Origin of the sequence: Clostridium nigeriense, assembly GCF_050585265.1 — a bacterium.
Taxonomy (GTDB): domain Bacteria; phylum Bacillota; class Clostridia; order Clostridiales; family Clostridiaceae; genus Clostridium; species Clostridium nigeriense_B.
Genome location: NZ_JBNOOE010000013.1, coordinates 57672 through 108766 on the forward strand (window position 1 = coordinate 57672; position 51095 = coordinate 108766).

51 protein-coding genes are annotated in these 51095 nt (G+C 27.7%); 14 read left to right on the forward strand and 37 right to left on the reverse strand.

Features of this window, described 5'->3' with window-relative positions; genetic code table 11:
- Positions 1 to 167 precede the first annotated feature (167 nt).
- The 13 genes from ACQPVP_RS12370 to ACQPVP_RS12430 all read right to left on the reverse strand — a co-directional run bounded on the left by ACQPVP_RS12370 (position 168) and on the right by ACQPVP_RS12430 (position 11801).
- Positions 168 to 932 carry an N-acetylmuramoyl-L-alanine amidase gene (locus ACQPVP_RS12370; RefSeq protein ID WP_430850368.1) on the reverse strand — a complete coding sequence of 255 codons (765 nt, stop codon included), beginning with the start codon at positions 930 to 932 and terminating at the stop codon, positions 168 to 170.
- 104 nt (positions 933 to 1036) lie between these two features.
- Entirely contained in the window at positions 1037 to 1765 is a 729-nt protein-coding gene (locus tag ACQPVP_RS12375; RefSeq protein WP_430850370.1) for a hypothetical protein, read from the reverse strand.
- A complete protein-coding gene (locus tag ACQPVP_RS12380; protein ID WP_430850372.1) occupies positions 1765 to 3174 on the reverse strand; it encodes a sensor histidine kinase in 1410 nt (469 codons plus the stop codon). Before ACQPVP_RS12380 ends, ACQPVP_RS12375 begins: the two co-directional genes overlap by 1 nt.
- Before the next feature lie 11 nt (positions 3175 to 3185).
- Positions 3186 to 3839: a response regulator transcription factor gene (locus ACQPVP_RS12385; protein WP_430850374.1), complete on the reverse strand. Its 654-nt coding sequence runs from the start codon at positions 3837 to 3839 to the stop codon at positions 3186 to 3188.
- 187 nt (positions 3840 to 4026) lie between these two features.
- Positions 4027 to 4890: a DUF4438 domain-containing protein gene (locus ACQPVP_RS12390; RefSeq protein ID WP_430850376.1), complete on the reverse strand. Its 864-nt coding sequence runs from the start codon at positions 4888 to 4890 to the stop codon at positions 4027 to 4029.
- Between the two features lie 166 nt (positions 4891 to 5056).
- Complete coding sequence (locus ACQPVP_RS12395) at positions 5057 to 5710, reverse strand: HAD family hydrolase (RefSeq protein ID WP_430850378.1); 654 nt, start codon at positions 5708 to 5710, stop codon at positions 5057 to 5059.
- 164 nt (positions 5711 to 5874) lie between these two features.
- Positions 5875 to 6225, reverse strand: coding sequence for a hypothetical protein (locus ACQPVP_RS12400; RefSeq protein WP_430850380.1), 351 nt, complete (start codon positions 6223 to 6225; stop codon positions 5875 to 5877).
- Positions 6226 to 6321: 96 nt separating this feature from the next.
- A complete protein-coding gene (locus tag ACQPVP_RS12405) occupies positions 6322 to 7068 on the reverse strand; it encodes an ABC transporter permease (protein ID WP_430850382.1) in 747 nt (248 codons plus the stop codon).
- Positions 7055 to 7783: an ABC transporter ATP-binding protein gene (locus ACQPVP_RS12410; RefSeq protein WP_430850384.1), complete on the reverse strand. Its 729-nt coding sequence runs from the start codon at positions 7781 to 7783 to the stop codon at positions 7055 to 7057. Before ACQPVP_RS12410 ends, ACQPVP_RS12405 begins: the two co-directional genes overlap by 14 nt.
- Complete coding sequence (locus ACQPVP_RS12415; protein ID WP_430850386.1) at positions 7783 to 8700, reverse strand: ABC transporter substrate-binding protein; 918 nt, start codon at positions 8698 to 8700, stop codon at positions 7783 to 7785. Before ACQPVP_RS12415 ends, ACQPVP_RS12410 begins: the two co-directional genes overlap by 1 nt.
- An 11-nt stretch (positions 8701 to 8711) precedes the next feature.
- The gene (locus ACQPVP_RS12420; protein WP_430850388.1) at positions 8712 to 10199 is read right to left on the reverse strand and encodes an aryl-sulfate sulfotransferase; all 1488 of its coding nucleotides are present in this window, start codon (positions 10197 to 10199) and stop codon (positions 8712 to 8714) included.
- Positions 10200 to 10392: 193 nt separating this feature from the next.
- The gene (locus ACQPVP_RS12425) at positions 10393 to 11274 is read right to left on the reverse strand and encodes a pirin family protein (protein WP_430850390.1); all 882 of its coding nucleotides are present in this window, start codon (positions 11272 to 11274) and stop codon (positions 10393 to 10395) included.
- A gap of 83 nt (positions 11275 to 11357) precedes the next feature.
- A complete protein-coding gene (locus ACQPVP_RS12430; RefSeq protein ID WP_430850392.1) occupies positions 11358 to 11801 on the reverse strand; it encodes a MarR family winged helix-turn-helix transcriptional regulator in 444 nt (147 codons plus the stop codon).
- A gap of 170 nt (positions 11802 to 11971) precedes the next feature.
- On the opposite strand from ACQPVP_RS12430, the gene ACQPVP_RS12435 reads away from it, so the two are divergent.
- The 3 genes from ACQPVP_RS12435 to ACQPVP_RS12445 all read left to right on the forward strand — a co-directional run bounded on the left by ACQPVP_RS12435 (position 11972) and on the right by ACQPVP_RS12445 (position 15698).
- Positions 11972 to 13597 (forward strand): LytS/YhcK type 5TM receptor domain-containing protein, encoded by a 1626-nt coding sequence (locus ACQPVP_RS12435; RefSeq protein WP_430850462.1) that lies wholly within the window; start codon positions 11972 to 11974, stop codon positions 13595 to 13597.
- Between the two features lie 12 nt (positions 13598 to 13609).
- On the forward strand, positions 13610 to 14332 hold the full coding sequence (locus ACQPVP_RS12440) for a LytR/AlgR family response regulator transcription factor (RefSeq protein WP_430850394.1): 723 nt from the start codon (positions 13610 to 13612) through the stop codon (positions 14330 to 14332).
- 148 nt (positions 14333 to 14480) lie between these two features.
- Positions 14481 to 15698 (forward strand): L-lactate MFS transporter, encoded by a 1218-nt coding sequence (locus tag ACQPVP_RS12445; protein ID WP_430850396.1) that lies wholly within the window; start codon positions 14481 to 14483, stop codon positions 15696 to 15698.
- 183 nt (positions 15699 to 15881) lie between these two features.
- Here ACQPVP_RS12445 and ACQPVP_RS12450 read toward each other — a convergent pair whose 3' ends face one another.
- The 6 genes from ACQPVP_RS12450 to nagA all read right to left on the reverse strand — a co-directional run bounded on the left by ACQPVP_RS12450 (position 15882) and on the right by nagA (position 21087).
- Positions 15882 to 16565: a DUF554 domain-containing protein gene (locus tag ACQPVP_RS12450; protein WP_430850464.1), complete on the reverse strand. Its 684-nt coding sequence runs from the start codon at positions 16563 to 16565 to the stop codon at positions 15882 to 15884.
- Between the two features lie 110 nt (positions 16566 to 16675).
- Entirely contained in the window at positions 16676 to 17635 is a 960-nt protein-coding gene (locus ACQPVP_RS12455) for an ABC transporter substrate-binding protein (protein ID WP_430850398.1), read from the reverse strand.
- Positions 17636 to 17667: 32 nt separating this feature from the next.
- Positions 17668 to 18459, reverse strand: coding sequence for an ABC transporter ATP-binding protein (locus ACQPVP_RS12460; RefSeq protein WP_430850400.1), 792 nt, complete (start codon positions 18457 to 18459; stop codon positions 17668 to 17670).
- On the reverse strand, positions 18452 to 19243 hold the full coding sequence (locus ACQPVP_RS12465; RefSeq protein WP_430850402.1) for an ABC transporter permease: 792 nt from the start codon (positions 19241 to 19243) through the stop codon (positions 18452 to 18454). Before ACQPVP_RS12465 ends, ACQPVP_RS12460 begins: the two co-directional genes overlap by 8 nt.
- Before the next feature lie 177 nt (positions 19244 to 19420).
- Entirely contained in the window at positions 19421 to 19948 is a 528-nt protein-coding gene (locus ACQPVP_RS12470) for a hypothetical protein (protein ID WP_430850404.1), read from the reverse strand.
- Positions 19948 to 21087, reverse strand: a complete 1140-nt coding sequence (gene nagA / locus ACQPVP_RS12475; RefSeq protein WP_430850406.1) for an N-acetylglucosamine-6-phosphate deacetylase — start codon at positions 21085 to 21087, stop codon at positions 19948 to 19950. The genes ACQPVP_RS12470 and nagA overlap by 1 nt, the downstream gene beginning before the upstream one ends.
- A 289-nt stretch (positions 21088 to 21376) precedes the next feature.
- Here nagA and agaF point away from each other — a divergent pair, with 289 nt between their 5' ends.
- Together agaF and yajC are read left to right on the forward strand one after the other, a co-directional pair.
- Positions 21377 to 21808, forward strand: coding sequence for a PTS galactosamine/N-acetylgalactosamine transporter subunit IIA (gene agaF / locus ACQPVP_RS12480; protein ID WP_430850408.1), 432 nt, complete (start codon positions 21377 to 21379; stop codon positions 21806 to 21808).
- A gap of 2 nt (positions 21809 to 21810) precedes the next feature.
- Positions 21811 to 22089: a preprotein translocase subunit YajC gene (gene yajC, locus ACQPVP_RS12485; RefSeq protein WP_430850410.1), complete on the forward strand. Its 279-nt coding sequence runs from the start codon at positions 21811 to 21813 to the stop codon at positions 22087 to 22089.
- 56 nt (positions 22090 to 22145) lie between these two features.
- Here the strand turns inward: yajC and ACQPVP_RS12490 are convergent, their stop codons facing one another.
- Complete coding sequence (locus ACQPVP_RS12490; protein WP_430850412.1) at positions 22146 to 23315, reverse strand: helix-turn-helix transcriptional regulator; 1170 nt, start codon at positions 23313 to 23315, stop codon at positions 22146 to 22148.
- Positions 23316 to 23902: 587 nt separating this feature from the next.
- Between ACQPVP_RS12490 and agaV the strand changes: the two genes are divergently transcribed.
- The 3 genes from agaV to ACQPVP_RS12505 are packed head-to-tail and all read left to right on the forward strand — an operon-like array spanning position 23903 to position 26026.
- Positions 23903 to 24379, forward strand: a complete 477-nt coding sequence (gene agaV, locus ACQPVP_RS12495) for a PTS N-acetylgalactosamine transporter subunit IIB (RefSeq protein WP_430841943.1) — start codon at positions 23903 to 23905, stop codon at positions 24377 to 24379.
- 17 nt (positions 24380 to 24396) lie between these two features.
- The gene (locus ACQPVP_RS12500; RefSeq protein WP_430850414.1) at positions 24397 to 25209 is read left to right on the forward strand and encodes a PTS mannose/fructose/sorbose/N-acetylgalactosamine transporter subunit IIC; all 813 of its coding nucleotides are present in this window, start codon (positions 24397 to 24399) and stop codon (positions 25207 to 25209) included.
- Positions 25199 to 26026, forward strand: a complete 828-nt coding sequence (locus ACQPVP_RS12505; RefSeq protein ID WP_430850466.1) for a PTS system mannose/fructose/sorbose family transporter subunit IID — start codon at positions 25199 to 25201, stop codon at positions 26024 to 26026. The genes ACQPVP_RS12500 and ACQPVP_RS12505 overlap by 11 nt, the downstream gene beginning before the upstream one ends.
- Before the next feature lie 61 nt (positions 26027 to 26087).
- Here the strand turns inward: ACQPVP_RS12505 and ACQPVP_RS12510 are convergent, their stop codons facing one another.
- Together ACQPVP_RS12510 and ACQPVP_RS12515 are read right to left on the reverse strand one after the other, a co-directional pair.
- The gene (locus ACQPVP_RS12510) at positions 26088 to 26825 is read right to left on the reverse strand and encodes an alpha/beta hydrolase (RefSeq protein WP_430850416.1); all 738 of its coding nucleotides are present in this window, start codon (positions 26823 to 26825) and stop codon (positions 26088 to 26090) included.
- A 5-nt stretch (positions 26826 to 26830) separates the two neighbouring features.
- Positions 26831 to 27634, reverse strand: a complete 804-nt coding sequence (locus ACQPVP_RS12515; RefSeq protein ID WP_430850418.1) for a helix-turn-helix domain-containing protein — start codon at positions 27632 to 27634, stop codon at positions 26831 to 26833.
- A gap of 185 nt (positions 27635 to 27819) precedes the next feature.
- On the opposite strand from ACQPVP_RS12515, the gene ACQPVP_RS12520 reads away from it, so the two are divergent.
- From ACQPVP_RS12520 to ACQPVP_RS12530, 3 genes are all read left to right on the forward strand, one after another.
- Positions 27820 to 28914 (forward strand): FecCD family ABC transporter permease, encoded by a 1095-nt coding sequence (locus ACQPVP_RS12520; RefSeq protein ID WP_430850420.1) that lies wholly within the window; start codon positions 27820 to 27822, stop codon positions 28912 to 28914.
- Between the two features lie 9 nt (positions 28915 to 28923).
- Positions 28924 to 29694, forward strand: a complete 771-nt coding sequence (locus ACQPVP_RS12525) for an ABC transporter ATP-binding protein (protein ID WP_430850422.1) — start codon at positions 28924 to 28926, stop codon at positions 29692 to 29694.
- A gap of 62 nt (positions 29695 to 29756) precedes the next feature.
- Positions 29757 to 30797, forward strand: coding sequence for an ABC transporter substrate-binding protein (locus tag ACQPVP_RS12530; RefSeq protein ID WP_430850424.1), 1041 nt, complete (start codon positions 29757 to 29759; stop codon positions 30795 to 30797).
- 97 nt (positions 30798 to 30894) lie between these two features.
- Here ACQPVP_RS12530 and ACQPVP_RS12535 read toward each other — a convergent pair whose 3' ends face one another.
- The 7 genes from ACQPVP_RS12535 to ACQPVP_RS12565 all read right to left on the reverse strand — a co-directional run bounded on the left by ACQPVP_RS12535 (position 30895) and on the right by ACQPVP_RS12565 (position 39165).
- Complete coding sequence (locus tag ACQPVP_RS12535; protein ID WP_430850426.1) at positions 30895 to 32598, reverse strand: ABC transporter ATP-binding protein; 1704 nt, start codon at positions 32596 to 32598, stop codon at positions 30895 to 30897.
- A gap of 386 nt (positions 32599 to 32984) precedes the next feature.
- Entirely contained in the window at positions 32985 to 34238 is a 1254-nt protein-coding gene (locus ACQPVP_RS12540; RefSeq protein ID WP_430850428.1) for a sensor histidine kinase, read from the reverse strand.
- Complete coding sequence (locus ACQPVP_RS12545; protein ID WP_430850430.1) at positions 34231 to 34911, reverse strand: response regulator transcription factor; 681 nt, start codon at positions 34909 to 34911, stop codon at positions 34231 to 34233. The genes ACQPVP_RS12540 and ACQPVP_RS12545 overlap by 8 nt, the downstream gene beginning before the upstream one ends.
- Entirely contained in the window at positions 34904 to 35455 is a 552-nt protein-coding gene (locus ACQPVP_RS12550) for a ubiquitin (protein ID WP_430850432.1), read from the reverse strand. The genes ACQPVP_RS12545 and ACQPVP_RS12550 overlap by 8 nt, the downstream gene beginning before the upstream one ends.
- 141 nt (positions 35456 to 35596) lie before the next feature.
- Entirely contained in the window at positions 35597 to 36127 is a 531-nt protein-coding gene (locus tag ACQPVP_RS12555; RefSeq protein ID WP_430850434.1) for a DUF4342 domain-containing protein, read from the reverse strand.
- Between the two features lie 110 nt (positions 36128 to 36237).
- Entirely contained in the window at positions 36238 to 37557 is a 1320-nt protein-coding gene (locus ACQPVP_RS12560) for an APC family permease (RefSeq protein WP_430850436.1), read from the reverse strand.
- Between the two features lie 114 nt (positions 37558 to 37671).
- On the reverse strand, positions 37672 to 39165 hold the full coding sequence (locus tag ACQPVP_RS12565; protein ID WP_430850438.1) for a glycoside hydrolase family 43 protein: 1494 nt from the start codon (positions 39163 to 39165) through the stop codon (positions 37672 to 37674).
- A gap of 254 nt (positions 39166 to 39419) precedes the next feature.
- Here ACQPVP_RS12565 and ACQPVP_RS12570 point away from each other — a divergent pair, with 254 nt between their 5' ends.
- Together ACQPVP_RS12570 and ACQPVP_RS12575 are read left to right on the forward strand one after the other, a co-directional pair.
- Positions 39420 to 40769: a DUF4317 domain-containing protein gene (locus ACQPVP_RS12570; protein ID WP_430850440.1), complete on the forward strand. Its 1350-nt coding sequence runs from the start codon at positions 39420 to 39422 to the stop codon at positions 40767 to 40769.
- Between the two features lie 118 nt (positions 40770 to 40887).
- Entirely contained in the window at positions 40888 to 41238 is a 351-nt protein-coding gene (locus ACQPVP_RS12575) for a thiol reductase thioredoxin (RefSeq protein ID WP_430850442.1), read from the forward strand.
- 173 nt (positions 41239 to 41411) lie between these two features.
- Here the strand turns inward: ACQPVP_RS12575 and recQ are convergent, their stop codons facing one another.
- The 6 genes from recQ to ACQPVP_RS12605 all read right to left on the reverse strand — a co-directional run bounded on the left by recQ (position 41412) and on the right by ACQPVP_RS12605 (position 47683).
- The gene (gene recQ / locus ACQPVP_RS12580; RefSeq protein WP_430850444.1) at positions 41412 to 43859 is read right to left on the reverse strand and encodes a DNA helicase RecQ; all 2448 of its coding nucleotides are present in this window, start codon (positions 43857 to 43859) and stop codon (positions 41412 to 41414) included.
- 232 nt (positions 43860 to 44091) lie between these two features.
- Positions 44092 to 44628, reverse strand: coding sequence for a hypothetical protein (locus tag ACQPVP_RS12585; protein ID WP_430850446.1), 537 nt, complete (start codon positions 44626 to 44628; stop codon positions 44092 to 44094).
- 309 nt (positions 44629 to 44937) lie between these two features.
- On the reverse strand, positions 44938 to 45090 hold the full coding sequence (locus ACQPVP_RS12590) for a zinc-ribbon domain-containing protein (RefSeq protein WP_430841979.1): 153 nt from the start codon (positions 45088 to 45090) through the stop codon (positions 44938 to 44940).
- A gap of 305 nt (positions 45091 to 45395) precedes the next feature.
- Positions 45396 to 46133 carry a hypothetical protein gene (locus ACQPVP_RS12595; RefSeq protein ID WP_430850448.1) on the reverse strand — a complete coding sequence of 246 codons (738 nt, stop codon included), beginning with the start codon at positions 46131 to 46133 and terminating at the stop codon, positions 45396 to 45398.
- A 330-nt stretch (positions 46134 to 46463) separates the two neighbouring features.
- The gene (locus ACQPVP_RS12600; RefSeq protein ID WP_430850450.1) at positions 46464 to 46616 is read right to left on the reverse strand and encodes a zinc-ribbon domain-containing protein; all 153 of its coding nucleotides are present in this window, start codon (positions 46614 to 46616) and stop codon (positions 46464 to 46466) included.
- Between the two features lie 158 nt (positions 46617 to 46774).
- Positions 46775 to 47683 (reverse strand): LysR family transcriptional regulator, encoded by a 909-nt coding sequence (locus tag ACQPVP_RS12605; protein WP_430850452.1) that lies wholly within the window; start codon positions 47681 to 47683, stop codon positions 46775 to 46777.
- Positions 47684 to 47963: 280 nt separating this feature from the next.
- Between ACQPVP_RS12605 and ACQPVP_RS12610 the strand changes: the two genes are divergently transcribed.
- Entirely contained in the window at positions 47964 to 49184 is a 1221-nt protein-coding gene (locus ACQPVP_RS12610; RefSeq protein ID WP_430850454.1) for an MFS transporter, read from the forward strand.
- 172 nt (positions 49185 to 49356) lie between these two features.
- Here ACQPVP_RS12610 and ACQPVP_RS12615 read toward each other — a convergent pair whose 3' ends face one another.
- Both ACQPVP_RS12615 and ACQPVP_RS12620 read right to left on the reverse strand, forming a co-directional pair.
- Positions 49357 to 50220 carry a hypothetical protein gene (locus ACQPVP_RS12615; protein ID WP_430850456.1) on the reverse strand — a complete coding sequence of 288 codons (864 nt, stop codon included), beginning with the start codon at positions 50218 to 50220 and terminating at the stop codon, positions 49357 to 49359.
- Between the two features lie 12 nt (positions 50221 to 50232).
- Complete coding sequence (locus ACQPVP_RS12620) at positions 50233 to 50751, reverse strand: RNA polymerase sigma factor (protein WP_430850458.1); 519 nt, start codon at positions 50749 to 50751, stop codon at positions 50233 to 50235.
- Positions 50752 to 51095: the final 344 nt, after the last annotated feature.

The window sequence follows — 51095 nt, forward strand, 5'->3', positions numbered from 1 at the left end:
CTTTTATCATTCTCCTACACTTTCTTATATGAAATTTAAAAGGGCTGTCACCCAACAGCCCTAATTAAGAATTTAAAATTAATCTCTCTTAAAAACTCTTTCAAAAGTTTTTCCATTAATTTTTCATTATTCATTCTTAATTTTTCATTGTATGACAGCTCCATATTCTAATTTATATTAATATTCTCGATAATTGATGTAGCTACAGCATTTGCTAATAGTTCTTGATTATACTCATTACTGAAATACATCCTATCATTATAGTTATTCATAAATCCAAACTCTATTAATACTGAAGGATTTTCATTTTCTCTAATTATGTATAGTGCTTCACTACCATCTATCATAGGTCGACACTCTGTGTAATCTAAATCTTCAAGCTTTTCTTCTATAGATTTTCCTAAATTTAAGCTTTTATAATCATTATAATTTGTCCATACTTCAAATCCATAAACTTCTTCATATCCATAAATATCTTCATCATAATCATTTATATGAAATGATACAAAATACTCTGCATCAGTTGAATTAGATATACTAACTCTATTTTTCAAGTCCTCTTTTTCATCATCTCCTAATGCCGAATCATCAGTTCTCGTATAAATAACTTCGATATCATTTGCTTCTAATATTTCACCGACTTTATTGGAGATACTTAAAACTATATCCTTCTCATAAATATCCCCAAAGCTAGCTCCATCATCATGTCCTCCATGTCCTGGGTCAAGTATAACTTTTATTTTTCCAGAATCAGCACTTTCTTCCTCATAAGCCATTGCAACTGCTGTATTTGAAGGTAAGCTTCCATTCAAATAATTACTTATCAATTTATTTGAAATTAATATTAATATCACTATGGTTATAAATATCTTTATATTATTATATATTCTTCTTCTTTTATTCCTTCTACGTAACTCATTAACACTCTTCATTACAACTTCCTCCCAAATAAAATAATAAAGGAGAGTTGTAATATTTAAGTATATTAAATGTATCTAAGTTGTAATATATTTATTAAATTTTTATTATTATCTGTTTAATTAGGTGATAAAGAGATTTCTATTTTTGCATTTCCTTTTTCAACTAATGTATTACTTTGATAAGATAAAATAAGTTTTGAATCATCTGATGTTAAACTTCCATAACCTAATTCACTTTTACTATAATTACTCATAGGAATTCCTAAATAGTTTGAATACATTTTTAATGCTTCTTCTATGTTTATACTTTCTACATTATCATTAATAAAATCATAGATAGTTATATTCCAAATATACCCTGTATATGCATTTTGTTTTATTTCTATATTAACATCTTCATTACTAAATTTAATTGTCCAATAACTATAAATATACTTTGAATAAGTATACATTGGAGCTTTTGTTCCTAAATATGCATAAGTATTCCAAGAATCATCTATTGATTTAATACTAGTAGGAATTATACCTGCATCACAAAAATATTTAATATCCTCTATTGACCTACTTACAGCTTCATCCATAGTTAATTGATTTATAGTTGGATCATGTACTCTTAACTCTTTATTATCATTCCAAGTTACTAATACTTCCCTAATTTGCTCTGTAGTCAAATTACTATTACTATTTTCCGAATCACTATTAATTGAAATATCAAATTTATTCACTCTTGATAGAAGCTTCTCTTCTTTACGATAAAGCATATATTTAGTTAAACTCCAACTTCCTATAATTATAACAAATACTGCAATTATACCTAAAACATTTAATGTTTTATTATTCTTCATTATGGATTACCTCCACTTATTTGAACCTCTATCTTAATAGTAGTTCCTTTATTCTCTTCGCTAGAAATAACTAGTTTACTTTTATGTATTCTAGCTATTTTTTCACATAGGGCTAATCCGAGACCAACTCCATGCTGTGCTCTTGATCTTGATTTATCTACCATGTAAAAAGCCTCTGTTATTCTGCTAATTTCCTTTTTAGGAATCCCTCTTCCATTATCAATTACAGAGATTTCATACTTTTTGCTATCAATTTTATTTCCTATTATTTTTATAATCTTAGCCTCTGCTTTTATAGAGTTATCTATTAAATTTAAAATTAACATCTTAAATAAATCAAATTCAATATCTATAAATTCTTCTTCTATCTTAAGATCTATATCTATTTTTCTTTCTTTTAATATAGGTTTTAATGTATCTACTATATTTTGAAATACTTCTTTACTATTTAACTGTTCAAGAATAAAACTTTGCTTATTTAAAACAGTCAAATCCATAAGCTTAAAAGATAAAGCTTCTAATCTTAACCCCTCCTCTAAAATATATCTAGCGGCATTTTTAGTTTCTTCTCTAGATAAATCTCTTTGAAAAATCATGTCTGCATAACCTATAACGGAAGTCAAAGGTGTTTTTAACTCGTGAGCAAAATTTGTTACAAAATCCTCTCTTTTTTCAGCTATATCTTCTAATTCTATTACCTTCTCTTCAACGGCTTCTGCCATCTTATTAAAACTTTCAGCAAGTTCACCAAATTCACCTTTACCCCTATACTCTATTCGATCATTATAAAATCCATTAGCAATTCTAGAAGTAGATTTAATAAGTCCCTTTATTGGTCTAGTAATTATAGTTGATAAAATCATCATAATTATCATTCCTGCACTAATAGCAGTAAAATAAATAACATTAAAATTGCTCTCCATTTCTCTTTTTTGAGATAGAACTCCATTTATATTTGTAGAAGTAATTAAATAAAATATCTTTCCATCATCTTCAAAACTACCTCCAACCATAAGAATTTTACTAACCTCTAATTCCTCAACTTTGCAAATCAATGATTCATCACTAATTTCATTTGCTATATCTGTACTTAAATTATTAGGTAAATTAGACGATATAGTTTTTTTATCCTCATTTAATATTGCAATTTGATTTCCCTCCATTGTATATCTTGAAACATCTAATATGGATAAATCATATTCGTCCTTACCTAACTGTTTTTTGTTCTTATTCATTAATAGTTTAGATTGAATATTATACTTTATGTATGTATATTGATTTTTTGCTTGATCAATCTCTCTATCCATAAAACTTTCAAAAGAGGATGAAATTAAAACATATGCTGATAATGATAAGAATAAACTTAAGGTTGCTACTGAACATAAGAATATTTTTACAAATAGTTTCATACATTAACTCCTTATACTTCAAGTCGATAGCCAATTCTAAAAACTGTTTTTATATTATTTTCCCATCCTAATTTTTTTCTTAATCTTTGTATATGTAAATCTATTGTTCGCGTATCCCCCATAAACTCTTCTTGCCACACTTTCTCATATAGCTGATTCCTATATAAAGCTATATTTTTATTACGTATTAATTCTATCAATAAATCAAACTCTTTTACTGTTAAATCTATCTCTTTGCCATCTTTAATTACTGACCTGGAGCTAGGATTTATTATAACTCCTAGAACTTCATATGTTTTATCTGTTGAACTTACTCTTCTTAAAACAGCCTCAACTCTTGCTAATAGTTCACCAATTTGAAAAGGCTTAACTATATAATCATCAGCACCAAGTTTAAGCCCCATTATTCTATTTTCAACTGTTCCCTTTGCAGTAATAAATATTACTGGTATCTTATAAGGTTTTATATACTCCAAAAGTTCATATCCATTAATTCCCGGTAACATAATATCTAACAATATTAAATCAAACTTTTCCTCTTCAATAATATTTGCAGCCTCATTTCCATCAAAAGCACATTTGCATAAATATCCCTCTGAAGTTAGATTAACTTTAATCAAATTTGATATGGGCTTTTCGTCTTCAACTATTAATATCTTTTTCATATAAACACACCCCTTAAATCCTATATAATATCATATCGATGTAATAAAGTTGTAAACTAAAGGTCTCTATTTATTATTTCTATAATATTATAATTTAATAGTCTTATGTAAGTCTTAAATTTCCTTATAAAATAGAAAAAGTAAAAAGCACTTTAATGCCCTTTACTTAATTACTACTTGAGTATTATTATTTATTCATATAATTTCCTATATTTGCTTCACTATCAATTATTCCCTCTATCTTTGATTCCTTACTTACCATAATTGTTGTAACTCCAGGTCCATGCCCAGCTTTCACACAATCACTATGAATTATTACTCCTATACTAACAGCTCCCTTTAAATAACCTCGTCCAAAACTATTATCACAATCTTGTAATAAAACTAGGTCTCCAAATCTCAACTTATCTAATCCTAATCTTTTTATTTCTTCTTTATCAGCTGTCATAATATCATAATCACCTGTATAAGCACTTGGTGATCCAATTCCTGATCCCATTAAATATGGTGGGACCTTTGCAACTACTGGAACCTGAAGTTTTCCATCCTTTTCTTTTACTCCAAGTTTTTCAAATAAATCTGGGTCTATACTCATTACATGAACATCTTCAAATCCTTCAATCTTCAATCCTTGTCCATAAGCTTTTATCATAATCTTGTCATCAATAGCTAACTTATCTAATGTTTCTTCATTGAAATGTATTAACACATGATCAATTCCACCATGCATCCCTGTAACATATCCCTTTTCTCCAGCCGCTTCACCAGAAATAACCTTTGCTTCATTTCCTATACATGAAAATGTAGTTAATGCAGCACTTTCTTCTTTATTTTCATTTCTAATTGAAACTCCTGGCTCTATATGATCACCAGCCCATCCATAAACAGAATCACCAATTTTCACATTGTAACTTATTCCACCAGTAGCAGGTACAACTATAGGTACTCCCTCATGAGTTATTCTATATCCCCCACCTGTTGGATGATGTATCTTACCTGCAACTGACCATTTAACTACTTTATCTTTATTTGTTTTTACTACATTACTCATACTAATCTCCCCCAATATTATTGAAACTTATTCCAATAATATTCTATCATAAAGTTGAATAATAGAAACTTTAAATTAATCCAGAGTGCTTCATCACATTTTAAAATCCATCCCTAATAAATTTATTAATATTGTGAATCTAAAATATATCAAAGTAATTATATACTTAGTTATTCAATATAATATCTTCTAACTCTTCTGTGTTATTAACTAAATAATCTGCACCTTCTCTTTCTAATTCTTCTCTTCCTCTAAAGCCCCATGAAACTCCAATTGATTTAACTCCAGCATTCCTTGCCGTTATTATATCTACATTAGAATCACCTATGTAAATGCACTCTTCCTTTGATATATTAAAGGCTTCAATTACTTCTAAAACTGATGCTGGATCAGGTTTTTCTTTATAATTATCTCTATGTCCAAAAACTATATCAAATCTTTCTCCAAAATATTTCTTAACTATCTCTATTGTGAAATCATGCTTTTTGTTAGATACAACTGCTAGCTTTATGCCTTTACTGCTTAACTCATCTAAAAGCTCTATAATTCCATCATAAGCCTTAGTCATATCCATCATATGCTCATTATAATATTCAGTAAATATTTTCAATGCTTCCGTTACCGTTTCATAATCTTTTTTACCTTCTGGTAAAGCTCTTTCAACTAATTTATATATTCCATTTCCGATAAAAGTCTTATACTTGTCCAGTTCATGAATAGGAAAATTAAATTTATTAATGGCATAATTACAAGCATTTGCTAAATCATCTAATGTATTTAATAATGTCCCATCTAAATCAAATATTGCTACTTTAAACATTAATGCCTCCCAAATTTCAAGTTTATTTTTCTTTATTATATCACATAAAAAAGTAGGATATATATTATCTTACCTAATCCTATATTAAAGGTCACAGTAATATAATTTATATCCTACTTTATATAAACATTTGTTTCACATGTACAATTTCATCTTTAGATGTATCACCAATATGGGAAGAATGGATTTATTGGATAAAATGGATATGGCAACGGGAATACTCCGTGAATTACGTTAAAAGGAAACCCTCTTCGTCTAAATCGCCTATGTCTTCTCATTCCTCTTGGTCTTTTAAACTGTCTTTGATCACTATATTGATCTTGATCATCATCATCTTGATCTACGACATCTTCTCCAACCAACATAATAATTCCATTAGAATCTACTTTTTCAATGATTCCATCAATTGATGTACCATCTTTCATTATTAAGACTATGTGGAAATCCATTAAGTTCTTACATTCATCAAATAAATCCTGTAAGCTATTAAAATTATCACCTCTGTCAAAATTCAATTAATATCACATCCTTTCTAATAGCATGATATTCATTTCAAATAGAAAGGACACTATAAATTTTTATATTATAAATATGAGTTTAATTGTATTGTTTTATTTTGCCTGCCACTTACAAACTTTGTTTTGTAAAATATCTATTACCTTAAACATAATCATTCCCAAAATACTTATTAAAATTATTCCAGCATACATTCCTTCATAATCAACCTTAATCCAAGAGTTCATAATATAATATCCTATACCATACTTTGTTGCATAATTTTCTGCAAAAAATAATGCTGCCATACTAGAACCTAAAGCTATTCTAATAGCTGTAAATAGTCTTGGTAAAGTTGCTGGAATGTATATATGTCTTATCATTTGGGATTTAGATAGTTTTAAAGATTTAGCCGATAATATTAATTCATCTTGTATTTCCTTAACTCCATCCCTTACTGATATTATTATTTGGAAAATTGCTATGGCTACAATTAATACTATCTTTGATGCATTACCAAGCCCAAATAGAATCATAAATACTGGTAAAAAAGCTATTCTTGGAACAGGAAAAAACAAATAAACTATTGGACTTATTAAACTATCTAGCTTATTATTAACTCCAATTGATAAGCCTATAAAATATCCTAATATTGTAGTTATTAATAATGCTATAAATAATCTTAAAAGACTTGCTACAAGGTGAGTAGTAATAACACTAAATCCAACTTTAAAAAGCCTAGATAGTACATCAATTGGGTTTGGTATTACAAAAGAATCTAAAATAATATGAAGTAGATACCAAGATATAAATACTACTGATATAGCATAAATATACTTGTATATCTGCTTAAATACTCTCATATTTTTCCTCCCCATATTCCTCTAAAATTGCTCTTAATTCATTACACTTATCAAAAAATTCATAGCTTTTTCTTGCATTTCCCTGCCCATAATATGGATTCTCGATTATTCTCTTTATCTCTCCATCAATCATTATAGCTATTCTTTTTCCTAGTATCACTGCCTCTTCTATATTGTGAGTAACTATAATATATGACATATTATATTCTTTTTGTATCTTACATAATATATTTTGAAAGTTTTCTTTATTAATTGAATCTAAGGCAGATGAAGGCTCATCCATTAATAATAAATCAGAATTTAAAACTAGGGCTCTCGCTAAGGCTGCTCTTTGCTTTTCTCCTCCACTAACTTCTAAAGGATATTTATCTAAAATGTGTTCTATATTTAAATTTAAAGCTATTTTTTCTGTAGATTTCTCTATTTCATCTTTTGATGTGCCTTTTATTATAAGGCCTAATTGTATATTTTCTTTAATAGTCTTCCAAGGAAAAAGACCATTACTTTGTAATATGAGATTAGTATCCTTAAATTTATTTGAAATATTACCTGATGTATTTTCTTTTAGATTTGCGATAGATAATAGAAGAGTACTTTTCCCACATCCAGATGGACCTATTATTGAAAGCGTTTCTCCTTTAGATAAGGAAAAAGAGAGACTTTTTAATATATCTCTTTCTCCATAACTAACATATAGATTTTTTACTTCTAACATTATTTAGCTATATAATCTTTTATAACTAAATCGTTATAGTCTAAATTTAATTCACTTCCTTGTAGGTTTTCAGTCCAATCTTCAAGTTCTTTTATATAATCCTCATCTGGGATTCTTGTCTTATGATATGTTGGCAAAATAATTAAATCCTTTATTTCTGCATTTAACTCTAATTTTGATATTAAGATATCCTTTGCTTCTTCTGGATTGTTTATTATGTCTTCTACAGCCTTGTTATATGCATTGTGAAATCCTTTAACAGTCTTTGGATTATTCTTTATAAATTCATCTGTAAATATTATCGCATTTGGAGTGAAATCATCTGGATTTCCATATACTCTCTTTTCTAACCCTTTAAGCTGTGCATTAGAAGCTAAAGGCTCTGGTAAAACTGCCATGTCTATTTTATCTTCCATTAACATTTGCATTCTAACAGGCATTTCATTTATATATACTTTTTCTACATTGTAATCAGTTAAATATTGATCAGCTAAGAAGTTTATTACACTAACCTCCATTAATCCAACTTTAACATCTTTCTTTTCTTCATAATTCTTCGCTAATACAATTGGGAACATTCCATCTGTTGTTGTAGTTATCTTAGCCTTTAATCCACCCTTAACATTATTTAAGAATTGAATCATACTAAGCATTGCTGCATCAAGCTCTCCTGCTTGAATTGAACTTTGCTTTGTAGCTCCATTTGAAAATATTTCTAATTCTAAATTAACTCCCTCTTCTTCAAAATATCCCTTTTCTTGAGCTAGTAATATAGGTGCTGAATCAGAAGCAGACATTACTCCTAATCTAATTGTATTATTTTCTTGTACTTCTTCTTTAGCTCCGCAACCTACTAAAGAAATAATCATAGTTAATGACATTATTAATAATAATAAATTTTTTCTGGTTTTTTTCATTATTTACTCCCTTAATATAAACTTATTTTTTCTGCTCTATAACATTTATAGCCAATTGGCTTAGTTATATCTGTATCTTTAATTTTTATTTCAAAAACTACCTTATCTTTTGCTACTTCTACTATAGTAATTTGATTTTTCATCCTATTACTCTTCATATCATCAATAGGATTACCAAATATATCTTTAGTTATCCCACCAAAGCATATTAACCTATTATCATTTTCAAGAATTCTAACAGCTCCTAAATATGCACAATATAGTTCATTCCCTCTTTCCTTACCATATTGCCATACTTGTTCTACTGTCATATCTTTTTCATTAATTTTATACTCAACTGCACGACTATAATTATTATGAGCTAAAACTGCATCTTCTAATTTATAGCTTCTAAAGTTCCCATTATCAAATATAACAAGATTACCATTATCACTTAAGGAAGGAGTATGTTGAGCATAACTCCACTCAAAGTTATCTCCTATAGGATTAAGTAAGTATTTGTTAAATTTTTCACACCAACCATAATGAGGAGCCAATATCCAGACTATTTCCGACGTATCTTTATTAAACTTTACTACAGTACTTTGATTTCTAGAAGAAGCAATTATACAGTTACTTTCTTCATCATACACTAATGAATTTAGATGTAACCAATCTAATGGATGATTTACAGATACTTTATCAATAACAGTTTCCCTATTGAAGTCTAATATTTTTCTAAAATCCCATTCCTTAATTACCTCTTTTGTCTTTCTATCTATTTCTACTAATAAATCTTGCTTAGTATTTTCCCTTTGAGTAATAGCTAGAAAGTTTTCGTTTGGCAATTCAATAACATCATGGTGCAACCCATACTTTATAGGGAAGAAGTTAATAATTTTTCCAAGCATATCAATTTCTATGAATCCAGCTGCAGTATAAGCTCCACAAATCCCACTTGATATAGGTGCATCAACAATTATATTTCCATTTTTAAGCTTCATAAAAACATGGCAAGAAACACCAGTATAAATCCATCTTACTCTTGCTTTATTGTCAATAATTGAATATAAATGTTCTATAGTTCTTACACCTTCTGATCTTCCTAGAGACATTGATATCATGCCGTCATACATATTACTCTCTTCACATTTCATCAGCTCTATATTAGGATATCCTACAGGTAGTTCAGAAGTTTTTATGTAATGAGTAAACTCTTTTTGTTTATTATTTCTATAATTGCATACAACTTTTATAATATTTTCTTTATTTGCAATTAGCCCTAATATAGGTAATTCATGTTCTTTTTTAAATGCTTTAAATTCTTTTTTTATGTCTTCTTCAATAATTAATGTAACAAAGCATTCTTCATCAGTATTAAATTTAATTAATGCTGATAATGGACAATTCTCAAATGGATTCAATACTATATATGGATTTTCCTCAGTATAATTTCCACTTGCATATTCCATTTCTATACTTTTAATTATTTCACTTTGTTTTTTAAGTAAAGCCTCCATATTTCACCTCCTACAATTTTTTACCGTTATATATTATATCATTAATCTATCTATTTTGAACTTTAAATTTTTCAATTATATATTACAAACAATCTTATGTATTTAAATTTTTATGAAAATTTTAAAGCTAGCCACAAGCAACTTATAATTTTACCTATGGATAGCTTCATTTAGTTATTAATTAATATCTATATTAAAAGTTAGTTGTCCCAAATTTATCTTCTCTAAGATCTTCATATGCTTTATATATTTCTTCTCTTGTATTCATAATAAATGGTCCATGAGCTGCAATTGGTTCGTATATTGGTTCCCCACTTAGTACTATAAATAAAGCATCTTCAGTAATTGCTTCAGCTAAAATACTTCCTTCTTCATTATTATATACAATAAAATCTCCTTCTTTACATATCTTATCTTCGTTTACTTTAATTTCACCTTTTAATACAAGCATTCCAGTATTAAAATTACTTGGTTCATCTAATATAACTTTTCCATTATTTTTTAGATTTACATTATACATATTTAAATCTGTAAATGTACTAGCTGGTCCCTTTGCTCCTTTAACCTCGCCAGCGATAATACTAATTTCGCCTTGATTATTTTCAAGGTTAACAACTCCCATATCCTCTTTTAATAAAGTTTGATATTTAGGTTCTGACATCTTCTTATCACTAGGTAGATTAACCCAAAGTTGAATCATGTGTAATGTTCCACCATTTTTACTAAACTCAGCTTCATGATACTCTTTATGCATAATACCTGATGCCGCTGTCATCCATTGAACATCTCCAGGTCCTATAATTCCGTGATTTCCTTTGTTATCATGATGCTCAACCTTTCCTTCATAAGCAATTGTTACAGTTTCAAATCCACGATGTGGATGTGCATCAACACCACGTCTAATTGATGATGGTGAATAATAATGTGGAGCATGATAATCTAATACTAAGAATGGAGATAAACGTCTAATATCACCTATTCCTGTTGGTAAGTATTGTGACACCTTAAATCCGTCACCTACCATATGAGGCATTGGACCTCTAAATACATTATCTATTGACCTATAATCTTTCATTTAATTCATTCCTCTCTTTATTAATTAGTGATAATTAAATTTATCACTAATTAGTGATATTATTCTAAAAAAATTTTATTTTTTTAGATATCCTTAAATTTTTTCAATATATTTTTTAAAGTAATCTTTTCTTCATCAGTTAAAACCTCAAAGATATCTTTAATGTTCTTAATATGATTTGGTAGTATACCTTCGATAATTTCCCTTCCCTTATCAGTTATTGATATTATGCAAGATCTTTTGTCATCAGGGTCTATATTCCTTTTTATTAATCCATCTTTTTCTAAATTCTTAATAACTACTGTTATATTTCCAGATGTAGTTAATACTTTTTCTATTATCTCGCATATCCTTAAGTCACCTTTATTATATAGAGCTTCTAAAACTCCAAATTGAGAAATAGTTAATCCACTTTGCTTAATTGTTTCATATTCACGCTTATGAATTTCATTTTCTGCTCTTGTAAAAACAACTAAAGTAGATAAAGCTAATTTATTTTCTTCAAGTAAATCTTTTATCTTATCCATAAACCAAATATATCACTAATTAGTGATATTGTCAAATTTATACCTATATTTACTTATTTTTTATTTACTTAACAAATAATAAAAAATAAGTAAAATAGTATATATAATATTATTTAGAGAAAGGAGAGGATTTAAATTTGGATTACTTAATTGATATATTAATTCAATTTATGGATAGAGCTGTTTTACTTCTTGCATGTTTATTTACTATAACTAGGTTACAAAGCTTTAGAAATATATTTCAAAGAGATACCTATCGAAAAAAAGACTATGTAATTGCATGTACAGTCTTTTCTGTATTTGCAATACTATCAACTTATACAGGCCTTAATGTAGAAGGCTCTTTAGTAAATGTAAGAACTATTACTATAGTATCAGGAGGAATAATATTCGGTCCAGTTGTGGGAATTGTAACAGGAGTAATATCTGGAGTACATAGGTATCTAATAGATATAGGAGGTATAACATCTATTCCTTGTCTAATAAGTAGTATATGCGCAGGTATAATATCTGGATATATAAATAGAAAGGTCAAGAGAAACTATAGATGGATAGCCGGAATACTAGCAGGAATGTTTTCCGAGACTATTACAATGATACTGATACTTCTATTAAGTACACCTCATTCATTAGGTTTTGACATAGTATCGAAAATAGCTGTTCCAATGATTATTGGACAAATATCTGTAGGGTTCATTGTTTTATTAGTTCAGAGTATAGAAAATGATAAGGAAAAAATTTCTGCTAAACAAGCAAAATTAGCTTTAGATATAGCAAATAAAACTCTTCCTTATTTTAGAAAAATAAATAGTGAATCTTTAAATAAAATATGTACTATTATAAAAGAAGATATTCAAGCCGATGCAGTTTCAATAACTGATACAAAGAATATTTTAGCCTACATTGGCATTGGTAAAGAATATTATAATATTGGCCATGAAATTATAACTGATGAAACAAAAGAGGCTATTAGTAGTGGTAAAATAGTTATTAAAAATACTGGTTTTAAGGAAAAAAGTTCACTTTTAAAATCAGCAATTATTATACCACTTAAGGAGAAAAATGAAGTTATTGGAGCCTTAAAAATATATTATAAAGCTTCTAATAACATAACTTTTACTATAGAAACTCTTGCTGTAGGACTTTCACAAATCATTTCAACTCTTATGGAAGTATCAAAGGTCGAAGAAATGAAGGAAATGGCTAATAAGGCAGAACTTAAAGCACTTCAGACTCAAATAAATCCTCATTTTTTATTTAATGCATTAAATGCTATAGCCTCTTCTATAAGAATAAATCCTAATAATGCAAGGGAGCTTATAATAAATCTATCAAATTATTTAAGATTTAATTTGGAATTAAACAGTGAATTTATAGATATAAATAAAGAACTAAAACAAGTAAAAGATTATATCGAAATAGAAAAAGCTAGATTTGGAGATAAACTAAATGTTATCTACGATATAGATAATGTAGATATTCAAATACCAAGCCTTACAATACAACCTTTAGTTGAAAATGCTATAGTCCATGGGATTTTAAAGGACAATCATAATGGAACAATTAAAATAAGTGTAAAAGACGAAGGTGAAAAAACCAAAATCTCTATAATAGACAGTGGCATAGGAATAAGTGAAGATATGATAAATAAGATTTATACCGATAATGTTCCAGAAAAGAAAATAGGTCTATATAATGTTCATTCAAGAATTAAGCTTATTTATGGGGAAGGTCTTAATATAAAAAGACTCGATAAAGGAACTATGGTAGAATTTTATATAAAGAAAAAAATATAAGAGGGTGTCTATATGAAAGCAATAATAGTTGATGATGAATTCTTAGCAAGAGAAGAGCTTAAATATTTTATTCAAAATTACAGTAAAATAGATATAATCTCAGAATTTTCAGATGGAATAGAGGTTCTTAAATTTATTCAAAATAATGAGATTGATATTATATTTTTAGATATAAATATTCCTTCATTAGATGGGGTTTTACTTGCTAAAAGTATAAGTAAATTTACTAAAAAACCTTACATAGTTTTTATAACAGCATATAAAGAACATGCTGTTGAAGCCTTTGAGGTAGAGGCCTTTGATTATATATTAAAGCCTTATTCAGAGTCTAGAATTGTATCAATGCTAAAGAAACTAGAAAGTATTGATAATAGCAAAAATAATAATTCACTTAAAAATAGCATATCTAATAAGATAAATCTATGGAAAAATGAAAAAATAATAGTTGTAGATATTAATGATATATATTATTGCGTGGCAAGAGAGAGAATAACTTGTGTTTTTACAAAAGATGAGGAATATTCAGTTAACCTATGTATATCTGATTTTTACGAAAAACTCCCTAAAGATATATTCTTTAAATCTCATAGATCCTATATAGTAAATATAAATAAAATAAGAGAAATAATACCTTGGTTTAATAGTACCTATAATTTAAAACTCCAAGATATCGATTATGAAGTTCCTGTAAGTAGAAGTAATGTAAAAGAATTCAGGCAACTCATGAACATATAATTGCATTTTATTTAATTTTATTTGTATTTCATTCATAAAATAATAATTTTATATTTTCCAGACTTATAATGAAACCATAAACAGTATTTAATTATAAAAAATATATGTAACTTTTATATCTGTGAAAATAAAATTAGAGGTGAATGAAATGAAAAAAGTATCAGAAAATCGTTGGTTAATAGTCTTAGGTTCAGTAATTGCCCAACTTGGGTTAGGAACTATTTATACATGGAGCCTATTTAACCAACCCCTAGTAAATAAATTTGGATTTCAATTAAATAAGGTTGCTATTACCTTCTCTATAACTAGCTTTGCTTTAGCAGTATCTACATTAGCTGCTGGTAAACTTCAAGACAAGCTAGGCATTAGAAAACTTACTTCATTTGCAGGTTTAATATTAGGGCTAGGCTTGATATTAACATCATTTGATTCTTCATTACCTATGCTTTATATTACAGCTGGTGTAGTAGTTGGAGCTGCAGACGGTATTGCATATATTACAACACTTTCAAATTGTATTAAATGGTTCCCTGACAAAAAAGGACTTATTTCTGGTATTTCAGTAGGAGCTTATGGAACAGGTAGTTTAATTTTTAAATATATAAATGGAAGCTTAATTAATAATGTAGGAGTTTCTCAAACATTCCTATATTGGGGCTTTATAGCTATGGCTTTAGTCTTAATAGGTGCTCAACTTTTAAAGGATGCCCCATTAGTAAGCAGTTATTCTAAAGATAATAAAAATACAAATGAATATACAGTAAAAGAAATGCTTAAAACAAAAGAAGCTTATGCTTTATTTATAATATTCTTTTCAGCATGTATGAGTGGTCTATATCTAATAGGAATAGTTAAAGATATTGGTGTTGAGCTAGTTGGACTTGCCCCTAATGTAGCAGCAAATGCAGTTGCTATGGTAGCAATATTTAATACAGCTGGAAGAATTATATTAGGTGCTTTATCAGATAAATTTGGTAGATTAAAAGTCGTAATTTTATCACTTGCAATTACAACTATTTCAGTATTTTCTTTAAGCTTTGTACATTTAAATTTTGCAATTTTCTTTGCTTGTGTTGCATCAATAGCATTTTGCTTTGGAGGAAATATCACAGTATTCCCTGCTATAGTAGGAGATTTCTTTGGTGCTAACAATCAAACTAAAAATTACGGAATTATATATCAAGGATTTGGTTTAGGAGCAATTTCTGGTTCATTTATATCATCATTAACAGGAGGCTTTAAATCAACATTTATAGTCATCGGTGCTTTATGCTTAATATCAATAGCCTTAGCTTCTACAATACAAACTGTAAAATCAAATCAAAAAGTTAAACATAATACTAGTCTTGTTGAAAAAATTGCATAATAATATTTTACCTCAGAACTAAAATATAAGAAATTAAAAGAGTATCTTTAAATTTATAGATACTCTTTTTACTTATTAGTTGATAAAATTTAATTGTTAATATTCATTTAATATTTTTTCCACAGAATATTCAAATTAATCCACAATATATTATTAAATAAGAAAATCATTGTTAATAAGTTTTTATATTTTAAATATACCTTTAATAATAAACCAAAGGGCAGGTATAAGTAGCGAAGGTAACATATTTAATGTCTTACAATCTTTAATATTTAGTATAGATAATCCTGAACTTGTAATCAAAAATCCCCCTATAATTGATATTTCAGTTAATAACTCAGTAGTTAAAAATCCAGATAATAATCCTGCAGATACATAAATAAATCCTTGCCATAAAAACAATACTACTCCTGCAATTGCAATCCCAATACCATAAGTAGATGCAAATACTATAGAAGTCACAAAATCTAATGTAGCATTTGTAAATAGATAAGTATTATTACCATGTAAGGCGCTTTCCATAGGACCTAATATAGATAGTGTTCCAATACAAAATAATAAAATAGCTGTAGATAATCCTTGACCTAAATTACTAGATGTAAATTTACTAGATAAATTATTAAACTTTCCTTCAATATTAATTATTGCACCTATTAAGCTTCCAACTGCAAGGCTTAAAATAAATAGTACTGGGTATTTACTATTTGGCATATTTGATACTATTGAATTAATACCAAGACCAGTTGCAGCTAATCCCATAGCTGTAAATAAAGCTTCCTTATATTTTTCATTAATTCCCTTCTTCACTATAAATCCTATAATACTTCCAGCAAATATTGCTCCTGTATTAGCTATAGTTCCTATCATCATTCTTCCTTATCCTTTCGATAAAATTTATTTTTTTATTGAAATAATAATTTGCTGCCTCAATGGTAGCCTAATTAAAAGTTGAGGATTAAGGATTTTTTTATTTAGCATTATTTGGTTTTATATATTAAATCTTGAACATTAACTTCATTTTCTTGTAGTCCATTATCTATTAAAAACTTTTGTGTATCCTCAAGAGATTTTATATCATTATCAGTTATATCAAGACTAAAATCATACCAATCATACATTTCCTTTACTTCATCAACAGTAAGTCCAACTTCTTCTGAAACTTTTCCCATGGCTTCATCAAAATTATTATTTATATATTCTAAAGTTTCATTTTCTACTTTTCTAAATCTTTCAATAATATCTGGATGATTTTCTGCAAACTCTCCACTTACAGCAGTTACTATAATTCCATCTACTAATCCTTCTCCATTTGCTACTATCTTACTACCATTCTTAACTGCTTTATATGCTGTAGGACCTGCAATCAATGCTGCATCGACACTTCCATCCTCTAATGCCACTGCTGCTTCTGGAATTCCCATATTAATAAATTCCACATCATCTATTGAGTAACCTTCCTTGTTTAGGGCAGCTATTAATACTTGGTGAAGTATTGTTCCCTTAGGACCAGCTACTTTTTTACCGACTAAATCTTTTGCGCTTACTATTTCATCGTTATTAGTTAAAATCATAAACCCTTTTGGTGATCTACTATAAGTATTTATTATTTTCAAATCTACACCATTAGATGCTGCTATTAATGCAGAAGTTCCTCCTAATGCATGAAGAATATCTAATTCTCCAGATGCTAAGGCTGCAGTTTGATCTGGTCCCGAAGTTATTTCGTAAAAATTAACTGCTATATTATCACTTGAAAATTCCTTTCCAAATAAATCATCTTGTTTTTGAATTATTGAAGGGACGTTCAGTGGTGCCTTAACATATGTTAAGTTTATTTCTGAAATATCAGATTGAGATTGTTTAGTACTACATCCAGTCATCATGCCTATTATAAATGTTACTGCGGCTATACTAGCGATTATTTTTCTTTTTTTCATTTTACAAATCCCCCTATTATTAATTCTATATATTAAACATTATCTATATTATAATTTAATGTTTTTAGAATCTGCTTTTTAATGTTAATATAGTATTCATCTTCAAAGTTTTTATAATGACTTTCTTCTATTTCAAATTCCTTAATTTCATTATTTCTTTCAAATATTATTATCCTATTTGCTAGTTTCAAAGCCTCATCAATATCATGAGTTACAAAAATAACACCTTTCTTTGTAGACTTGTGTATTCTAATAAGTTCATTTTGCATATCAGCTCTTGTAAAATAGTCTAATGCTGAAAATGGTTCATCCATAAGAAGTACATCTGGATCAAAATATAATGCTCTGGCTATGCTTACCCTTTGAGCCATTCCCCCAGATAATTCATATGAATATGAGTTTTTAAATTTTTCTAACTTCATCATCTTTAAATACATATCTACTCGATAATTATTAGTTTCATTCTTTTTAAAATTAACTATATTTTTCAGACCTCTCATGGTAATTTTATTCTTAATATCATTAAATGCTATATTTTCACAAACATTAAGCCATGGCATCAATCTACTTTCTTGAAATACAAATCCTACCTTTGGCTTAACTTCTCTATTATCTCTAATAAATTTAATTTCTCCTGAAGATACATTTTCAATATTAGCAATTAACCTTAATAAAGTAGTTTTTCCACATCCACTTTCTCCAAGTATAACCGTTATATCACTTGTATTAATATTTAATGATATATTTTTAAGTACAACATGCTTTTCATTATTCACTTCATAATATTTAGTGACATTCCTAATAATATATTGTGATTTACTCATAAGCTTCCACCATCTTTCCTTTACCTACTTTCTTTACTACAATAGAAAATAAATAATCACATAAGATTCCAAGTAATCCTATAAGTATTATTCCAACTAAAACTACATCAGTTCTAGACATTTCTTTTCCATCAGATATTAAATATCCAAGTCCACTTGATGCTGCCACAAGTTCAGCACCTATTATTGCTCTAAAACTATATCCTAAGGCTAATTTTAATCCTATTACTATATCTAAAATTGCATTGGGAATTATTATCTTAAATATAATCTGATTCTTTGACAATTCAAAAACATTTCCTACTTCAATAAGCTTTATATCGCAATTTCTTACACCTTTTAATGTACTTGTAAATATAGGAAAAAATGATGCTAAGATTATAATTATTATTTTAGACTTCTCCCCTATTCCAAACCATAGTATAAGCATTGGAATTAATGCTAATGGTGGAGTATTTCTTATAAAATCGAAAAATCTCCTAAAATATTCATATGATTTATTATGTATTCCAAAAAATATTCCTAGTGGTATTGCTATAATAGAGCTTATGAAAAATCCCACTACAACTCTTCTCATACTTGAATAAATGTGAAAGAATATGGATTTATCCTTTACCATTCTTATAAATGTTGTAAATACTTTTTCTGGTGGTGGCAATATATAACTGCTCCATATGTTAAGCTCACATGCAACTTTCCATAAAACTAGTATAATTAAAAATATTAAATATCCTCTAATATTTATTAAAGATATTAATTTGTTCTTATTTTTTAACTTTTTCATTTAAAGACCATTCCTTAACTCTATCCATTCTGCCAAATTGAAATATTCACCATCTATTTTACTACTAAATTTATTATAATTCTTCATTTTTTCCATTTTTATATAAAATACATAGTAAAAATTCGGTATGTAGTATAAAAGAAGAGAATTTGAAAACTCAAATTCTCTTCTTTTATACTACATATTCTTTTTCATTTTGTTAAAGGCAATGATATTAATAACTGCTATATATAAACTATATATAGCTACCAATGCACTTATACCTAAAAATATTACATTCAAGTTTTGTTGTATTGCATTTATAATAAGAAGGACACTTAACAAAACATACGCACAGCCCTTCATTATTACCTTTTCTTTTTCTTTGCTATTAATCATACTCTCTAATCTTGAAATCTTTCGTTCTCTTTTAAAATTCTTAATCACTTTTAACTTCTTTAAAAAGCTAAGCCTAAAGTATAATTCTATTAAAACTGCGGCTCCGCCCCCAACTAATATTGTATTTTGCCAAGAATTAAAGTAATCCCCTAATAAAATCAATACAATAAATATAATTGAGTATCTATAATAAAATACTCTAAACTTTTGTTCTACTTGATTGGATACTACATATCCATTTTTATCAAAGATATTATAATAAACTGTATCTCCATATCTATCTAGGTATATATTATGTCCTGATAAATTGATAACATTTTTTTGCATTATAACATCGCCTTTCCTAAACAATATGTTTGATTAACTGAATAATCATTGTTAAGAATTACTAAATCACTATCATATCCAACTCCAATTCTTCCTTTACGCTTATCAATCCCTAAACATTTTGCTGGATTAATTGTGCATGAATTTATTGCATAATTAAACGGTACCATCGCATCTTCCACAAGTATTTTAAGTCCTTCATTCATTTTCAATGTAGAACCTGCTAATCCCTTCGTTTCTACTAAATGAGCACTACCATCTTCATAAATTTCTATTTCATTTCCTCCAAAAATAAATCTAGAACCTGGCTCATATCCCTTAGCCATTAAAGCATCTGTAATCATAATCCCATAATCTGGTCCCTTTGCATTGAAAAAGTTATATAAAGCTGTTGTAGTAGAATGGTTTCCATCACAAATTATTTCTCCATACATCCCCTTAACTCTTAGTGCAGCTCCTACTAGTCCGTTTTTTCTGTGATTGAATGGAGTCATTCCATTGTATACATGAGTTTGTGATCTAGCCCCATGAGCAAAAGCAAATACTGCATCTTCATATGTAGCTGCTGAATGACCTATACTAACTACTATTTCATTATTAAATAAGTACTCTGTAAGTGAATAATCTTCATCTGTCTCAGTTGCCATAGTTACATATTTTATTAAACCTCTTGCTGCTTTTTGATAACTTTGAAACTCTTTAATAGTAGGTTTTACTATATATTCTCTTGGTTGAGCTCCCTTATATTCCATATCAAGATAAGGTCCTTCAAAGTGAATTCCTAATATTTCTGCTCCTTCATATCCTTCTTCCACTACCTTTGCCACATTAGCTAAAGCCTTAGTAAGTACTTCTTTGCTTTGTGTTATAGTTGTAGGTAATAATGCAGTAACCCCTTCACTTACTATTTTCTTTGTCCAATTCCTTAATCCCTTTTCATTTGCATCATTTGTATCAAAACCATATGCTCCATGACAATGAATATCTATAAATCCTGGTACAATCCTCTTATCTCCATAATCGTGGGCACCCTCTCTTTCATTATAGGTATAAATATTAACTATTTTATTATCATCAATCTCAATTTGAGCTGGAATAAATTGATCAGCAATCCAAACTTTTTTACTTTGTATTAACATGCTATACCTCCTATTCTGATTTATATATAAATTATACCTAAGTTCACTCTTCTAATATTTGCACTTTTTAACACACATATTATATCTTTCACCACTTCCATTGAAATTAAATTACTCTTCATTATAATTAGAATTATTAATCTATAATATTATTAAAGATAAGGGGAATTTATATGAGTATATTGGGTAAAGATAAACCAACATTACTAATTAGCTTTGATTGTTCAGGTACTTGTAAATAAATTAATTGTTTAAAATATTGTACAATCTAGTATAGGAGATGATAAAAATGGTAGGATTAATAATAAGTGGTCATGGAAACTTTGCGTCAGGATTACACACATCCTTAAAACTAATTTCAGGAGAACATAGCAATATAGAATATGTTGACTTTGAAGAAACAGATTCAACAGAGACTTTAAAAGAAAAATATTATAATTCATTAAAAAATTTAAATAACTGTGAAAGTATTTTAGCTCTTAGTGATTTAGCTGGAGGCTCACCATTTAAAACTTTAGTTGAAGTAAAAACAGAAATAGAAAAACCAATGGAAGTAATAGGTGGTGCAAATCTACCTATGCTACTAGAAATATCTATGACTAAAGATATTATAGAAGATCTATCTTCTTTATCTGAATCAGCAATTGAAATAGGTAAAAGGGGCGTTGTAAAATTTGAATTTATAGTTCATGAAGACGCTGAAAGTGAGGATGGTATCTAATAATGATAAATTGGGAAGTAGTTATATGGACATGCATTACTGTCGCAGTATTAGCTGGAATAATTGCATTAATATTAATATTTATATCCGCTAAAAATATAAAAAAAAGAACTTCAGAGCTTAAAGATATTCATGTTGAATTAAAGCCAGGCATGAAGATAATGTTTTGTGGTGGAATCTACGGTAAAATAGTATCTGTAGCAAAAGAAACTGTTGAAGTTGAAGTTGCTAAAAATACTGTAATAACTATATCTAGATATTCAATTCAAAATATCCTATAAAAAATAAGAAAATTAGGCTAAATCAAAATTAAAACTATTCTGATTTAGCCATTTTATTATGCCTTAAATAAAGTTTGAGCATATTCACTAGGGCTTATTTCGTAATGCTGAGTAAATGCCCTTGAAAAGTAATGTATTGAATTAAATCCTAGCATAAATGATATCTCACTAATAGTATATTTATTTTCTTTAATTAATTGCCTACTTCTAGATAATTTTAAATCATTAATATACTTCTTTGGTGAAGTATTTAGATTATTCTTAAACAATGTTTGTAACGATGATCTAGAAACTGAGAATTTATTACAAAGCTCTTCTATACTAATTGGAGAACAAACCATTTTATCAATATATTCAAGTATTCTCTCTAATAATTCATCTTGGAAATGTTGATGTGATTCCATAGATATTTTAGCATCATCAACACCTAAATAGTCATATTGGAATAACCTGACAATGATTTCATGGAAATTACATAAAATCAAATTTTCTGAATATGGTATTGTACTTGATATATTTTTTGCAAAGCCCCTTATAGCCTTGTACAATTCTTTCCTACAATGAAATACTTTATTACATATCAAACTATCATCATCACATTCCATATCAAACATAATTGTTATATATGAACAAGAAGAGTCATTATTTACAGACTGTGTATGAAATTGATTTTTACCATATATAATTAAATCAGATGAATTCAGTGTGTAGTCGACATTATCAATTGATGTATCCAATATTCCATTATCAACAAATGTTAATTCATATAAATTATGTTTTTCCCCTTTAAATTTATAATTCGGACTTTTAATTGTATAATAATAAGCCATTATTTCAGGAATATTTATAGTAGGTAATATCCTATTATAGACATATGGTGGATTTAAAAACTCAAGTTTAAGATTATAATTTGACGGTATTATTAAATTAAATTTAGCTTGTTCTGTCATTGGAATAATATTGAAATACATATTAGGTTTTATTTCTAAATTTCTATGAACTGTAAATAGCTTAAAATCATCATTGTTTGAATTGCTTATTAGTATCGACGCCATACCTTCAACAACTTCTATATACACTGGTTCTAAGAAATTATATACACTTGAAATAACTTTATCACTAGTTACAATCTGTTTTTCTATTAAATCCTCTTTATTAACATCCTTAACTTCATCATAAATAGAGCCATACTTTCTAAAGTGAGCACCTGTTGTTTTATCATACATAACCAGTCACCTCTCTATTAAATTATAAATATCACTTTCATTAAAAATTATACCTAAGTCTTAACCGTGTTATTTTTATTCTCAATAAACTTTTAAATAAAAAAATGTTATCAATGAGGTTGTTGCACAAACAGCCATAATTAAGAATTTAAAATTAAAAATGAAGAATTATTGATGTAATTCTTACAGAATTACTAAAATTAAATTCCTTTCAAAACTCTTTCAAGAGTTTTTTTCATTAATTTTTCATTCTTCATTCTTAATTTTTCATTGTGCGACAGCTCCATTTACATAATTAACTATATTCAATGAAATATGAATATTATTCTATTTATTATGTTATTAGTAGTAATAATATTAGAAAATTTTTAATATACCATAATAATAACATTAAACATATTTTTTACAAAGTATTATAGCCTAATTTTTTACAAAAACCAACTTTTTCCTGCTAATTTTGTAAACGTTGTTAAAAAAAATAAAACAAACACTAAAAAGTGTAAAGATTATTCATTACATTATATGTATAATTATCTAAGAATAGTAAATCTAATTGATTTCTACTAATTATTAAAGGAGGTGAGAAGATGCCAAATATAGTATTAACAAGAATAGATAATAGATTAATTCATGGACAAGTTGCAACTCAATGGTGTAGTTCCATTGGTGCAAACTTAATTTTAGTTGCAAATGATATTGTAGCTGGAGATAAACTTAGACAAGGCCTAATGGATATGTGTGCGCCAGCTTACGCTTCAACTCGTTATTGGACAATAGAAAAAACTATAAATACTATTCACAAGGCTAGTGCTAAACAACTTATATTTATAGTTTGTGAAAATCCTTCTGATGTGTTAAAACTTGTTGAAGGTGGTGTTCCAATAAAAAAAGTTAATATTGGAAACATGCATATGGCTGAAGGAAAAAGACAAGTTGCTGGTTCAGTTGCAGTAGATGACAAAGACGTAGAAGCATTCAGAAAGTTAAGAGAACTAGGTGTAGAGCTTGAAATAAGAAGAGTTCCTACTGAAAGTTCTGAAAATATCGAAAAGATTTTTAAATAATACGGGGGGAATGCAAAATGGATTTTAACATTATACAAATTCTATTGGTTGCAGTATTTGCCTTTATTGCAGGTATCGACCAATATAGTTTCTTGGAATCATTATATCAACCAATTGTATCCGGAGCTGTTGTTGGAGCAATTCTTGGAGATTTAAACACTGGACTTGTAGTTGGTGGTACTTATCAATTAATACAAATTGGAAGTATGCCTATCGGAGGAGCTCAACCTCCAAATCCTGTTCTTGGAGGAATAATGGCAGTAGTATTTGCTGTTTCTTCTAAATTAGAACCATCAGCTGCTGTTGGGCTAGCTGTTCCATTTGCATTAATTGGACAATATTTTGTTACTTTCTTATTTACACTTATGTCACCTTTAATGTCAAAGGCTGATAAATATGCTGACAATGCAGATGTAAAAGGTATTGAAAAAATTAACTATGGGGCAATGGCTGCTTTAGGATTAGCATTTGCAATTATAGTTGTTATAGGATTACTCGGTGGTAATGCTGCTGGTGAAACTTTATCAAATTTTGCTGATAAATACAGCGGAATTATGAATGGACTTAGTGCTGCTGGTAAAATGATGCGTTATGTTGGATTTGCAATTTTATTACGTATTATGTTATCAAAGGACTTATGGGGAATTTACTTCGCAGGCTTCGCCATTGCAACTATTATAGGAAGAATAGACGGTTTATCTGGATCTGCGTTATTATTAATTGCGTTCATAGGAATTGCAGTTGCTATCTACGACTTCCAAAATAATGTAAAAATGAAATCTGTTACAGGAAATATAGGGATAGGAGGAGATGAAGAAGATGGAATCTAACAATACATTATATAAAGATTTGACTCCTGCTAAACCACTTGATAAGAAAACCTTAAATAAAATGGTTTGGCGTTCATTATTCTTGCAAGCTTCATTTAACTATGAGAGAATGCAAGCTGGTGGTTGGCTATACGGAATATTACCTGGACTTGAGAAAATCCATACTGATAAGGAAGACCTTTCAAAGTCAATGAAACATAACTTAGAATTCTTTAACACTCATCCTTTCCTTGTTACTTTTGTTATGGGTATAATATTATCACTAGAACAACAAAAAGCTGATACCAATACTATAAGAGCTGTACGTGTTGCTGCAATGGGTCCTTTAGGTGGAATTGGAGATGCTATTTTCTGGCTTACATTAGTTCCAATTACTGCTGGTATTACAGCTAATATGGCTATTGATGGTTCTTTAGCCGGTCCAATATTGTTCTTATTAATATTTAATGCTGTTCAATTTGGAATTAGATATTGGTTAATGCATTGGTCTTATAACTTAGGTTCAAAGGCAATTGATATATTAACTAAAAATGCTAAAGAGTTTACACGTTCAGCTTCAATGCTAGGTGTATTTATAGTTGGAGCTCTTACTTCAAACTATGGTGCAACAAGCTTAACTATTGAAATACCAAATGGAGATGCTGTAATTAATATTCAAAATATATTAGATGGTGTTCTACCTCAAATGATTCCACTACTTATGACATTAATGTTATACTACTTAATTAAGAAAAAGAAATGGACTCCTGTTGCTTGCATAGGTTTATTACTTGTAATAGGAATAATTGGTGGATTCTTCGGAATACTTGCTCCTTAATATATATCTTACTAAATAAAAGAGGACATGTTATTTATAATAACAGTCCTCTTTTATTTATCTATTCCTTTTTTAAAAGAAACTCTAATGCAATTTTATGTCTATTTAATATATTTTCATGATGAGCAAAATCATCCCAGACTATCTTTATATTTTCTTCGCCTATACGCTTCTTGAATATTTCATAAGACATATTAGAGAACTTAGGAGTATCCTTCTGAATGCTAGCCTTCCCCTGTCCTTCCTTTTTTCCAGCAATAATAATAAGTTTAAAATCATCATTTATTAATTTTTCTTCTTCAATAAATTTAATCCAATTATTATACCATTGTGAAGCACACATACTTGCTATTTTACCGTAATTATTATTTCTAAAAACTGAATATATTGAAATCAAAGCACCTAGGGAATGCCCCATAATTTTTCTATCATTTTTGCTACTACTTACCCTAAACTCTTTTTCAATATAACTTTGTAAATCATTTATTAAAAATTCTAAGTACTCATCACCTTTTCCCTCAAAATCATGAAACCTTTCATGATTAGCATTTGCAGGCCATGGCGTATATTCATTTAGTCTATCAAAAGGTGTAACGCCAACTATTATATGCTCTTCTAATGAGTTATTTTCAAATCCTTCTTCTATTCCATCAATTATCTTACTTAAAAACTTTATAAATTTATCCCCATCATGTACATAAATCACTGGGTATTTTTTATTCGACATATCATATCCATTTGGTAAATAAATAAAAATTTCTCTTTCAAAAGCTGTTCTAGTTAAAATAGTTCCTTTCATCTTTTCTATCCTTTCTTTAACTTACTTGGAGTAACTCCAAAACTTTTCTTGAATAACCTACTAAAATAAAACTCATCATTATACCCAACTTTTCTAGAAACATCTTTCACTGAAAAACCTTCATTTAATAATCTGTATGCAACAGCCATTCTACATTGGATTAAATAATCTATTGGACGAATATTTAAATGCTTATTAAATAAATATGAAATTCTATTAGACTTTTCTCCATATCTCTCTGAAAGTGAACTCAATGTAATTTCTTCCATATAATTTTCTGAAATAAATTTACTTATCTTTAAAGTAAATTCTTTTTCATCTAATTCTTTTTTATAGTTATAGTCTGTAAAAAGTTCTCTTAAAAATAAAGAAGTTTGTATTTGAAGATTAACCTTTGATATTAATTTATGTTTTGAAGATATTTCTATAAGCTCCTCTAATGATTTTAATATTTCATCATAGTTGCTTGTCCTAAATTCAAAAGTTGAATTCATATAGGAATCAGGATCTAAATATTCATCTGCAATATAATAAATATTTATATGCTCGAATTCTTCATCTCCTAAAACTTTAAAAGATAAATTCTTCTTTTTACAGCCGTGAATTACTTTACCTGGTTCTGCAATAAAAACTTCATCATCAAACTCTATTTTAGCTTTTCCCTTTATAGGAAAAATAAATGCTGAAAGATTAGTAACATAAGTATTTTTAGTATATATAGACTCCTTAGTAAATCTCTCTATTCTAAAAACCTCAAAAGTATTTTTTCTGAATTCCTCTATTAGCTCACTTTTCCTAACACTTTTCAAATAAATAAGCTCCTTTCAAATACATATGCAAAATTTAAATAATTGTCCATGTTTTTATTTTAGTATATTCTACTGCTATTTTTTCTATATTATAATACCTTGTGGAAATGATAATTATTATCAATTAATTTTTATAATATTAAGTATACATTAACTTCAATAATAGTTCAAGAAAGGATGTTACTATGCAAGATGTTTTAAATACTTCTTATGAGAAAAATAAGAAACTGAAAAAATCTTTTAATTTATTTATATTAGGCTTAATTATAGCTTTAATTATTTCTGTGATTTTATCAGTATCTCTTGGTTCGCTTAAAATAAAACCTTCTATATCCTATAGCATAATATTAAATAAGCTATTTGGACTATCCTTAGGAGATACAGCTGAAGTAACCAATCTATCAACCTACAATGTTATTTGGCTAATTAGAATGCCTAGAGTCTTACTTGCAATAGCTGTAGGAGCTGGACTTGCTATATGTGGAACAATAATGCAGGCAACTGTTCAAAATCCACTAGCAGAGCCATATATTTTAGGAATTTCTTCTGGTGCATCACTAGGAGCAACTTTTTCTATAATGTTAGGTATAGGTTCATTCAGCCTATTTTCAATTAGTAGCATATCCCTTTGGGCATTCTTAGGTGCTCTAGGTGCCTCTATATTAGTATTAGCACTATCTTCCATAGGAAGTAAAATGTCTTCTGCTAAATTAGTTCTTTCAGGAACTGTTGTTAGTGCTTTATGTAACTCTTTATCTAATTTTATAATTTCAATTGCTAGTGATGCTGAAGGAATGCAAAGTGTAAAATTTTGGACAATGGGTTCTCTAGCAACTGCTAAATGGCAAAATATAGGATTTGTTATTATAGCTGTAACTATATGTTGTATTTTCTTCTTAACTCAAGGAAGAACATTAAACCTAATGTTAATGGGAGATGAAGCATCAATGACTTTAGGGCTTAACTTAAATTTTTACAGAAGGCTTTACATGATAATTACCTCATTATTAACAGGTATCTTAGTTGCTAACTGTGGAATCATAGGATTTGTTGGTTTAATAATTCCTCATATTTCAAGATCCTTAGTTGGATCTGATCATAAAAGGTTGGTACCAACATCCATACTTTTAGGAGCTATATTCTTAATTTGGGCTGATGTTTTTGCAAGAATCACTATACCTAATGCAGAATTATCCATAGGTATCATTACCGGTTTAGTTGGAGCTCCATTCTTCGTTTATATCTTATTAAGAAAGGGCTTCGGATATGGAGATAAGTAGGTGGTTTTAATGGATTTAAAAGTTAAAGAATTAAAGGTTAGTTTATCTAAAAAAGAAATTGTAAAGGGAATAGATTTGGCGGTTACTAACAATAAATTCATCGGATTAATAGGCCCAAATGGAAGTGGTAAGTCCACACTATTAAAAGCTATATATGGCGTTATAAAGCCAAGCTTTGGAGAAGTATTTATATCTGATAAGGACATAAATACTTACAATAAAAAATCTCTTGCTAAAACCCTTGGTGTGGTTAGCCAATTTAATAATATTAACTTTGACTTTAAAGTTATAGACATAGTCTTAATGGGCAGGGCCCCTTATAAGGGATTGTTAGAACAAGATAATAAAAATGATTACGATATGGCTCTTAAAGCCTTATCTCAAGTTGGAATGATAGACTTTGCTCAAAAAAGCTTTAGTCTGTTATCAGGTGGTGAAAAACAAAGAGTTATATTAGCTAGAGCAATAACTCAAAGTCCTAAAATACTAATTTTAGACGAGCCTACTAATCACCTGGATATAAAGTATCAATTAGAAGTCATGTCAATCGTTAAAAAGCTAAATATATGCGTTTTAGCTGCATTACATGACTTAACATTAGCTTCTCAATTTTGTGATGAACTTTACGTTTTAAAGGATGGAAATATTGTATGTCATGGTGATCCAATTAAAGTTATAACAGAAGAAATGATAAAGGAAGTTTATGATGTTGATTCAAATGTTTATATAAATCCTATTACTAATAAACTTTCAATTGAATACTTACCACCAGCTTTATAACTTTTAAAAATTAATATATAACTATAATAAATTTAAATGTGCAAATCGAGAGGGGAATTAATATGAATAAAAAATCTTTACTTTTAATTACATCTTTAGCATTAGCTACTACAGTTTTTGTAGGATGTGGTAATAAAACTGAAAATGCAGATTCATCTTCAAACCAAGCTCAAGCTTCTACTTCAACAGATGAATCAACTAATAAAACAACTTATCCAGTAAGCTTTGATGCTTTTGACTCTGAAGGAAATATATATACACAAACATTTACTGAAGCTCCAAAGAAAGTTATTACAAATAACCAAACTTCAACTGAATTACTTTTAACTTTAGGCTTAAAAGACTCTATAATTGGCACAGGAGATTTAGATACTCCAATTCCTGAAGAATTAAAAGCTGATTATGAAGCTATACCTGCAATTGCTAATAAAGGTGATGTTGCTAAAGAAGTTGTTGTAGGATCTGGTGCCGATTTAGTTATTGGAAGATCTGCATCATTTAAGGATGATAGATATGGTACAATACCAAGTCTAAATGAAGTTGGAATTAATACTTATGTTCAATTAGCAAGTAAAATGAATACTGACATAACTCTAGATACAATTATTCAAGATGTTAGAAATGTAGGGGTTATATTTGATGTTCAAGATAAAGCAACCCAATTAGCTGACTCACTACAAACTACATTAGATTATATTAAATCAAAGGTTCCAACTAATGCTGAAAGAAAAAAAGTTATGCTAATAGTTAATTATAGTGGTGAATCATTTACTGCTTATGGTGCTAATGCTTCACTACAAAAAGAAATGCTAAATGTTTTAAACGCAGATAATGTTATTGAAAAAGGTGGTTCTGTATCATTAGAAAATATAATTTCTACTAATCCAGACCATATAGTTTATGTAACAGCAAATAAAAATGCTGCTGTAGATGCTGATGCTGTAGATAGAATATTAGCAGAACCTACTCTTCAAACTGTTGAAGCAATAAAAAATAAAAACATTATGACTGTTGATTACACTGAACTTATGGGATATGGATATAGAACATTTGACTGCTTAGAAAAATTAGCTGAAGCTTTCTATCCAGAAACATTTAAATAATAGTTTATATTCTTCTATCTAAATGAAATTTATATAAAGAATGCACCTCTAAATGTTAGATACATTATATCTAATATTCGAGGTGCATTTCTATATACTATACTTCATTATATTTTTCATTTACATTATATAAATTATAAAAATATAATTTATTGTCTATCAATTGATCCAACTGTCCTTCTTCAATTATTCGTCCATTTTTCATAACATATATATAGTCACACTTACTCAATAAATTATAATTTAATTGATGGGTAATAATTATACTTGAAGTGTCTTTTAATTCAATTACGCTATTAGTAATTTGACTAGCTGTAATATTATCTAAACTTGAGGTAGCTTCATCTAAAATTAGAAATTTAGATCTACATATTAATGCTCTTGCTATTCCTATTCTTTGTCTTTCACCACCAGAGCATGCATTTCCATTTTCTCCCATATTAGTATATATACCATTTGTAAGCCTTTTTACGAATTCAGATAATCCTGATAATTCAATTACTCTCATTATATCTTCATCTTTATAGTCATTATATAAAGTTATATTATTTTTTAATGTATCATCAAATATAAATATATTTTGATGTATATAACCAATTGACTTATATAAATAACTCGAATCTATTTTAGAAATTTCAGTATCATCAAACTTAATTTCTCCACTATTACATTTATAAAAATTTAATAGCAACTTAGCAATAGTACTTTTACCACTTCCACTTTCCCCTACAATTGCATACTTCTTATATTCTTTAAAGTTTAAATTTACGTTATTTATAACCTTTAATTCTGAATTATTATAAGAAAATGATATATTTCTTATTGAAATCTCTGACGGTAATTTATCTAAAACCTCTCCTTTTTCCTCAAGAGATTTTATTTCTATAATTTCTTGTAATTTCTTTCGTATTTTTGATGTTGAATTTATTTCAGCCAAAATAGCTGGTAATTGTTCTAAAGGTGCAACTACCCCTCCTATAAGCTGAGATAATGAAATTACTAGCCCAACAGACATTACCCCTGTAATAGCAAAATATCCACCAGCAATATAGGTAATTACATACATTATAATGCTAAATAACATGGATATCCATCCTGCTAAGTACACAGTTTTCCTAGAATCACAACCACTTTGCTCTCTAATTTCATTATATTGATTATGACTTCTTATAACCTTGTCTTGAACATTAAAGCTTTTTATAACTTGGAATCCCTCAAAAAAATCTTTAATTTGAGAAGTATATTTTTTCATAGATTCTGAATAATTCTCCTGTAAATTAGCTAACTTTTTATTCAATAACTTTGGAATTATAATTGAACAAATAGCAACTATTATTAAAAGTATAGTGATTGTATAATTCAGAAAAAATACAGTTACAAATGAAAATATAAAGCTCATAATCACACTATATATAGATAAAACATTACTAAAATAACTATCACCTAGTAATTTAACATCATTATCTAAAATTGAAATATAACTTCCAGTATTATCTTCATTAAATTCTTCTGTATTCATTTTTATAATTCTAGAAAACAAATCTTTTTTAGCATTTATATAGGCTTCCTTCAATATATTTTCTCTAATATATTTTACTATCAAAAGAAAAATACAATCTAATACAGCATATATGCTACACCATATTGCCGCCATTTTTAACATATCAAAGCTTTTATCTATAGCCGAATTTATAATTGGCTCAAATGCTAATGCGAACTTAATTGAAAAATAGCATGACAAAGGAACTGCTACTATAAAAAGTAACATCATTATTCTATTTTTAAATAAATATTTTTGCATTCTTTATAAATTATCACAATAGCTTATATACTATTCTGATAATTTCTCCTTCCTCAATTTTATTATTGATAATAGTCCTTATATTTACTTTTCATATATTAATATATATTCATTCTCATAAAAAAATCACCTCTCAAAAATAATACCATACTTGTAAAAATATTCAATATATTATAATATAAGTTATATTATGAGGTTATTTTTTACAATAAATAATTAAAAATGAGATTATATAATTTCAGTAAATGTTATTATAAGTAAAATTATATTATTTAATCGAAACCTAAAAAGGCAATGCTTTATAGCATTACCTTTTATTGATATAAGCAAATTTTAATCATTGCAACCTTCTTATCTGATTACACATTTCAATTTTGTTATAAGACTTATAGCTTTTGTGGTAAAAATACAGTTATCCTTGTGCCTATTTCTTTTCTACTTAAAACAGAGAAATATCCTTTATGATTATCAATAATCCACTTTGCTATTGATAATCCAAGACCTGTTCCTCCATTTTTTCTAACTCTAGCTGTATCAGCTCTAAAGAAACGTTCAAATATATGAGGTACATCTTCTTCATCTATTCCTATTCCATTATCTTGAACAGAAAAATACGGTTCACCCTTATCATTTATACCTGTTCTAAGTATTATATTTTCACCATCAGCAGTGTATTTCGATGCATTTTCCACTAATATTCTAGCTGTTTGCTTTAGTAAGCCCATATCTCCATAAATATTTATTTTTTCTAAATTAATATAGCTATATATGTGATTTCTATCTATCATCTTAGATTCCTCTAAAACTTCATTCATCATATCATTAAGTGAGAATTCATTTATAGTAAGCTGAGTTTTACCATTAATACCTCTAGCTAGAAACAATAACTGTTCAACTAAATTTTTCATATTTTCAGATTCACTTTTTATTGCTTCAATTGATTCTTCTAATACACTTTCATCATCTTTTCCCCAACGATCTAGCATATTTGCATAACCTTGAATTACTGATATTGGAGTTCTAAGCTCATGTGATGCATCTGAAACAAATCTTGCCTGTTGCCTATAAGAATCTCTCATTCTATCTAATAGCTTATTTATTGCATCCTCTAAGCCTTGAAGCTCACTATCTCCAATATGTATCCTCTCATCAGAGGTTACTGGGCTTATTTTAGATATAGCATCTTCAAGGCTCTGGAACTTTTGCTCATCAAAGTCAATATTACTAAGCCTATTTGCTGTTTCTGCTATTTCATTAAGAGGTCTTAATACTTTTCTAGTTTTTGATGTACCAAATATTATTTCATCTAATAGAAATAAACCTTCTACTATTCCCACAGCTATTATTATTTTTTTTAGGCTATATATTAGAGTGCTAGCTTCATTAACCATAGTCATTCCATTGTCCCAAATTACTGTATAATTTGATGTTTCTATAGGGTAAAAATTAAATGATCTTTGTGCATTTGGTATAAGCTCTCCATAAAAGTTCATTTCTCCCTCAATACACCAAAGCCCAATTAATATAAGTATTAAAAATATGTCAAGTATAAGGAAATTAACAAATAGCTTTCTTACAAAAATTGAATTAATCTTTATTGCAATTGATGTGACATTCTTTGATTTACTTTTTCTACTCATCTTTTATTACATACCCTACACCACGAACTGTTGTTATTATTTTCGCCTTAAAATTATCATCAATTTTTGTTCTTAAATACCTTATATAAACGTCTATTACATTTGTCTCTCCAATGTAATCATAACCACACACTTTTTCTATAAGTACATCTCTAGTTAGTACTATATTTTTATTTTCCATTAGTATTTGCAATAAAGTAAACTCTCTATTAGTTAACTCAATTTCTGTGTTATCATACATTACTTTGTGTCTCATCTTATCTAGTGATAATAAACCACATCTTAATACATTCATGTCCTTTTTTACTGAAACTACTCTCTTTTTAAGAGCTGTTCTTATCCTCGCAAGTAACTCTTCTATTGCAAAAGGCTTTGTTATATAATCATCTGCACCTGCATCAAGTCCTGACACCTTATCCATAACAGCATCTCTTGCAGTAAGCATTATAATAGGAATATCAGAAACTTTTCTAAGTCTTCTTAATACTTCAAGTCCATTAATTTCAGGAAGCATAACATCTAGGATAACTAAATCAACTTCCCCCTTTTCTGCAATTTCAAGTCCTGTTCTACCGTTATTTGCTTTTACTATTTCATAACCTTCATGTATTAACTCAAGTTCTAGAAATCTTGCTATTTTTTCTTCATCTTCAACTATTAAAATTTTAACCATTATTAACCCTCTTTTTTAACTCCTCTTTTATTTTTTTAATATTTTTTGATATTTTACTAAATACTTTATTAACCTTATCTGTATTAACCTTTATAGATGATATATAAAATTCTATATCAAAGAATAATCCAACAATTGTTAAAGGTATTATTATCCAAAAAGTGAAAAATAAAAGTACTATTACTACTGTGAGGGGAATTTTTAAAATTGCTCTATTTTTACTTCTTATTTCAAGTAAAATATTATTACAGGTATCTATATATCTGCATATAGATTCAAAAATTCCTTCAAAGTTATTTTTACTTCCATATTTATTTTTCTTTTTATTTTCATAGTAATTAATTACTTCAATTTTATTATTAGTTTCTTTACATTCGTCAGTATAAAATACACTGTTAGACGGCCTTCTTATTTTACCACTATTTTCTAGGTAAACCATGGCATCTAAAATATTCCAATCAGTACTTTCTAAAGCATTCTTTGCATCTTCGTAACTTACATTTACTTTTTCTTTTAATTTATCTACTAATTTAAGTTTTTCCATAAATAATCCTCCATATCTATGGTCCTAAATAAAATTATTTTTAATCTTAATTATTAAATTATATCATTTATTTATTATATCTAGTCATTAAAAAATTAAGAGACCTTGATTTTTTCAAAGTCCCTTAACTTAATTTATATATTACTTTTCATAACCTTCTTTAAAGTCCCTTTTTATATTATTCGCAGATTTTGATACCTGTTCAAATACATCATTTACTCCATCATATTTAATACTAGGACCGGAAATTGAATATTTATATCCACAGAATAATCCAACTATTAATAATATCATACTAGGTATAAATAAAAATATTAATAGTAGTATGGATATTGTCAGAGAAATTTTTATTGGTTTTTCATTTTCTTTTCTTATTTCAAAATGATTTTCGTTTCCTTTTCTTATAAATTTACCGATAAACCTAAATATTCTTCCGATAATTTCTCCAATTCCACCACACTTTTCTCCATTCCCTTTATTTTCTTGTTTTTGATCCTCTTCTTTCACTTCAATTATAGTAGTAACTTCATCATTTCCTACTCTTCCAATTCTCTCTAAATAGACAATGGCATCTAAAACATCATCATTACATTTTTCTAATGCCTCTTCAGCCTCTTCACGACTTACATTAGCTTTTCTCATTAAAACTTCAATCATTTCATTTCTTTCCATTTACATTACCTCCACGATTTTCTTTCCTTATTCATCATGGTTATATAATATACTTAGAAAATTAATCTGAAATATAAGAAAGATTAAAATTAGATTAAAAAATTATTTATCTAACCCTTTCTTTTACTACTATATTCATAAATTGGTAATCCTATAATAGTTATAATAATTCCTCCTAAAGATATAATAGGTGCTGTAAATATCTGATTTATCACAACAAATGCTCCTCCAAATATAGCTATTACTGGAATTATTGGATATAATGGAACCTTGTATGGTCTAGTAAGATCTGGTTTACTCTTTCTAAGTATAATCACTCCTATAAATGTAAGCACATAAAATACCCATACTGCAAATACAGTTAAATCACTTAATAAGTTAAATTGGCCTGTTAAAGCATATATGCTAGAAAGAATTGCAACTAACCATATTGCATTATAAGGAGAGCTCCCCTTATTTACCTTTGAAAGCATCCTACTTCCTGGTATTAATCCACTTGTAGATAGTGCATATGATACTCTAGGCCCTGTTAGTAAATATCCGTTTAATGTACCAAATACTGATATTAATATTCCTATAGAAATTAATTTACCTCCAATTGGCCCAAAAATCTTTGTAGCTACAAGAGAAGCTGGAGATGTTACACTTGCTAACTCACTTGCTGAGGCTATCCATAAGTATGCAATATTAATAGCAATATAAATTACCATTACTAATGATAATCCACCTACTATAGCTTTAGGCAAATCTTTATCTGGATCTTTCATTTCCCCAGCAATAGCTCCTACATTTATCCATCCATCATAAGCAAACAATGTAGATATAAGAATCTGACCCAAGGTAGTTATAGTATTGACTCCAGAACCTACCATAGGATTAAATATCGATGTACTACTTCCCTTTATAAATCCAAACACTATAATCAATACTAATGGAACTAATTTCCCAATAGTTGCTATAGTCTGAATATATCCTCCAAAGGATGAACCAATAGTATTTAAAAATGATGTTAATATTATTATTCCTAATGATATTGGTAACACAAGTTTCATATTATTTGAAGTAGAACCTAGAAGTTCTGATGCTTGTTGTGCAAATATTACAGCACAGGCTGCAATAGTACCAGGAAAGAATAAAACAGTTTGCATCCATCCTGTTAAAAACCCTAATCTTTTCCCATATATTTCTTCAATATAAATCATCATACCACCAGTCTTTGGGATAGCTGCAGATACTTCAGTGGCTGTAAGTCCACCTGCTATAGTTATAAGTCCACCTAAAATCCATGCTAGAATTCCTAATCCTGGAGCTCCATTAGTTGCAGTATATACTGCTTGTGGCTTAAAAAATACACCTGAACCTATTACTACTCCTATAACCGTAGATAAAGTAGCTAATAATCCAAGATTTTTTTGAAGTTCTTTACTCATAAATACCTCCCTAATATTTTAAATAATATAGGGTTAGTATTTCCTCATTTTATATAAATATTAAATCCTTTTTAGTAGGAATATTCATTTCCCTACTATATACCAATTAGTGACTCAAATATATTCGCATTTAAAATTTATAAATTCTGTATAATCACAACAACTTGAACCATACGCATATAATCCAATAATTACTCCTGTAAATCCTCCAGCAACCTCTGAGGAAAGATATTTTGTTTGAGCCTTTCCAAGATAAACTTCTTCATCTTCTGATCTAATATAGAAACTATAATATTTATTACTTGCATTAATAACAAGGGATATATTATTATTCTCCAGACATATAGTTTTTTCTATTGATTTAATATCACCAATATTTAGCCTTTTAATTACCTCATACCCATTCTCTTTTTTTCGTATTGCCAAATCATAATGGTGATTTTCATCCATGTATAGAGTTATTCCTGCTTCTCCTTCAAATATAGATATATCACACGAAATATTCGCATTAAAATCTTTTTGGCGAAGTCCAATAAATGTTGGTGAATCCTTCTTATCTAGTGTAATATCAGTCCCTCTTAGTCTTAATTTATTTCTAGTAAATTTATAGTTTTCACTATTAGGTATGCGAAGATAACACCAATCCTTATCCCAGTCTGTATTTTCAAAAGTATAGGTTTTTTTCTCATTTTGAATAATATCTCTAGTAATATTATTTATACTGAAATACTTAGTTGTTGTCCCATTATGACCAGCTATAAACCAACCATTTTCTCTAAAATTAATAGGAGTCAAAAACACTTCTCTACCTAAATGATGATATGCCTCCCATTGTCCTGACTGACGAAACCCAAGATGTATTAGCCACCATTTTCCGTCATCATCCTGAATAAGATCTCCATGTCCTACTCCCTGTATTTCATAACCACCCAAATTCCGATTTGTTAATACTGGATTATCCTTATTACCTTCAAATTTACCATATGGAGAATCTCCACGGGCACATGTAACCATATGTCCAAATTCAGTTCCTCCCTCAGCTACAATAAGATAATATCTTCCATTTATTTTATACATATGTGGTCCTTCAAGAAAACGTCCACCTGAACCTGTCCAAATCGTGCGACTTGATGTTAATTTTTTACCAGTTCTTATATCAATTTCACATTGAACTATTCCATTAATTCCATAATCATCTTTTCCATTGCTAATAAAATATGTCTTTTCATCTTCAAAATATAGAGATGGATCAATTCCTCCTTGATCTACATATATAGGATCAGACCATTCACTATAAATATCATCTGTCCAGACATAGAAATTTTCATTAGTCGTATTATTCGTAGTAGTCATATAAAACTGGCCATTATTATATCTTATTGTTGGAGCAAAGACTCCACCTGAACTATTTATATTTTTAAGATTAATCTGGCTTTTTCTTGTTAAGCAATGCCCTATTTGCTTCCAGTTAATTAGATCTTTGCTCTCGAAAATAGGTACGCCAGGAAAATACTGAAACGAACTACATACAAGATAATATGTATCTTCAACTTTACAAACACTTGGGTCAGGATAAAAGCCCTTAATTATCGGATTATTATACTTCACCTTATCTACCTCCATTTATATAAATAGTAAAAATAACTTATGTATAGAATTTATTCTTAATACATTTCTAGTTTTTCACAATTATATCAATCACTACTTGAGTTTTCTAATTATATCATTAAGCTAAAATTGAAAATACCCATGTTTTTTATAATAAAATACATGAAGTTTTTTAATAAACTTTATTATACTTTTCATTTAGAGGTATAATTATTATACATAAATAGAAAATAACTAGATCGAGAGGTTTATATATGAGAAAAAAAGATATACTTGAATTAAAGAAGAGATTTAAAAAAGATTATTGTACCTTTACTAAAATGTGTGGTTGCTATGTTAATGGCGAAAAGAATATTATCTTAAAATTTAGAGAAACATTTTTAAATTTAGATGAAGATGAATACTTTAAATACTTAGAAATCGCTAAAAAAGTGCTTTCTGGAACTATTGGAAATAATATTTTAGAACTAAACTTTCCAATTAATGATGACCTTATAAATGAAAAGCAAATTTCTCTTATGCAACTTAAAAATAGTCAACTAAAGGATGATACTCTCCTTGATGATTTTTATGATTCAATCATAGATAATTATGATTATACTGGTAACTTTTTAATTCTTATTTTTCATGATGCTTATGATGTTATTACCAAGAGTAAGGATAATGCAAAATTAGATGAATCTGAAGAAGTATATGAATATGTATTATGTGCAATTTGCCCTGTTTCGCTTTCAGAGCCTGGTCTTAGATACTTTGAAGAGGAAAATAGAATAAAAGCACGTATTAGAGATTGGGTAGTTGAGGCTCCAACTAATGGCTTTGTATTTCCTGCTTTCATTAATCGTAGTTCAGATGTTAACTCTATTATGTATTACACAAAAAATGCAAAGGATACACATCCTGAATTAATGGAAAACACTTTGGGTTGTTATTCAAAGCAAACTGCTACTATACAAAAGGAAAATTTCCAATCAATTATTAAGGATTCTTTTAGTGCTGATGAAAAGAAAGCAGATAAAATATTTATGGAAGTACAAGAAAATCTAAATAATATGCTTGAGGAATACAATGCTATATATGATGATGTAGATCCTGAACCTATAACTTTAACCAAAAACGATATACAAAATCTTTTAATAGAAAGTGGCATTCCTGAAGAAGTTACTACTAAGATTGAAAAATCATATGTAGATATCTTTGGAGATGATCTTCCTTTAGCTGAAAATTTAATAGACTCAAAGATACTTAAAGCAAATGAACAAATAAAGAGAGAAAAACACCTTCAAAAGCAAGTAGAAATACTTCAAACTAGGCTTGAACAAGTTAAACAAGAAATTGCTGTAGATAGTGATACTGATATATCTACAGACGTTACTGATGCTACTGTAACTCCAGAGGAAACTTCTGAAAATAATTTAGAAGAACCTCAAGATATAAATTCAGAAGAAAATAATGTTCCCCCTAACTATGACGTTATACTTCAAGTAAAGCCTGAAAAAATTCCACAAATTAAGTCTCAAATAATTGATGGACAAAAATGCATAGTTATTCCAATTAATGAAAATGAACAAACTAAAGTTAATGGTCAAGATGATTTAATTTAATTTAAGTTATATATATTAACAAGTAAAAAAAATTCTATTTCATATACTTTTATTTTAATAAATTTGATGTAATAATTTGGTTTTGGTATAATATTCTAAAAGGGTAGGAGGAAATAAAATGTTTGAGATTGATAAATATGAAGAGGATGTAAAATTATTTGAAAAAATATCTTCTACACAAGCAGAAAAATTATTATCTAATGAAGATTCAGTTGCTATTTATATTGGTAGGGCAACATGTCCATTTTGTCGTAAGTTCGCCACAAAATTAAGTGGATTGACTAATAAAGTTAACACAACTATTTATTATGTTAACAGTGAAAATTCTTCAGATAATGGACTTATATCATTTAGAAATAAATATAGTATTGTAACTGTACCAGGCTTTATAGTTAGTAAAAATAAAGAAATAGAAGTACGTTGCGACTCTTCAACTCCAGAAGATGAAATATTAAATCTACTAAAATAAAAATAGTGTTAAAATATCATAAAAGAGTTCCGTCGCAAGCTCCAAGTCACTCTTTTATAATATTTTTAACACCTAGTAACTGATTGTTGGAATTAAGCGAGCTTAATTCCTTTTTTTATTAGTTGCTCCATCGCAAGTTCTAAGTTGCCCTAATATAATATATTTACTTTTGTTTATGGCCTTTCTTTGCTCCAAATGACATTCTTTAGTATTACAGCTCTGATAGCTTCATACTTAATATAGTCTGGTAAACTTTTTTTAATAACTTGAATTTTATCTATTCCATTTTTATTAATAGCTTCTAAAATCATCTCTTCGTTTTCTTTATCGTAATACTTATCAATATCTATATTTATACTATACTCACCAGTTGATTTTATATAATCTGTAACATACCCAAGAATTGTAGAAATTGATATTTCCATATCCTCTGATATATCTTCTATACTTTCTCCCATATTAAGTCTATCTAAAGCTATCTCTGAAGCACTTCTAGTTTCTCCATCTATAATAAGTTTTTTTCTCTTCTTCTCTCTCCAAACATGATTAATTCCATTTTCAACAATATATTTATTTACTTCCTCAACCATTTGCTGACCATAGGTTTCAATCTTTTTGGGTCCAATGCCTCCAATATCCTTAAGTTTTTCTAAATCATTAGGATAACGTCCACTTATTTCTTTTAAGGTATTTTTACTTAGTATCATTGATGCAGGTAAATTTAACTTCTTAGCAAATCCTTCTCTTACTTTAACAAGTCTTTCTAAAAGTTCTTTATCAGTAGTAACCTCAAAATAATCATCTTCTATTTCTTCAGATTGATTATTATCAATTGCTATTTCCTTTTTAATATTATTTTCAATTATATAATCATTAATAACCTCTATAAACTTTTCACCATATCTATCATATTTAACTTCTCCAACACCAGAAATTTCAATGATTTCTAATTTGTTTGTAGGATACTTTATACTCATTTCTCTTAAAGTCCCATCTCCAAATATCATGTATGGAGCCTTCTTTTCTGATTGGGCTATCTCTTGTCTCAATAAGCGTAATTTATCAAATAAATCATTAATTTCAATCCTATTGCTTTCAATATTAACTTCTTTAAGTAGAACTTTCACTTCATTCTTTATAACCTTGAAAGATATATTATTTAAAGCTACTGTTCCATATTCCTCATTAACATCTAGGTATCCATGAGCAATTAAGATATTTATAAACTCTTTTAATCCATTACTTGAATATTCCTTCATTATCCCATAGGTACTTAATTCATCAAATCCCAAATTTAAAAGCTTCTTATTTTTAGAAGCCCTAAGAACATCTACTATCATTCCAACACCAAAGCTTCTCTTCATTTTGTAAATACAAGATATAACTTTTTGAGCGTCTATAGTCTTATCTTTTACTTCGCCTTTATTTAAACAATTACTGCAATTACCACATTCTCTTTCATATGAATCACCAAAATACTCTAAAATATATTTTCTATAACAATTATTTATATAAACCAAACCAGTCATTTGCTGAAGTTTTTTATATTGATTGTTTTTCCTTATTGGATCTTCCGTACTTACTTCAATTAAATACTTTTGAGTAATGATATCTGCTGGTGAAAAAAGCATGATACACTCACTTGCTTCTCCATCTCTTCCAGCCCTTCCTATCTCTTGATAATATCCTTCAATATTTTTAGGCATGTTATAATGAAGGACATATCTTATATTAGGTTTATCAATACCCATTCCAAAAGCATTAGTTGCAACTATAACACTGGTTTCATCATTTATAAATTCCTCTTGGCACTTAATTCTCTCATCATTTGAAAGTCCAGCATGATATCTTCCTACATTAATATTATTTTTCTTTAATAAATCATAAATACTTTCAACTTCTCTTCTTGTAGCAGCGTATATTATTCCTGAATCCTTAGTATTATTTTTAACATAGTTTGCCAAAAACTTCTTCTTATCTGTCCCTTTAACAATATTTATTCTTAAATTTTCTCTATCAAAGCCAGTAACAAATATTTTAGGATCCCTAAGTTTTAATAAATTTACAATATCATTTCTTACTTCTTCTGATGCTGTTGCTGTGAAGGCTGTTATAAGTGGTCTTTCTATAAGTTTATCTATAAATATTGAAATTCCCTTATAACTTACTCTAAAATCATGTCCCCATTGAGATACACAGTGGGCCTCATCAATAGCTATTTGTGCTATTTTTACTTGGGTTATTACTGTAATAAACTCATTAGAATTAAGCCTTTCAGGTGCAACGTAAATAATTTTATATTTATTATTTTCAATTCCATTCATAACCTCATTAAATTCATATGTAGATAAAGAACTATTTAAAAATGCAGAGTTAATCCCCATTAAATTTAATGTATCTACCTGGTCTTTCATAAGAGATATAAGAGGTGAAATTACTATTGTTAATCCCTCTAAAATTAAAGCAGGAATTTGATAACAAAGAGACTTTCCCCCTCCAGTTGGCATAATTGCAAGAACATCTTTTCCTCTTAATATTTCATCTATTATTTTCTCTTGCCCTCTTCTAAAACTCTTATATCCAAAATACTTTTCTAAAATTTCCAACTTATCAACTACCAATGATATTCTCCTTATTTATCCTTTTTTATTATATTAATTATAGCACTGTATCTCTAAATATATTCAATAGTATTTTAATTTAATTACCACAATATAATTATTACCTTATTTTCCACAAATATCATCATACAACTTATTATAACTATAATAAAACTAGATACCAACAAGGATATCTAGTTTCAAATACTTATATTAAGTTCAAATAAATTTAAAATAATTTTTCTAAGTTAACTTATACTACAACAAAATAAGTATCAATATATGCTACCATTTGATCTCCCAAATTAAGATAATAATATGGTGATAAAAGATAGCTTGAATAAAATAATTTTTGTGCATCTACCTTTTTTTCTTGTAATGCAATTATTAAGTTTTGTTGTTGCCTAATACTTATAATATAACTTTCAGCTATAAATAAAATTTGCTCTGAGAAAAATACATCTGAAAAGGAATCTTTATGAGTTGCTATATTATTATCTAAATTTTTCTTAATTTCATTAAACTCCTCAATAAAATAATTTAAACTCTTATATGTATTATTTAATTCTTCAGGTGTTGAACTTTCTTTTATACTAATTGTAGTTAAATTCCCCCTTATTCTTTTTATATCTTGAAAGCTATTAACAACAACTTCTTTACTCTTTAAGTCTTCCACCTTGGGTCCATAGGGTGAATCTACACTTGCTTTTACTTCTACATATGATATATTGCCTATTATCATCATTATAAACATAAATAAAATTATTGACCTTTTAACTTTTCTTCTCATTATTACATCTCCTTTGCAATTATACTTACAACTATTTTAATGAATTTCATATACATATATTTAGTAATTTTTAAATCTTTTATTCTCATTACTTTCAGCACAAATACTAATAAATCTTATAGTACATAAAAAAGTACTTCTATATAATTTTACTTATTCCGTTGCAAGCTACAACTCATCGCAAAATTAATAAAAGCACTTTAAATATAATATAAGAAAATTATAAAAGGTTATTTATAGTGTATCTCCTTATAATCTTCTAAAACAAAAAAGGTTGTAGTATAAACTACAACCTATAACAATCTAAAATTATCTTCTATTTTGTTCTTTTTTAGCTCTTCTACAAGATATACATCTTGTTGGCTCATTGTCAAATCCTTTTTCCTTGTAGAACTCTTGTTCTCCTACTGAAAATATGAATTCACTTCCGCAATCTCTGCATACTATTGTCTTATCTGTCATAAATATTCCTCCTAAAATTAAAGATTCTAAATTGATATAATAATCTCTAACTTTTGAGAAACTATTTACCTAAATGAAACTTTTTTGTTAGCATTTTTGCTACTCATTTATAATAACATACTATTTATCTTATTGCAAGCATTTCCTTGGAAATAATTTATATTTAAACTTATATTTTCTTGTTTATTATAAAAATCACATATATACACCTATATGGTATCCTTAAAAATCATTATTTGAAATTTCTCTAGGCCATGAAAGTAAAGTTTTTCTTGATATTTTTAGTTGCTTCTCACTTGGAAAATTTAAATTACAAAAATAATTATGATAATTAGCAATCCAAACATACTTGTCCCATACATTTGTATTTTTTTATGTATATATAACATTTCTTCAATCTTCATTTTATGTCTAAGCAATAAGTCTATTTGCAATTTTTCAAATTCATACTCATTTTCACATTCTGTATAATATTTAAATATAGTAGTTAAATAATTTAAAAACCATTGTCCATCATTATCAATTAATATTTTATTACGTTGAGGATATGCTTCATAATATTTAATATATTTCTGCAACCTTTTTACAGCTTTATCATCCAGTATAATTCTTGGATAGCAAGCTAGCTTACTTTCAGTTTTGTGAGCATCTAAAAGAGCTGGTCCAAAAACTATATCTTCATTTATATAAAAATCACCTACACTTATTCCTCCTCTAACAAATAGTCCCTCTATAGATAAGTTAAATTGATATTCTGATACGTTTTCTAATATTTCATCTAACTCTTCTTGACCATCGCCTTTTATCGGATATCCAACAATCATATTATCAGTATATATTTTTATTTTTCCCTGACTATACTTATTAGGAATTATACACTGCTTATTTTTATTTATTAGATAGCTAATTTCTTTTAATAGCTTATTTCCATAATCATTATTACATGAATTTACTATCATTTCTGAAAAACCTAATATATCTATCGCACAGACTATAGAATTAACAAGCCTTGGATTATCCTGATTATACTTTTGCATATTCATAATATCACATCCTTACTTTGACTACTAAATATTTTAACACCTAAAATATGAAATTTCTAGAAGTTAACAATCAAAAAGGCACTAATCTAGCAAAGAATAGTGCTTTAACCCCTTAAATTTATATCTACTTTTATTTTTCAATTACATAAAAAGTACTTCTATGTAATTTTACTTATTCCGTCGCAAGCTCCAACTCATCGCAAAATTAATAAAAGCACTTTAAATCTAACATAAGGAAATTATAAAAGTCTATTTATAGGATACCTGCTTATAATCTTCTAAAAAACAAAAAAGGTTGTAGTATAAACTACAACCTATAACAATCTAAAATTATCTTCTATTTTGTTCTTTTCTAGCTCTTCTACAAGATATACATCTTGTTGGCTCATTGTCAAATCCTTTTTCCTTGTAGAATTCTTGTTCTCCTACTGAAAATATGAATTCACTTCCACAATCTCTGCATACTATTGTCTTATCTGTCATAAATATTCCTCCTAAAATTAAAGATTCTAAATTGATATAATAATCTCTAACTTTTGAGAAACTATTTACCTAAATGAAACTTTTTGTTAGCATTTTGCTACTTATTTATAATATCATATTATTCAATTTATTGCAACACTTTTTTCCATTAATAATAATTAATATTTTTTATTTTCTAAAAATTTATCTTTACTTTGATCTATAATAAAATTTTTAAATAAATTTACTGAAGGTGTTAAATATCTATTTTTTAAGGTTGCAAGATATATAAATCTTTCATGGGCTGGATTTGTTATTGGAAGAACTTTTATATTATAATTCTTTAAAGATGATATTCTTGGAACAACTGAAATTCCATAATTTATTTCAACTAATCCTGCAACTGCATTATCCTCTTCAACTTCACATACTATATTAGGTTTTAAGTCTACTTTACTAAACAACTTATTTATTATTGGTCTTATTCCACTTTTCTCACTAAAACCTATAAATGGGTACTTATCTAAATCCTTTAGGTCAATATTATCATTTTTAGCTAATGGATGTTCATTGGCTACAATTACAACTAACTCCTCATTTTCTATTGGTATAAAATCCACTTCTTCTTCATTTTCAACATGTGAACATAAAACCATATCATATTTTTCATTTTTTAACTCTTCTATAAGATCCTTTGTTGTCCCTTGACCAAATACAAATTTTATATTTTGATTTTCTTCAATTGTTACAAATTTTTTAATTAGCATTGGTACAAAAGTTGGACCAAGTGTATATATGTATCCTAACTCAATAGTTCCTGTTGCCACATCAGTTAATTCTTTTAATTTTTTTTCGCCTTTTTCCAATTCACTTAATGCTCTATCCACATATTCAAAATATATCTTCCCATACTTAGTTAATTTTATATTTCTTCCTTGCTTCTCAAATAAATATGTACCTAAATCCTTTTCCAACGAAGACATAGCATGACTTAAGCTAGGTTGAGTTATTGATAATTTATCAGCTGCTTGAGTATAATGTTCAAGTTTTGCTAATACTCTAAAATAATTTAAGTGATTTAAATTCATAATGTTCCTTCCTTTCAATAAATCTTATCAAAACATCTTTTTCAAAGTAAAAATTTTACATATATTGTGTCAATTTAAGTAATAAAATAATATTTATTTTTAGTATCTATATTAAACTTCATGTTATTATTTAGTATACCATATCTATAGATATTTTCTATAAATAAATCTAATAATATATATTAGATTTATTTATAATAATGTATTAAAATTTATTTTGTAATCACTGAGAAATCATTATACATAAATACGTTAAATTTTTATCAAAGGAGTATTAAAAATGCAAAATACACTTACTAAAAATAAGTACATGCCTACTGCATTATCAATGTATATTAACTACTTTTTGCATGGTATGGGATGTATAATATTAGCACAAAACATTGACTTTTTAATTGAACAACTAAATACTAACAAAGCTGGTGTAGCCTATGTTATCTCAGCTCTTGGATTAGGTAGACTGATTGTTTTATTTGTATCAGGAGTCTTATCCGATAAATATGGTAGAAAGCCATTTATTCTTCTAGGAATGATAACCTATGTAATATTTATGGGTGGCATATTAATAAGTACTAATGTAACAATGGCATTCTTCTTTGCACTACTTGCTGGTATGGCTAACTCATTTATGGATGCGGGTACTTATCCTGCATTAACTGAATGTTTCCCTGATGCATCTGGAAGTGCTAATGTTGCTATTAAAGCCTTTATATCTGCTGGTCAATTCCTATTACCATGGATAATAAGTTTCTTAATTAGCAATAATCTTTACTATGGATGGTCATTTATACTATGTATAGTTATATTTGTAATAAATGGATTATTCATGTTAAAACTTCCTTTTCCAGCATTCAAAACTGATGAAAGTAAAAAAGATGCTACTTCAGGAGAAAAAGCTGAAAATAAAGTTAAAGCTAATTTCTGGATTGAAGGTATATGTTTAATATTAATAGGATTCACTGCTACTGCAACATTCCAAATAATCGCAAACTGGTTACCATCATTTGCGAGAGAAGTTGCTGGTGTTGAACAAACAATATCACTTAAACTTATAAGTATTTACAGTACTGGATCAATAGTATCTGTATTTGTTACTTCAATATTAGTTGCTAAATGGATTAAACAAGTTAGATTTACATTTGTTTACCCACTAATATCATTAATAATGTTAATAGTTCTTTGGATGTTCCCAAGTACTTTAACTTGCGTAGTTGCTGCATTTGTAATAGGATTCTCAGCTGCAGGTGGAGTTTTACAACTAGCTTTAACATCAATGTCAGAGTTATTCCCAACAAGTAAGGGTAAAATTACTGGTATAGTATTTACAGCTTCAAGTATCTCTTCTACAGTTGTTCCAGGTATCACAGGTATATTAGCAGATATTAACTTAAACCACGTAATACTATTTGATATAGGGGTAACTGCTTTAGGAGTTATATTAGCTCTTATAGTTAACATAAGATACAATATAGTTAAGAAAAATGAATTAAAAGCTTCTTAAGATTATAATATAAAATGCTATGCAAAATAATTGCATAGCATTTTATATTATAATCAAGTTAATATTTCTTCACTTACTAAAAGTATTAAAATCACAGAATATGACATTTTATATATTAGTTATATACAACGTATAAAAAAATATTTAACTTATTTGCATTATCAGTTAATTCCTAATTATAAAAATGCTTAATATCATTTAAAGTATTAAGATTTTGCTTAATTAATTCATTATTTTTAGAATCTATCAGATATTCAAATACATCTTCTGTATTAGGATTAACATATAATTTTTTTAAAGGAAAATAATCATATGTTATAGGAGTTTTAATACCATCTTTTGTTTGTGAATAGCTACTATCTTTGTCAGCCTCTTCTATATACACCAATACATATTCGCCAGTTCTATATTGAGGAATACCATACTTAGTCATTTCAACAAGTATTTTGCTTTTGTCTAATATATTATAATATCCTCGTTTATCAGCTAAGTTATCATAAGCTCCACTTATAAACTCATCATAAGTTAATTCCCCCCCCGAATCTCCAACAATGACACTTTCACCTTTAGATATACTTCCCTTAAAATCTTTTATTACTTCTATTTTAACATCGCTATAAATGAAAAGACCAAAATTAACATAACTATTAACTTCAGTTACCTTACCATATATTACGTTATCAGCTTCTATATTATATTCAATAAATCTTTTATCATTAGCTTGACTTGCCTCTGATTTTCCACCTACCAACACTTTATCAGCTAAATAATCATCTAAATTTAAATCTGGTAAAGTTTTAATATCTTCTACTATGCCTAAATAATTTACTCCTTCGCTGCCATTACTATGGTTATAGATAAATCTAGTCCCTATTGTTCCTGTAATAATAACTACAGCTATTATAGCAGCTATTGCAATTAACTTTTTATTATATTTATTTTTTTTATTTTCAAGATTAACCTCTATTTTACTCCATAATTCTGGCATATTATTTTTAGCTTCAGCTACTAATTTATTTTTAATTCTATCATCCATAATCGACACCTCCTAAAAATTAATTATGTTTTTCAATTTTTTAATACCATCTCTATACCTCCAAGTTACTGTACCCAATGGTTTATTCATTATTTTACTTATAGATTTAAACGTTAGATCAGATAAAAGATGTAATATTATTACTTCCTTCTCTTCTGATTGGAGCATGTTGAGTGCTTCATATATTTCTATCTTTTCACCCAAATTTTCTACTCCGCTATTTTCCCAAACTATGTCTATTTCCCTTGTAATACTTTCTTTTTTATTCTTTCTTAAATAATCTATTGCTGTATTTTTCGTTATTGTCATTATCCAAGCCTTTGTCTTAAATCTCTTATTATACTTACCACTATTACTCCATACTTTAATAAAAACTTCTTGGCATATATCCTCAGCTATATGTTTATCCTGAACTATAGATAATGAATATGTGTACACTAAATATCCGTAATTATCATATATTATTTTTAAAGCATTTTTATTTCCGTTTGTTATCTCATTAAGACATTGAATAAATTCTAATTCACTCATAGAACCTCCTTTTTTTTTTTAGTACTTCACTTAATATACGAATTTAAGCTTGAAAATTTATGGTAATTATATCAAAATTTAATTTTTTATATTAAAAAAGGTGTGCAAATTTGCAACACCATCTTTTTATTCTAAATATGAAATTACTTATTTATTATTATGAATCTATTCTTATTATACTATACAAATAGAAAAATATATAATTTTATTACTTCTACTTATTCTCTCAAAACAAAAAAATCCAATAGATAATCTATTGGATTTTTATCAGTTTGTTGAAAAACCCCCTGTTTAAAAACAGAGGGTTTTTCTATTATTAGTTGTGGATAAAATTTAAGATTAAA

What these genes read in the sequence shown, in the direction of transcription:
- ACQPVP_RS12370 (WP_430850368.1), bottom strand. Translation starts at nt 932, where the DNA reads ATGAAGAGTGTTAATGAGTTACGTAGAAGGAATAAAAGAAGAAGAATA.
- ACQPVP_RS12375 (WP_430850370.1), bottom strand. Translation starts at nt 1,765, where the DNA reads ATGAAGAATAATAAAACATTAAATGTTTTAGGTATAATTGCAGTATTT.
- ACQPVP_RS12380 (WP_430850372.1), bottom strand. Translation starts at nt 3,174, where the DNA reads ATGAAACTATTTGTAAAAATATTCTTATGTTCAGTAGCAACCTTAAGT.
- ACQPVP_RS12385 (WP_430850374.1), bottom strand. Translation starts at nt 3,839, where the DNA reads ATGAAAAAGATATTAATAGTTGAAGACGAAAAGCCCATATCAAATTTG.
- ACQPVP_RS12390 (WP_430850376.1), bottom strand. Translation starts at nt 4,890, where the DNA reads ATGAGTAATGTAGTAAAAACAAATAAAGATAAAGTAGTTAAATGGTCA.
- ACQPVP_RS12395 (WP_430850378.1), bottom strand. Translation starts at nt 5,710, where the DNA reads ATGTTTAAAGTAGCAATATTTGATTTAGATGGGACATTATTAAATACA.
- ACQPVP_RS12405 (WP_430850382.1), bottom strand. Translation starts at nt 7,068, where the DNA reads ATGAGAGTATTTAAGCAGATATACAAGTATATTTATGCTATATCAGTA.
- ACQPVP_RS12410 (WP_430850384.1), bottom strand. Translation starts at nt 7,783, where the DNA reads ATGTTAGAAGTAAAAAATCTATATGTTAGTTATGGAGAAAGAGATATA.
- ACQPVP_RS12415 (WP_430850386.1), bottom strand. Translation starts at nt 8,700, where the DNA reads ATGAAAAAAACCAGAAAAAATTTATTATTATTAATAATGTCATTAACT.
- ACQPVP_RS12420 (WP_430850388.1), bottom strand. Translation starts at nt 10,199, where the DNA reads ATGGAGGCTTTACTTAAAAAACAAAGTGAAATAATTAAAAGTATAGAA.
- ACQPVP_RS12425 (WP_430850390.1), bottom strand. Translation starts at nt 11,274, where the DNA reads ATGAAAGATTATAGGTCAATAGATAATGTATTTAGAGGTCCAATGCCT.
- ACQPVP_RS12430 (WP_430850392.1), bottom strand. Translation starts at nt 11,801, where the DNA reads ATGGATAAGATAAAAGATTTACTTGAAGAAAATAAATTAGCTTTATCT.
- ACQPVP_RS12435 (WP_430850462.1), top strand. Translation starts at nt 11,972, where the DNA reads ATGGATAGAGCTGTTTTACTTCTTGCATGTTTATTTACTATAACTAGG.
- ACQPVP_RS12440 (WP_430850394.1), top strand. Translation starts at nt 13,610, where the DNA reads ATGAAAGCAATAATAGTTGATGATGAATTCTTAGCAAGAGAAGAGCTT.
- ACQPVP_RS12445 (WP_430850396.1), top strand. Translation starts at nt 14,481, where the DNA reads ATGAAAAAAGTATCAGAAAATCGTTGGTTAATAGTCTTAGGTTCAGTA.
- ACQPVP_RS12450 (WP_430850464.1), bottom strand. Translation starts at nt 16,565, where the DNA reads ATGATAGGAACTATAGCTAATACAGGAGCAATATTTGCTGGAAGTATT.
- ACQPVP_RS12455 (WP_430850398.1), bottom strand. Translation starts at nt 17,635, where the DNA reads ATGAAAAAAAGAAAAATAATCGCTAGTATAGCCGCAGTAACATTTATA.
- ACQPVP_RS12460 (WP_430850400.1), bottom strand. Translation starts at nt 18,459, where the DNA reads ATGAGTAAATCACAATATATTATTAGGAATGTCACTAAATATTATGAA.
- ACQPVP_RS12465 (WP_430850402.1), bottom strand. Translation starts at nt 19,243, where the DNA reads ATGAAAAAGTTAAAAAATAAGAACAAATTAATATCTTTAATAAATATT.
- ACQPVP_RS12470 (WP_430850404.1), bottom strand. Translation starts at nt 19,948, where the DNA reads ATGCAAAAAAATGTTATCAATTTATCAGGACATAATATATACCTAGAT.
- nagA (WP_430850406.1), bottom strand. Translation starts at nt 21,087, where the DNA reads ATGTTAATACAAAGTAAAAAAGTTTGGATTGCTGATCAATTTATTCCA.
- agaF (WP_430850408.1), top strand. Translation starts at nt 21,377, where the DNA reads ATGGTAGGATTAATAATAAGTGGTCATGGAAACTTTGCGTCAGGATTA.
- yajC (WP_430850410.1), top strand. Translation starts at nt 21,811, where the DNA reads ATGATAAATTGGGAAGTAGTTATATGGACATGCATTACTGTCGCAGTA.
- ACQPVP_RS12490 (WP_430850412.1), bottom strand. Translation starts at nt 23,315, where the DNA reads ATGTATGATAAAACAACAGGTGCTCACTTTAGAAAGTATGGCTCTATT.
- agaV (WP_430841943.1), top strand. Translation starts at nt 23,903, where the DNA reads ATGCCAAATATAGTATTAACAAGAATAGATAATAGATTAATTCATGGA.
- ACQPVP_RS12500 (WP_430850414.1), top strand. Translation starts at nt 24,397, where the DNA reads ATGGATTTTAACATTATACAAATTCTATTGGTTGCAGTATTTGCCTTT.
- ACQPVP_RS12505 (WP_430850466.1), top strand. Translation starts at nt 25,199, where the DNA reads ATGGAATCTAACAATACATTATATAAAGATTTGACTCCTGCTAAACCA.
- ACQPVP_RS12510 (WP_430850416.1), bottom strand. Translation starts at nt 26,825, where the DNA reads ATGAAAGGAACTATTTTAACTAGAACAGCTTTTGAAAGAGAAATTTTT.
- ACQPVP_RS12520 (WP_430850420.1), top strand. Translation starts at nt 27,820, where the DNA reads ATGCAAGATGTTTTAAATACTTCTTATGAGAAAAATAAGAAACTGAAA.
- ACQPVP_RS12525 (WP_430850422.1), top strand. Translation starts at nt 28,924, where the DNA reads ATGGATTTAAAAGTTAAAGAATTAAAGGTTAGTTTATCTAAAAAAGAA.
- ACQPVP_RS12530 (WP_430850424.1), top strand. Translation starts at nt 29,757, where the DNA reads ATGAATAAAAAATCTTTACTTTTAATTACATCTTTAGCATTAGCTACT.
- ACQPVP_RS12535 (WP_430850426.1), bottom strand. Translation starts at nt 32,598, where the DNA reads ATGCAAAAATATTTATTTAAAAATAGAATAATGATGTTACTTTTTATA.
- ACQPVP_RS12540 (WP_430850428.1), bottom strand. Translation starts at nt 34,238, where the DNA reads ATGAGTAGAAAAAGTAAATCAAAGAATGTCACATCAATTGCAATAAAG.
- ACQPVP_RS12545 (WP_430850430.1), bottom strand. Translation starts at nt 34,911, where the DNA reads ATGGTTAAAATTTTAATAGTTGAAGATGAAGAAAAAATAGCAAGATTT.
- ACQPVP_RS12550 (WP_430850432.1), bottom strand. Translation starts at nt 35,455, where the DNA reads ATGGAAAAACTTAAATTAGTAGATAAATTAAAAGAAAAAGTAAATGTA.
- ACQPVP_RS12555 (WP_430850434.1), bottom strand. Translation starts at nt 36,127, where the DNA reads ATGGAAAGAAATGAAATGATTGAAGTTTTAATGAGAAAAGCTAATGTA.
- ACQPVP_RS12560 (WP_430850436.1), bottom strand. Translation starts at nt 37,557, where the DNA reads ATGAGTAAAGAACTTCAAAAAAATCTTGGATTATTAGCTACTTTATCT.
- ACQPVP_RS12570 (WP_430850440.1), top strand. Translation starts at nt 39,420, where the DNA reads ATGAGAAAAAAAGATATACTTGAATTAAAGAAGAGATTTAAAAAAGAT.
- ACQPVP_RS12575 (WP_430850442.1), top strand. Translation starts at nt 40,888, where the DNA reads ATGTTTGAGATTGATAAATATGAAGAGGATGTAAAATTATTTGAAAAA.
- ACQPVP_RS12585 (WP_430850446.1), bottom strand. Translation starts at nt 44,628, where the DNA reads ATGAGAAGAAAAGTTAAAAGGTCAATAATTTTATTTATGTTTATAATG.
- ACQPVP_RS12590 (WP_430841979.1), bottom strand. Translation starts at nt 45,090, where the DNA reads ATGACAGATAAGACAATAGTATGCAGAGATTGCGGAAGTGAATTCATA.
- ACQPVP_RS12595 (WP_430850448.1), bottom strand. Translation starts at nt 46,133, where the DNA reads ATGAATATGCAAAAGTATAATCAGGATAATCCAAGGCTTGTTAATTCT.
- ACQPVP_RS12600 (WP_430850450.1), bottom strand. Translation starts at nt 46,616, where the DNA reads ATGACAGATAAGACAATAGTATGCAGAGATTGTGGAAGTGAATTCATA.
- ACQPVP_RS12605 (WP_430850452.1), bottom strand. Translation starts at nt 47,683, where the DNA reads ATGAATTTAAATCACTTAAATTATTTTAGAGTATTAGCAAAACTTGAA.
- ACQPVP_RS12610 (WP_430850454.1), top strand. Translation starts at nt 47,964, where the DNA reads ATGCAAAATACACTTACTAAAAATAAGTACATGCCTACTGCATTATCA.
- ACQPVP_RS12615 (WP_430850456.1), bottom strand. Translation starts at nt 50,220, where the DNA reads ATGGATGATAGAATTAAAAATAAATTAGTAGCTGAAGCTAAAAATAAT.
- ACQPVP_RS12620 (WP_430850458.1), bottom strand. Translation starts at nt 50,751, where the DNA reads ATGAGTGAATTAGAATTTATTCAATGTCTTAATGAGATAACAAACGGA.